Origin of the sequence: Acidovorax sp. 69 (assembly GCF_002797445.1) — a bacterium.
Classification (GTDB): domain Bacteria; phylum Pseudomonadota; class Gammaproteobacteria; order Burkholderiales; family Burkholderiaceae_C; genus Acidovorax.
Window position 1 is genome coordinate 112,142 of the sequence record NZ_PGEP01000001.1, and the last position, 57,139, is coordinate 169,280.

At 65.1% G+C, this 57,139-nt stretch carries 47 protein-coding genes (1 of these 47 only partly in view); 24 read left to right on the top strand and 23 right to left on the bottom strand.

Annotation, left to right across the window (positions count from 1 at the left end; all coding sequences use genetic code 11):
* Positions 1–17: 17 nt before the first annotated feature.
* Positions 18–1,121: an MBL fold metallo-hydrolase gene (locus CLU85_RS00530; RefSeq protein ID WP_100412295.1), complete on the top strand. Its 1,104-nt coding sequence runs from the start codon at positions 18–20 to the stop codon at positions 1,119–1,121.
* A gap of 1 nt (position 1,122) precedes the next feature.
* On the opposite strand, the gene CLU85_RS00535 is transcribed toward CLU85_RS00530, so the two are convergent.
* Entirely contained in the window at positions 1,123–2,610 is a 1,488-nt protein-coding gene (locus CLU85_RS00535; protein WP_100408578.1) for a PLP-dependent aminotransferase family protein, read from the bottom strand.
* Positions 2,611–2,722: 112 nt separating this feature from the next.
* Here CLU85_RS00535 and CLU85_RS00540 point away from each other — a divergent pair, with 112 nt between their 5' ends.
* Complete coding sequence (locus tag CLU85_RS00540) at positions 2,723–3,202, top strand: OsmC family protein (RefSeq protein WP_100408579.1); 480 nt, start codon at positions 2,723–2,725, stop codon at positions 3,200–3,202.
* Between the two features lies 1 nt (position 3,203).
* A complete protein-coding gene (locus tag CLU85_RS00545) occupies positions 3,204–3,839 on the top strand; it encodes an FMN-binding negative transcriptional regulator (RefSeq protein ID WP_100408580.1) in 636 nt (211 codons plus the stop codon).
* Positions 3,840–3,991: 152 nt separating this feature from the next.
* Here the strand turns inward: CLU85_RS00545 and CLU85_RS00550 are convergent, their stop codons facing one another.
* On the bottom strand, positions 3,992–4,432 hold the full coding sequence (locus CLU85_RS00550; RefSeq protein ID WP_100408581.1) for an acyl-CoA thioesterase: 441 nt from the start codon (positions 4,430–4,432) through the stop codon (positions 3,992–3,994).
* 468 nt (positions 4,433–4,900) lie between these two features.
* On the opposite strand from CLU85_RS00550, the gene CLU85_RS00555 reads away from it, so the two are divergent.
* On the top strand, positions 4,901–6,862 hold the full coding sequence (locus CLU85_RS00555; protein WP_100408582.1) for a methyl-accepting chemotaxis protein: 1,962 nt from the start codon (positions 4,901–4,903) through the stop codon (positions 6,860–6,862).
* 79 nt (positions 6,863–6,941) lie between these two features.
* Here CLU85_RS00555 and CLU85_RS00560 read toward each other — a convergent pair whose 3' ends face one another.
* A complete protein-coding gene (locus CLU85_RS00560) occupies positions 6,942–7,316 on the bottom strand; it encodes a DUF779 domain-containing protein (RefSeq protein WP_100408583.1) in 375 nt (124 codons plus the stop codon).
* Positions 7,317–7,399: 83 nt separating this feature from the next.
* A complete protein-coding gene (locus CLU85_RS00565) occupies positions 7,400–8,923 on the bottom strand; it encodes an aldehyde dehydrogenase family protein (protein WP_100408584.1) in 1,524 nt (507 codons plus the stop codon).
* A gap of 314 nt (positions 8,924–9,237) precedes the next feature.
* Here CLU85_RS00565 and CLU85_RS00570 point away from each other — a divergent pair, with 314 nt between their 5' ends.
* Positions 9,238–11,190, top strand: coding sequence for a sigma-54-dependent Fis family transcriptional regulator (locus tag CLU85_RS00570; protein ID WP_100408585.1), 1,953 nt, complete (start codon positions 9,238–9,240; stop codon positions 11,188–11,190).
* Positions 11,191–11,237: 47 nt separating this feature from the next.
* Here the strand turns inward: CLU85_RS00570 and CLU85_RS00575 are convergent, their stop codons facing one another.
* Together CLU85_RS00575 and ompR are read right to left on the bottom strand one after the other, a co-directional pair.
* Positions 11,238–12,617: an ATP-binding protein gene (locus CLU85_RS00575; RefSeq protein ID WP_100408586.1), complete on the bottom strand. Its 1,380-nt coding sequence runs from the start codon at positions 12,615–12,617 to the stop codon at positions 11,238–11,240.
* Positions 12,614–13,378 carry a two-component system response regulator OmpR gene (gene ompR / locus CLU85_RS00580; protein ID WP_100408587.1) on the bottom strand — a complete coding sequence of 255 codons (765 nt, stop codon included), beginning with the start codon at positions 13,376–13,378 and terminating at the stop codon, positions 12,614–12,616. The genes CLU85_RS00575 and ompR overlap by 4 nt, the downstream gene beginning before the upstream one ends.
* A gap of 269 nt (positions 13,379–13,647) precedes the next feature.
* Between ompR and CLU85_RS00585 the strand changes: the two genes are divergently transcribed.
* Together CLU85_RS00585 and CLU85_RS00590 are read left to right on the top strand one after the other, a co-directional pair.
* Positions 13,648–14,199, top strand: a complete 552-nt coding sequence (locus CLU85_RS00585) for a hypothetical protein (protein ID WP_100408588.1) — start codon at positions 13,648–13,650, stop codon at positions 14,197–14,199.
* Between the two features lie 50 nt (positions 14,200–14,249).
* Positions 14,250–15,224, top strand: coding sequence for an alpha/beta hydrolase (locus CLU85_RS00590; protein ID WP_100408589.1), 975 nt, complete (start codon positions 14,250–14,252; stop codon positions 15,222–15,224).
* Positions 15,225–15,291: 67 nt separating this feature from the next.
* On the opposite strand, the gene uvrA is transcribed toward CLU85_RS00590, so the two are convergent.
* Positions 15,292–18,360: an excinuclease ABC subunit UvrA gene (gene uvrA / locus CLU85_RS00595; protein ID WP_100408590.1), complete on the bottom strand. Its 3,069-nt coding sequence runs from the start codon at positions 18,358–18,360 to the stop codon at positions 15,292–15,294.
* 79 nt (positions 18,361–18,439) lie between these two features.
* On the opposite strand from uvrA, the gene CLU85_RS00600 reads away from it, so the two are divergent.
* The 5 genes from CLU85_RS00600 to CLU85_RS00625 all read left to right on the top strand — a co-directional run bounded on the left by CLU85_RS00600 (position 18,440) and on the right by CLU85_RS00625 (position 24,136).
* Positions 18,440–19,501, top strand: a complete 1,062-nt coding sequence (locus tag CLU85_RS00600; protein WP_100408591.1) for a helix-turn-helix domain-containing protein — start codon at positions 18,440–18,442, stop codon at positions 19,499–19,501.
* Positions 19,502–20,235: 734 nt separating this feature from the next.
* The gene (locus CLU85_RS00610) at positions 20,236–21,414 is read left to right on the top strand and encodes an MFS transporter (protein WP_100408593.1); all 1,179 of its coding nucleotides are present in this window, start codon (positions 20,236–20,238) and stop codon (positions 21,412–21,414) included.
* Between the two features lie 170 nt (positions 21,415–21,584).
* Positions 21,585–22,148 carry a single-stranded DNA-binding protein gene (ssb, locus tag CLU85_RS00615; RefSeq protein ID WP_100408594.1) on the top strand — a complete coding sequence of 188 codons (564 nt, stop codon included), beginning with the start codon at positions 21,585–21,587 and terminating at the stop codon, positions 22,146–22,148.
* Positions 22,149–22,468: 320 nt separating this feature from the next.
* Entirely contained in the window at positions 22,469–23,065 is a 597-nt protein-coding gene (locus tag CLU85_RS00620) for a YdeI family protein (RefSeq protein WP_100408595.1), read from the top strand.
* 60 nt (positions 23,066–23,125) lie between these two features.
* Complete coding sequence (locus CLU85_RS00625; protein ID WP_100408596.1) at positions 23,126–24,136, top strand: aldo/keto reductase; 1,011 nt, start codon at positions 23,126–23,128, stop codon at positions 24,134–24,136.
* Positions 24,137–24,511: 375 nt separating this feature from the next.
* On the opposite strand, the gene CLU85_RS00630 is transcribed toward CLU85_RS00625, so the two are convergent.
* The 3 genes from CLU85_RS00630 to CLU85_RS00635 form a co-directional block, all read right to left on the bottom strand.
* Positions 24,512–25,903 (bottom strand): homoserine dehydrogenase, encoded by a 1,392-nt coding sequence (locus CLU85_RS00630; RefSeq protein WP_100408597.1) that lies wholly within the window; start codon positions 25,901–25,903, stop codon positions 24,512–24,514.
* A 126-nt stretch (positions 25,904–26,029) separates the two neighbouring features.
* The gene (locus CLU85_RS22870; RefSeq protein WP_157803895.1) at positions 26,030–26,176 is read right to left on the bottom strand and encodes a hypothetical protein; all 147 of its coding nucleotides are present in this window, start codon (positions 26,174–26,176) and stop codon (positions 26,030–26,032) included.
* Between the two features lie 235 nt (positions 26,177–26,411).
* Complete coding sequence (locus CLU85_RS00635) at positions 26,412–26,657, bottom strand: ATP-binding protein (RefSeq protein WP_100408598.1); 246 nt, start codon at positions 26,655–26,657, stop codon at positions 26,412–26,414.
* Between the two features lie 68 nt (positions 26,658–26,725).
* Here CLU85_RS00635 and CLU85_RS00640 point away from each other — a divergent pair, with 68 nt between their 5' ends.
* A complete protein-coding gene (locus tag CLU85_RS00640; RefSeq protein ID WP_100408599.1) occupies positions 26,726–27,028 on the top strand; it encodes an acylphosphatase in 303 nt (100 codons plus the stop codon).
* Between the two features lie 11 nt (positions 27,029–27,039).
* Here CLU85_RS00640 and CLU85_RS00645 read toward each other — a convergent pair whose 3' ends face one another.
* From CLU85_RS00645 to dnaA, 11 genes are all read right to left on the bottom strand, one after another.
* Positions 27,040–27,819, bottom strand: a complete 780-nt coding sequence (locus CLU85_RS00645) for a DUF72 domain-containing protein (protein ID WP_100408600.1) — start codon at positions 27,817–27,819, stop codon at positions 27,040–27,042.
* A 90-nt stretch (positions 27,820–27,909) separates the two neighbouring features.
* Positions 27,910–28,323, bottom strand: a complete 414-nt coding sequence (locus tag CLU85_RS00650; RefSeq protein ID WP_100408601.1) for a YkgJ family cysteine cluster protein — start codon at positions 28,321–28,323, stop codon at positions 27,910–27,912.
* 16 nt (positions 28,324–28,339) lie between these two features.
* Positions 28,340–29,521: a Wadjet anti-phage system protein JetD domain-containing protein gene (locus CLU85_RS00655; RefSeq protein ID WP_100408602.1), complete on the bottom strand. Its 1,182-nt coding sequence runs from the start codon at positions 29,519–29,521 to the stop codon at positions 28,340–28,342.
* Positions 29,518–32,844 carry an ATP-binding protein gene (locus CLU85_RS00660; protein WP_100408603.1) on the bottom strand — a complete coding sequence of 1,109 codons (3,327 nt, stop codon included), beginning with the start codon at positions 32,842–32,844 and terminating at the stop codon, positions 29,518–29,520. The genes CLU85_RS00655 and CLU85_RS00660 overlap by 4 nt, the downstream gene beginning before the upstream one ends.
* Positions 32,841–33,593, bottom strand: a complete 753-nt coding sequence (locus CLU85_RS00665) for a DUF4194 domain-containing protein (protein ID WP_198509120.1) — start codon at positions 33,591–33,593, stop codon at positions 32,841–32,843. The genes CLU85_RS00660 and CLU85_RS00665 overlap by 4 nt, the downstream gene beginning before the upstream one ends.
* Positions 33,593–35,089 (bottom strand): DUF3375 domain-containing protein, encoded by a 1,497-nt coding sequence (locus CLU85_RS00670; RefSeq protein WP_100408604.1) that lies wholly within the window; start codon positions 35,087–35,089, stop codon positions 33,593–33,595. Before CLU85_RS00670 ends, CLU85_RS00665 begins: the two co-directional genes overlap by 1 nt.
* Before the next feature lie 38 nt (positions 35,090–35,127).
* Positions 35,128–35,712: a hypothetical protein gene (locus tag CLU85_RS00675; protein ID WP_100408605.1), complete on the bottom strand. Its 585-nt coding sequence runs from the start codon at positions 35,710–35,712 to the stop codon at positions 35,128–35,130.
* Positions 35,709–37,145, bottom strand: a complete 1,437-nt coding sequence (locus CLU85_RS00680) for an AAA family ATPase (protein ID WP_100408606.1) — start codon at positions 37,143–37,145, stop codon at positions 35,709–35,711. Before CLU85_RS00680 ends, CLU85_RS00675 begins: the two co-directional genes overlap by 4 nt.
* Positions 37,146–37,236: 91 nt before the next feature.
* Positions 37,237–39,852, bottom strand: a complete 2,616-nt coding sequence (gene gyrB, locus CLU85_RS00685; RefSeq protein WP_100408607.1) for a DNA topoisomerase (ATP-hydrolyzing) subunit B — start codon at positions 39,850–39,852, stop codon at positions 37,237–37,239.
* A gap of 144 nt (positions 39,853–39,996) precedes the next feature.
* Positions 39,997–41,115: a DNA polymerase III subunit beta gene (gene dnaN, locus CLU85_RS00690; RefSeq protein WP_100412297.1), complete on the bottom strand. Its 1,119-nt coding sequence runs from the start codon at positions 41,113–41,115 to the stop codon at positions 39,997–39,999.
* Positions 41,116–41,245: 130 nt separating this feature from the next.
* Positions 41,246–42,670: a chromosomal replication initiator protein DnaA gene (gene dnaA, locus CLU85_RS00695; RefSeq protein ID WP_100408608.1), complete on the bottom strand. Its 1,425-nt coding sequence runs from the start codon at positions 42,668–42,670 to the stop codon at positions 41,246–41,248.
* Positions 42,671–43,100: 430 nt separating this feature from the next.
* Here dnaA and rpmH point away from each other — a divergent pair, with 430 nt between their 5' ends.
* The 7 genes from rpmH (at position 43,101) to CLU85_RS00730 (ending at position 48,925) form a co-directional block, all read left to right on the top strand.
* Positions 43,101–43,235: a 50S ribosomal protein L34 gene (rpmH, locus tag CLU85_RS00700; RefSeq protein ID WP_005798102.1), complete on the top strand. Its 135-nt coding sequence runs from the start codon at positions 43,101–43,103 to the stop codon at positions 43,233–43,235.
* A 63-nt stretch (positions 43,236–43,298) separates the two neighbouring features.
* Positions 43,299–43,814: a ribonuclease P protein component gene (locus CLU85_RS00705; RefSeq protein ID WP_100408609.1), complete on the top strand. Its 516-nt coding sequence runs from the start codon at positions 43,299–43,301 to the stop codon at positions 43,812–43,814.
* The gene (gene yidD / locus CLU85_RS00710) at positions 43,811–44,113 is read left to right on the top strand and encodes a membrane protein insertion efficiency factor YidD (RefSeq protein ID WP_100408610.1); all 303 of its coding nucleotides are present in this window, start codon (positions 43,811–43,813) and stop codon (positions 44,111–44,113) included. The genes CLU85_RS00705 and yidD overlap by 4 nt, the downstream gene beginning before the upstream one ends.
* Positions 44,110–45,816 carry a membrane protein insertase YidC gene (gene yidC, locus CLU85_RS00715; protein WP_100408611.1) on the top strand — a complete coding sequence of 569 codons (1,707 nt, stop codon included), beginning with the start codon at positions 44,110–44,112 and terminating at the stop codon, positions 45,814–45,816. The genes yidD and yidC overlap by 4 nt, the downstream gene beginning before the upstream one ends.
* Positions 45,817–45,911: 95 nt before the next feature.
* Positions 45,912–47,342, top strand: a complete 1,431-nt coding sequence (gene mnmE, locus CLU85_RS00720) for a tRNA uridine-5-carboxymethylaminomethyl(34) synthesis GTPase MnmE (RefSeq protein WP_100408612.1) — start codon at positions 45,912–45,914, stop codon at positions 47,340–47,342.
* A gap of 81 nt (positions 47,343–47,423) precedes the next feature.
* Positions 47,424–47,918, top strand: coding sequence for a Crp/Fnr family transcriptional regulator (locus CLU85_RS00725; RefSeq protein ID WP_100408613.1), 495 nt, complete (start codon positions 47,424–47,426; stop codon positions 47,916–47,918).
* A 110-nt stretch (positions 47,919–48,028) separates the two neighbouring features.
* A complete protein-coding gene (locus CLU85_RS00730) occupies positions 48,029–48,925 on the top strand; it encodes a hypothetical protein (protein WP_100408614.1) in 897 nt (298 codons plus the stop codon).
* A gap of 90 nt (positions 48,926–49,015) precedes the next feature.
* On the opposite strand, the gene CLU85_RS00735 is transcribed toward CLU85_RS00730, so the two are convergent.
* Positions 49,016–49,570 (bottom strand): adenine phosphoribosyltransferase, encoded by a 555-nt coding sequence (locus CLU85_RS00735; protein ID WP_100408615.1) that lies wholly within the window; start codon positions 49,568–49,570, stop codon positions 49,016–49,018.
* Positions 49,571–49,781: 211 nt separating this feature from the next.
* Between CLU85_RS00735 and CLU85_RS00740 the strand changes: the two genes are divergently transcribed.
* The gene (locus CLU85_RS00740) at positions 49,782–52,835 is read left to right on the top strand and encodes an EAL domain-containing protein (protein ID WP_100408616.1); all 3,054 of its coding nucleotides are present in this window, start codon (positions 49,782–49,784) and stop codon (positions 52,833–52,835) included.
* A 169-nt stretch (positions 52,836–53,004) separates the two neighbouring features.
* On the opposite strand, the gene CLU85_RS00745 is transcribed toward CLU85_RS00740, so the two are convergent.
* Positions 53,005–54,990: a monovalent cation:proton antiporter family protein gene (locus tag CLU85_RS00745; RefSeq protein WP_100412298.1), complete on the bottom strand. Its 1,986-nt coding sequence runs from the start codon at positions 54,988–54,990 to the stop codon at positions 53,005–53,007.
* A 126-nt stretch (positions 54,991–55,116) separates the two neighbouring features.
* Here CLU85_RS00745 and CLU85_RS00750 point away from each other — a divergent pair, with 126 nt between their 5' ends.
* The 3 genes in view from CLU85_RS00750 to lptC are tightly spaced (each overlapping or abutting the next) and all read left to right on the top strand, a layout consistent with a single transcriptional unit that may run on beyond the window.
* The gene (locus CLU85_RS00750) at positions 55,117–56,118 is read left to right on the top strand and encodes an SIS domain-containing protein (RefSeq protein ID WP_100408617.1); all 1,002 of its coding nucleotides are present in this window, start codon (positions 55,117–55,119) and stop codon (positions 56,116–56,118) included.
* Entirely contained in the window at positions 56,118–56,696 is a 579-nt protein-coding gene (locus CLU85_RS00755) for an HAD family hydrolase (RefSeq protein WP_100408618.1), read from the top strand. The genes CLU85_RS00750 and CLU85_RS00755 overlap by 1 nt, the downstream gene beginning before the upstream one ends.
* Positions 56,693–57,139 carry the 5' portion of an LPS export ABC transporter periplasmic protein LptC gene (gene lptC / locus CLU85_RS00760; RefSeq protein ID WP_100408619.1) on the top strand. 174 nt of this gene lie beyond the right edge of the window, so the window shows 447 of its 621 coding nt (coding positions 1–447); the start codon lies at positions 56,693–56,695; its stop codon lies off the right edge, out of view. Before CLU85_RS00755 ends, lptC begins: the two co-directional genes overlap by 4 nt.

The window sequence follows — 57,139 nt, forward strand, 5'->3', positions numbered from 1 at the left end:
TCCTCGTCCTGATTGCCATGGCCTACAGCATCTTCTCCCGCGCCGCCGTGCCGGTGGCTTCGTACCCGCAGTCGCCCCAGTTTGTGAATGGCAAGTTCCGCAATGCGGCGCCCCGCCATGCGCTGGGTACGCTCAAAACGCTGGAGGTGATGTGGAGGTTTCTCACCGGCAAGCCCGATGATTCCGTGCCCCGCCAGCCCGTGCCCGTCTATGCCGTGATGCGGTCAGACCTGCTGGCAGCCCCCGACATGAGTCTGTGGCGCCTGGGGCATTCCACCCTGCTGTTCAAGATCAACAGCCAGTTCTGGCTGACCGACCCGGTGTTTTCTGAGCGCGCCTCGCCCTTCCCGTTCATGGGCCCCAAGCGGTTTCACGCGCCGCCCATCAGCATGGACGAACTGCCGCCCATCACTGGCGTGATCCTGTCGCATGACCACTACGACCACCTCGACCACGCCGCCATCCAGAAGCTGGCGCCCAAGGTTGAGCACTTCATCACACCGCTGGGTGTGGGCGACCGGCTCATCGCCTGGGGCGTGCCGGCGGCCAAGGTGCAGCAGTTTGACTGGTGGCAAGGCACCACCATCGGTGGCCTGCAGCTGGTGGCCACGCCCGCGCAGCATTTCTCGGGCCGCAGCCTGTCGGACGGCAACAGCACGCTGTGGGCCTCGTGGGTGTTGATCGCTGGTGACACCCGCATCTTCTTCAGTGGCGACACGGGCTACTTCGACGGCTTCAAGGCCATTGGCGAGCGCTTTGGCCCGTTCGATCTGACGCTGATCGAAACCGGTGCCTACAACGCCGATTGGCCAGACATCCACATGCATCCCGAGGAAAGCCTGCAAGCCCATCTGGATGTGCAAGGGCGTTACCTTTTCCCCATCCACAACGGCACGTTCGATCTCTCGCTGCACCCGTGGGTCGAGCCTTTCGAGCGCATCACCGCTCTGGCCGCTGCCGCCCAGGTGCCTCTGGTGGCTCCTGTCATGGGCGAGCGCCTCGACGTTCGGGCACCGGCGTTGTCCACGCACTGGTGGCGCAAGGTGGAGCCTCAGGCCGAGACCTCACCTGCAGGCAGCAGCGGCATGGCTCTGGGCCTGGCCTCTCAGCCAGAGGCATGAGTCACGGTTTTCGCGCTGTCCGCGCAACCCGCGCGAGGCCCCCCACTACCTGGGCCGCTGCGCGGATCTCGGCGTCATCAAACCCTGCGTACCCCAGCAGCCAGCCCCTGCGCGGAGACTGCATCGCATAACGCGACAGCGGCGCCAGCATGACACCAGCGGCCAGGGCCTTGCGGCTCAGGGTTTCGTCATCGCAGTCCGATGCCACCTCATGCAACAGGTGCATGCCCCGGTCGCTGGCGGGCAATTGCCATGCGCCGTCGCTGGCATCGGCCAGGGCGGCACGCAGGGTGTGCTGGCGCGCCTGGTACAGCTCACGCATCTGCCGCAGGTGGCGCAACAGGTGCCCCTCGGCAATGAAGCGCGCCAGCACGGCCTGCGCATCGCCCGGGGCATGCCGGTCGGTGATGGCGCGGGCCATGGCAAAGGCCTCGACGAGTGCGGGCGGCACCACCACAAAACCCAGGCGCAGCCCGGGGTGCAGCGTTTTAGAAAACGTGCCCACGTACAACACCCGCTCAGACCCGGGCAGGCTGCACAGCGCAGGCACGCGCTGGGCGACGCTGCCGTATTGAAACTCGCCGTCGTAGTCGTCTTCCACCACCCAGGCGTCCTGAGCGCGCGCCCACTGCAGCAGCGCTTGCCGTCGGGCCAGGCCCATGCCCACGCCCGTCGGAAACTGGTGGGTGGGTGTGACCACCGCCATGCGTGCGGCGGGCCATTGCGCAGCGGCGGTGTCGATGCGCAGGCCATCGGCATCCAGGGCCACGGGCCGTGCCACGGCCCCGTGGCCCAGCAGGCTGGCGCGTATGCCGGGGTAGCCCGGGTCTTCCACCAGCACCTCGTCGCCCACATCGAGCAGGAGCCGCGCAATGAGGTCGATGCCCTGCTGCGAGCCCGAGCACACCACCACCTGCGCCGCATCGCAGCGAATGCCGCGCGACGCCCACAGCCACAGCGCGATGGCCTGGCGCAGCGCGGGATCGCCCGCTGGGTCCAGGTACTGCGCGCGGGCGCTGCGCTGGCGGGGCGTGGCCTGGCGTGCCAGGCGGTCCCACAGCGCAAAGGGAAACGCCGCGACCTCGGGTGCGCCGATGCGAAACGCGCGTGCCGCCACATGCGGCGGGCGCCAGCGCGCGGCCGTCTCGGCGATGAGCTGCCCGCGCCGCGACAGCCCCCGGGGCGGTGCCACCAGGCCCTGAGCGGGCATGGCGCTGGCCGCACCCGCGGCCTGGGATACGTAGGTGCCATCGCCCACGCGCGCTTCCACATAGCCCTCGGCCTGCAGACGTTGCACGGCCCACAGCACGGTGTTGCGCGACACGCCCAGGCTGGCGGCTTGCTCGCGCGACGGCGGCAGGCGCGTGCCTGCGCGCAGGCGGCCCTGCTCGATGGCGCTGCGCAGCTGCTCGTACACCTGCTGGCGCAGAGGGCCCGAGCGATGGCCGGAGGCGACCGCTCCCTCAGAATTGGCTCTGGCAACCGGCATCAATTGGCTCCTTGGTTGTGGCGTCATCGCCATAAACTGAAGAACCATTGTAGAAACAGGGGCCACCCGATGAGTATTTGTCGAGGCCCGATTTGCCGAAAGAACCCTTCCCATGGCCGAGCACCTTGCCACCGTCACCTGGACCCGTGGCAGCGACGATTTTCTGGACAAGCGTTACCACCGTGCACACACATGGCAGTTTGATGGCGGTGCCATCGTGCCCGGCTCGTCGTCTCCGCATGTGGTGCCGCTGCCCTACTCCGACCCCACCGCCGTGGACCCCGAAGAGGCCTACGTGGCGGCCCTGTCGAGCTGCCACATGCTGTGGTTCCTGGACTTCGCCTGCCGCGCGGGCTGGCGGGTGAACCGCTACACCGATGCCGCTGTGGGCACCATGGCCAAGGATACCGAGGGCCGCCTGGTGGTGTCGCATGTGCAGCTGCGCCCTGTCACGCGGTTCGATGCCTCGCACGCGCCGAGCGAGGCAGTGCTCAATGAACTGCACCACCAGGCGCACGCAGCCTGCTTCCTGGCCAACTCGGTCAAGACGCAGATCGACTGCGCGCCCGTGCTCGAAGTGGAAGGAGGGTGACATGGCCAACGCCAACCGACAGTTTCAGGTGGCAGACGCTGCCACCCTGCAGGCCCTGGTGCGCGCGCAGCCCTTGTCCACGCTGGTGATCGCCCACGAGGGCGCACTGCATGTCAACCACATCCCGCTGTACCTGGACCCGGAACGTGGACCGCACGGCACGCTCATTGGCCATGTGGCCCGCGCCAACGGTGTGTGGCCGCTGTTGCCGCAGCAGGCGGTGGCGGTGTTCCACGGGCCGCAGGCCTATATCTCGCCCTCGTGGTATCCGTCCAAAGCCCTCGACGGCAAACAGGTGCCCACCTGGAACTACGCCGCCGTGCACGCCCACGGCACGCTCTGCGCTGTGGACGACCCCGAGCGGTTGCGCGCCATCCTGCACACCCTGAGCGAGCGCCATGAAGCCCACCGTGCCGAGCCGTGGCGCCTGGACGACGCCCCGCCTGACTACATCGACAAGATGCTGCGCGCCATCGTGGGCATCGAACTGCCCGTGGACCGCTGGGAGGGCATCTGGAAGGTCAGCCAGAACCGCACCGACACCGACCGCGCGGGTGTGGTGCAGGGCCTGCTGGCCGAGTGCACAGCGGCGGCAGAAGACATGGCGGCGCTGGTGCTGGGTGGGCTGATGGCGTGATGGCTGGGATTTATCAAAATTGATAGCTGCCAGCGCATATTAGACGGGCAGCACCGGTTGTTTTAATACCCATAAGTTGATCAGCGGCCACCCCCGTAAGCCTTCAGTGCCAAGGCCGCCTGGGCCGCCCACAGGCTCTGGCCCTGGCGCCTTTACTGTGCGGCACGCGATGCGTCAATATGCGCCTGGGCGCGCTGGGCCAGTGCAATGTCACCGGGGGTTTCGGGGCTCCACTTGTCAACAGTGCGCGGAGCGTCGCTGGTGTCCACGGCGGTATACACCGCCACACAATGCACCACGTCTTGCAGCGGCGCCCCATGGACGGCGCCGCTGCGCACCTCGACCGCCAGGCTCATGCTGGAACCGGTGGTGTGCGTCAGCCGCGCATGCACCTCGACCAGGTCGCCCGGACGGATCGGGCGCACAAAATCGGCGCCCCCCAGAAACTCGGTGATGCATGCCCCCTTGGCCCATGCGCTGGCGCAGGCATAGCCGGCTTCATCCACCCAGCGCAGCACCGTGCCGCCGGGGACGCGTCCCCCTTGCAACAGACTGCCTTCAGACGCCAGAAAGCGCAGGGTGATTGAGTGCATGCCAAGTGCTCCAAATAGGGGGAATCCTATTATTCTCGGGGTTGGACGGCGGCGTGGCAGAAAACCCGAGAGCCTGTTGACGATCTTCCTGGCGATCCCGGGTGAGGTCGTCAACAGGCTTTTGGGGCGAAACGCACGACCAACGAGGACCTTGCGGTGCAGGAAGTGGCGCCACAGGAGCCCCTCGAATCGCGCGCAGCAGCCAAGACGCCTTCTGCTGCAAAGCGTTCTGGCAACTGCCATCGTGCCCAGCCGGCCCACCGGAGTGGGGGCCTTTGGCGTCCTCGGAGATGCGGGGTGCGCTGCGCCGCTCACTTGACCTGAGTCAAAACCTTACTGCAAAGAGATCCCTACATTGCGTTACATCCCGTGCGTCCTGATGGAGGGGCGCACCCCAGTCGGCGGCTGCCGATACCCGCCCACTGTGGGTCCCCTTCTCTCGCACACGCTCGCCGTGCGCCTACTGCCATGTCATTGCTTCACCGGTTGAACCTGCTCGAAAAATTCCTCATCCTGGGGACCATCGGGCTCCTGATGAGCGCATTGCCCACCTATTTGACGGTGAGCGATTCGCTGCGCGCCATTGGCCACGCCCGCCAAGAGGCGCAGGGGGTGGCGCCCGCGCAGGCGCTGACCCGTCTGGTGCAACTGACGCAGGTCCATCGGGGCCTGTCGGTGGGCATGCTCGGCGGCGATGAAGCCCTGGCGGCACGCCGTCCTGCTGCGCGTGATGCGGTCAATGCCGCACTGGACGACGTCAGTGCCCGTTTTGCCGCCGCCAAGGTGCCCGCCGCCCAGATGACCACATGGACGCAGGCCCAGCAGACCTGGCGCACGCTGGAGCAGGCCGTGGCCGCCCGCAGCATCGAACAGGCCCAGAGCACGGCGCAGCATACCCAGCTGATTGCCGGCCTGCTGCAGTTGAATGAAGCACTGGTGCACGCCTACGGCCTGCAGATCGACCCCGACGCCGATACCCATGCCTTGATCCAGGCCTCGCTGGCGCAGGCGCCGATGCTGGGCGAAAAGCTGGGCATGCTGCGCGCACAAGGCGCCAGCGCACTGGGCAAGCGTGAACTCACGCCCCAAAGCAAAGGCCAACTTCTGGTGCTGCAACAACGGGTGGCCGAACTGCAGGCCGACACCTTCCGGGGACTGGACCGTGCCCTGCAAGGCAACGCACAGCTCCAGAGCGCTCTGGGCAGCAGCGCGCAGGCCGTGCAGAGCCAGATCCAGCAGTCGCTGCAGATGGCTGAGCGCGACGTGATCAATGCCACCGACCTCACCCTGGCCTCCAAGGACTACTTTGACGCGTTCACGCGCACTATTGAGGCGCTGAACGGGCTCAACAACCTGTCCCTGGCCAGCCTGGACCAGGCCCTGCAAGCCCGCGTGGCCGCCCTGCAGCGCGGCCTGCTCTGGGTGGCGCTGGCGTTGGTGCTCACACTGTCGGCCACCAGCGCCATGGCCCTGGTGTTCGTCCGCTCGATGACCGGTCCGCTGTCGCAGGCTGTGGCGCTGTCGCGTGCCGTGGCGCAGGGCGACCTCAGTGGCAGTGAACTGACCCATGGCACCAATGAGGTGGGCCAGTTGCTGCAGGCACTGATGCAGATGCGCACCCAACTCACGCAGGTGGTGCGCCAGGTGCGCGGCGGCTCCGAGAGCGTGGCCACCGCCAGCGTGCAGATTGCCCAGGGCAATACCGACCTGTCGGCGCGCACAGAAAGCCAGGCCAGTGCGCTGGAAGAAACCGCTGCCTCGATGGAGCAGCTCAATGCCACTGTGCGGCAGAACGCCGACAGCGCACTGCAGGCCAGCCAGCTGGCCGCCAACGCGAGCACCGTGGCCATCCAGGGCGGTGAGGTGGTGGCCCAGGTGGTGGACACCATGCACGGCATCAACGCCTCGTCGCAGAAGATCTCCGACATCATTGGCGTGATCGATTCGATCGCCTTCCAGACCAACATCCTGGCGCTCAACGCCGCCGTGGAAGCCGCCCGCGCCGGTGAACAAGGCCGGGGCTTTGCCGTGGTGGCCAGCGAAGTGCGCAGCCTGGCAGGGCGCAGCGCCGAGGCCGCACGCGAGATCAAGTCGCTGATCAGCGCGAGTGTGGAGCGCGTGGCACAGGGCAGCGCCTTGGTGGACCGCGCTGGTGCCACGATGAACGAGGTGGTGGGTGCCATCCGCCGTGTGACCGACATCGTGGGCGAGATCAGTGCGGCCAGCCGTGAACAATCACTGGGCGTGGCCCAGGTGGGTGAGGCCGTGACACAGATGGACCAGGTCACGCAGCAAAACGCCGCGCTGGTTGAAGAAATGGCCGCCGCTGCCAGCAGCCTGCAGAACCAGGCCGAAGACCTGGTGCACGTGGTGTCGGTGTTCCGTCTGGGCGATGAGCGCAGCCACAGCGGAGCGCTACGGCTTCAATAGCATGCAGCGCATGTAAATCAAGCGCTACAAGTCTTTTTTGCTTGAAATCGCAACCGCTGGCCCCTGGAGGCGGTTGATGTCAGCCCAGAGGGCGCTCAATGCCCAAGGCGGCCAGCTCCACGTCGGTGAACACGCGTGAGCGGGTGTGAAAGGCCTTGCCTTCTGGCCCCTCCAGCGAGAAGGTGCCGCCAGTGCCCTCGATCACGTCGATGATGAGCTGGGTGTGTTTCCAGGTGTCGTACTGGCCACGGCCGATGTAGAACGGGCAGCCGCCAATGTCGCCCAGGTACACGTCACCCGCCCCCATGGTGATCTCACCGGGCAGATAGCAATTGGCCGCGCTGTTGTCACAGCAGCCACCACTCTGGTGGAACATGAGGTCGGGGCCGTGTTTGGTTTGAAGGAATGCAACGAGTTCGAGCGCGGCGGGCGTGGCGATGACTTTTTCGACCATGGCGTGTCTCCTTGTGGTTGGGCAAAAACAAAAAGGGGAGCCGTTGCCAGCCCCCCTTCGGGTATCACTCTCAGCCGGATGGCTTAGAAAAAGCCCAGCTTGTTTTCGCTGTAGCTGACGAGCAGGTTCTTCGTTTGCTGGTAGTGGTCCAGCATCATCTTGTGCGTCTCGCGCCCAATGCCCGATTCCTTGTAGCCCCCAAACGCTGCATGCGCGGGGTAGGCGTGGTAGCAGTTGGTCCACACGCGCCCGGCCTTGATGGCGCGGCCCATGCGGTAGGCCACGTTGCCGTTGCGGCTCCACACCCCTGCGCCCAGGCCGTACAGCGTGTCGTTGGCAATGGCCAGCGCCTCGGCTTCGTCCTTGAAGGTGGTCACGGCCAGCACGGGGCCGAAGATTTCTTCCTGGAAGATGCGCATCTTGTTGTGGCCCTTGAACAGCGTGGGCTGCACGTAGTAGCCGCCTTCCAGATCGCCGCCCAGGTGCGCCTGGCCACCACCGGCCAGCACCTCGGCGCCTTCCTGTTTCCCCAGGTCCAGGTACGAGAGGATCTTGGTGAGCTGCTCCTTGCTGGCCTGTGCGCCCATCATGCTGTCGGTGTCCAGCGGGTTCATGTGCTTGATGGCGGCCACGCGCTTCAAGACACGCTCCATGAATTGGTCGTAGATCGACTCTTGGATGAGCGCGCGGCTTGGGCAGGTGCAGACCTCGCCCTGGTTGAACGCGAACAGCACCAGGCCTTCAACCGCCTTGTCCAGAAAAGCGTCGTCCTTGTCCATGATGTCGGCAAAGAACACGTTGGGGCTCTTGCCGCCCAGTTCCAGCGTGGCGGGGATGAGGTTGTTGGCGGCGGCTTGCGCAATCACGCGGCCGGTGCTGGTGGAGCCGGTGAACGCGATCTTGGCAATGCGCTTGGAAGTCGCCAGCGGCATGCCCGCCTCGCGGCCGAAACCGTTGACGATGTTGAGCACGCCGGGCGGCAGCAGGTCGGCAATCAGCTCGGCCAGGATGAGGATGGAGATGGGGGTCGATTCGGCGGGCTTGAGCACCACGCAGTTGCCCGCACCAATCGCAGGGGCCAGCTTCCAGGCCGCCATCAGGATGGGGAAATTCCACGGAATGATCTGGCCCACCACGCCCAGCGGCTCCTGGATGTGGTACGCCACGGTGTTCTCGTCGATGTTGCTCAAGGCTCCTTCCTGCGCGCGAACACAGCCCGCAAAGTAGCGGAAGTGGTCCACGGTGAGCGGAATGTCGGCGTTCAGCGTCTCGCGGATCGCCTTGCCGTTGTCCACGGTTTCGGCGTAGGCCAGCAGCTCCAGGTTTTGCTCGATGCGGTCGGCAATTTTCAGCAGGATGTTGCCGCGTGTGGCGGCATCGGTCTTGCCCCAGGCGTCGGCCGCGGCGTGCGCGGCATCGAGCGCCAGTTCGATGTCTTCGGCAGTGGATCGGGCGGCCTGGGTGTAGACCTTGCCGTTGACGGGCGAGATCACGTCAAAGTACTGGCCCTTGACCGGGGCCACAAACTGGCCGCCGATGAAGTTGTTGTACTGGGGTTTGTAGGCGATCTTGGCGCCAGCGGCGCCGGGGGCTGCGTAAACGGTCATGGGGTTGTCTCCTGCGGTTGTTGTGTGCATCGGGCCGACCCTCTGGGCCATTCCGATACCAACCCCCTACTCAAAACGCATGCCAGCATGCACCACAGCATGGAGCCTTGATTTCATTGGAGTTTTTCTGCCGACCCGGGGCCATACCTGTCGCGGCGGACAACGGCTGGCTGTGCCGTGCCGCGACACCTGTCACGAAATGGAACAGTTGGCGCGCCCCTCTGGTCCAGGCCCTTGCCCCCGGCGTTGCCGCCCGCCATACTCATCCCACACCACAAAAAGCAGGGCCCCGTGACCCTGCACGGAGACAAAGCGTGCGCCCCAATACTTCCCCGGTCGCCCTGCGACAGGCCCGCCAGCACCTGCTGGACTCCGGCCAGTGCCCCAGCGGCCTGGTGGACGAGCGCCTGGCCCGCTCCTGGTCGCGCAGCATGGCGGCCGGCCTGGTGCCCACCGGGCGGCCCCAGGCCATCGACCACCCCAGCAGCGGCACCCTGCGCCAGGTGCTGGCCAGCAACCCCGAGCTGCTCGCGCATTCGCGGCCGGTGATGGAGTACCTGTTCGAGCAGGTGCGCCACAGCCAGAGCGTGGTGGTTCTGGCTGACCGGCGCGGCATGCTCATGCACACCCTGGGCGACCCGTACTTTGTGGACAAGGCCGAGCGCGTGGCGCTGACCAGCGGTGCCTCCTGGCACGAGGCCCACCGGGGCACCAACGCCATCGGTACCGCACTGGCCGAAGTTTGTGCGGTGGAAGTGCATGGTGGCGAGCATTTTCTGGAGCGCAACAGTTTTCTCACTTGCGCGGCCTCGCCCATCCTCTCGGCCACCGGCGAGCTGCTGGGCATCCTCGACATCTCTGGCGACTACCGCAGCGGCCATGCCCACACGCTGGGCCTGGTGAGCACGGCGGCACGCATGATCGAAAACCGCCTGCTGGCCGCCACCTGCAAACGCAACATCCGCCTGCACCTGCACAGCGCGCCCGAGGGCATTGGCAGTGTGGCCGAGGGCATCGTGGCGGTGTCGGCCGACGGCTGGATCGTGGGCGCCAACCGCGTGGGCCTGGCGCAGCTGGGCCTGCATGCGGGCGACGTGGGCGCCACCTTGCTGGAGCAGGTGCTGGATGTGCGGATCGACGACCTGCTCTCGCACCACAAGCGCCGCCCCCAGCAGCCGCAGGCTTTGCGCGTGGTGGGCGGTGCGCTGCTGTTTGCCCAGGTGCAGGTGGATGCCGCAGCGTGGACGGGAACACCCTTCGCCGCAGCACGTGCGCCCCAAAGCGTCAGCCCTGCCCAAGACGCATTGGCGCAACTGGACACCGGCGACGCCCGCTGGCGCGCAGCCGCAGACAAAGCCCGCCGCGTGGTGGCCAAGCCCATTGCGGTGCTGATTCAGGGTGAATCGGGCGTGGGCAAAGAGGTGTTTGCCCGTGCCCTGCACGCCAGCGGCCCGCGCCGCGATGCGCCGTTTGTGGCCATTAACTGTGCGGCCATCCCGGAGCACCTCATCGAATCCGAATTGTTCGGCCATGTGGCCGGTGCGTTCACCGGTGCACGCAAGGAGGGCAGCCTGGGCCGCCTGCGTGAGGCCCACGGCGGCACGCTGTTCCTGGATGAAATTGGCGACATGCCGCTGGCCCTGCAAACCCGCCTGCTGCGCGTGCTGCAAGAGCGCAGCGTGACCCCCTTGGGTGCGGGCAAGGCCGTGCCGGTGGACTTTGCACTGGTCTGCGCCACCCACAATCAGCTCATGCAGGCGGCCGAGCAGGGGCGTTTTCGGCAAGACCTGTACTACCGCATCAACGGCCTCACGGTGCAGTTGCCTGCCCTGCGCGAGCGCAGCGACTTCGTGGCGCTGCTGCGGCGGCTGCTGGCCGACCTGGCCACCGAACAAGGCCTGCCAGTGGATGTGGAGGTGGCTGCGGACCTGCTGGCCCGCCTGGCTGGCTATCCCTGGCCCGGTAACTTGCGCCAGCTGGCCAGCGTGCTGCGCACGGCCTGCGCCATGCTGGCCGAGGGCGAAGACACCCTGGGTTGGGAGCACATGCCCGACGACCTGGTGCAGGCGCTGGAGACGGCACCATCACAAGGCGGACAGCCGCCAGAGACCCCCATGGGCCCCGCTGCGTTGAGCCTGCAGCAATTGTCCAGCGCTGCCATCGACCAAGCCCTGCAGTCCGCACGCGGCAACATGTCGCAGGCGGCGCGCCAGCTGGGCATCAGCCGGCAGACGCTGTACCGCAAGCTGGGCGCACGCCCCGGTTAGCTACACATTCGATAGCTGTTGGCGCTTATGTATCAAGCGCCTGCGCCCTATTTCTCTTTCATCGGCAACACCAGCCTTGCTTGCAGGCCCTGGCCGGGCGCGCTGTGCAGCTCCAGCCGCCCGCCATGGGCACGCGCGACACGGTCCACGATGGCAAGGCCCAGCCCTGCGCCCGGCGTCCCGCTGCGCGCCATGCCGCCGCCGCGTGCAAACGGTTGGCGCATGCGGTCGAGTTCTGTGGCGGCGATGCCTGGGCCGCTGTCTGACACCTCCAGCCATGCCTGGTGGGCGTCAGACCCTGTGCGCAGTACCACCGGGGGCGTGCCGTAGCGCCAGGCGTTTTCCACCAGGTTGTCCAGCGCCCGGCGCAGCGCCTGCGGGCGCACGGACATGGTGGGCAGAACACGCAGTTCAAGCGCCAACACACGGCCGTGGTCGGCCTGGGCCTCGGCCACGGCCTGTGCCAGGTCGTTGAGCGATGCGGTGGTGGGCGCCTCGGCCTCACCGCTGCGCGCAAAGTCCAGGAACTGGCCAACGATAGCGTCCATCTCTTCGATGCTGCGCGCCATGCTGGCCGCCAGCGGCGCATCGACCTGCGTCCCGGCAATCTCCACGCCCAGGCGCAGCTTGGTCAATGGCGTGCGCAAATCGTGCGACACGCCCGCCAGCATCAGCGCACGCTCGTGGTCGGCGGTGGCCAGACTCCGTGCCATCTGGTTGAAGCTGTGGCCCACGGTGGCGATTTCTTCGGGGCCGTCCTCTCGCAGCGGGGCGGGGGCCTGGCCTTGTGCCAGTTGCCGGGCCGCCACCACCACCTGGGCCAGTGGTTGGTGGATGTGCCGCTGCAGCCACCAAGCGCCCAGCAGCGCCAGCAGCATGCTGGTCAGCGTGGCGGCCAGCCAGGCGCCAGTGAACTCGCGGGTGGGGAACACGCTGGGCAGGTTAAGCCAATAGGTCTGCGCCCCCTCTGCGTCCTCATGCACCACGCGCAGGGCCAGCACGCCGGTGCTGTCGCGGCGCCATACAGGTTGCGGTGGCTGCGAGGTGGGTGTCTCCGCATCGCCCGCACCCAGGCGGCGTGACACGGCCTGCACAAACTGTCGCTCCAGGGGCGACAGCAGCGCACGCCGCGCCGCGCCCTCTGGCGGGCCGGGCGGTGTGGCTTGTCCGGCCTGCCGGTTGAACGCATCGACAAACGCCACGCGCTGTGCCGGGGGCAGTGCCCGCAGCCCCGCCCGCAGTGCGACCACATTGCGCGCCACGCCATCGGCCACCTGCGCCACGCGGGGCTGAAAGATCATCTGTCGCACCAGCAAGGCCGCCACCAGCTGGCCCAGCACGATGAGCACCGCCATCAGCAGCAGGTTGCGCCCCAGCAGGCTGCGCGGCCAAAGTCGCTGGCGGGTGGGGAGGACAGATTCCGTCATGGCGGGTGGCCGCCGCCCGGCGCGGAGTCATCGGGCACAAACACATAGCCCACGCCCCATACGGTGCGGATGTGGCGCGGCTGGGCGGGGTCGGCCTCGATGAGCTTGCGCAGGCGCATCACCTGCACGTCGATGCTGCGGTCGGTGGCTGCGTGGTCAGGCCCGTAGGCCAGTGCCATCAGCCGGTCGCGGCCCAGCGGGCGGTGCGGTTGTTGGGCCAGCGCTTGCAGCAGTGCGAACTCGCCGGTGGTGAGGGGCACGTCCTGCTCGCCCTGCCCATGCGGGCCATGGCCCCGAGTGAGGCGGCGCTCGTCCAGCCACAGTGTGAAGGCGCCAAATGTTGTGCGCCCACCCGCCTGGCGCGGCCCGGTGTGGGCGCCCAACATGCGCTGGCGCCGCACCATGGCCTGCACGCGCGCCAGCAGTTCGCGTGGGTTGAAGGGCTTGGGCAGGTAGTCGTCGGCGCCCATCTCCAAGCCAATGATGCGGTCCACCGGGTCGCCGCGTGCGGTGAGCATCAGGATGGGAATGGTCTCGCCCTGCGCACGCAGGCGCCGGCAAATCGACAGGCCGTCTTCGCCCGGCATCATCACATCGAGCACCAGCACGTCAAAGCGCTCGCGCGCGAGCAGTGCGTCCAAGGGGCCTGCGCCATCGACCGTGCGCACGGTGTAGCCCTGGTCGCTCAGGTAGCGCTGCAGCAGCGCGCGCAGGTCAGGCTCGTCATCGGCGACCAGGATCTTGGCGAGGGTGTCAGTCATGGAAGGGGACGGTTCTTGTCGGTGAGGCAAGGGCAGGCCCGATGGTACGGTGCGAAACGCCGGGCCTGCGCATGTGCCCGGCGACCCCGCCCGGCGGTGATGACAAGCTGTGACATCGCTCCAGCGCGTTTGTCATGGTTTGTCATCACTTGGCGCAGCGCTGCAACCATTGGCTCACAGGTGGCGGCCACAGTACGAATCCATCCGTGCCGCACCGCTCACCTGTCTGAGCGGTGCGCGCAGGGGTTGAATCACACCCGGAGGTTGCCATGTCCTTTCATTTTTTACCCACTCTTCGTGGCATCGCCACCGCCTGCGCAGCGCTGGCGGCGTTGTCTTTGCCGACAACGCCCGTGCATGCGCGGGCAGCCCGCGCCGTGGCGCAGCATGAAGACGGCTCCACCACCGCCCGCGCTGGCGTGGTGCGGGCCCGTCCGGCAGGTGGCGGTGTGGCCCGTGGCCGCACCGTGACCACCGACGGCGCGGGCAACACCAGCATGCGCAGCGCCGCTGCGGTGGCGACACCCGGTGGCGGCACAGGCGTGCGCCGCGCCAGCAACACGGGTTTGGCCGATGGCTCGGCCACCCACCAAAGCAGCATGGCGGCGCAAGGCGCACAGGGCAGCGTGAGCAGCAGTGGCAGCGCTGCCCGGGCCGCAGACGGCAGCGTCACGCAAAGCCGCAGCACCACCGCCACCAGCGCCGCCACCGGCCACAGCGTGCAGGCGCAAAGCAGCTACAGCAAGGACACAGGCCTGGCCCACAGCGCCACCTGCTACGACGCCGGCGGCGCTGCCATGGCCTGCCCCTCGCGCCCTTGACGGGCCTACGCTCCCGTTTGCAGCCCCCCGCCTTTCTCCAGGACCTCGCCATGTTCTTGCGCCACATCCTTTCCCTCACCGCCATGGCCCTATTGGCCGTGGCAGCCCCCAGCGCAGATGCCCAAACTGCCCCTCCGAACGGTGCGGGTCGCCTGCGCGCCCTCATTGCCCAGAAGCAGGCCACGACCGCTCCCGCAGCCCTGCCCGCAGGTGTGCAGCGCATCGCCGATGTGCCCTATGGCAGCGACCCGGCGCAGCGCATGGACGTGTATGTGCCCACCAGCCCCACCACCGGCACCCCCAGCCTGGTGGCCAGCGCCGTGCGCGCACCGGTCATCTTCATGGTGCATGGCGGTGGCTGGCGGATGGGTGACAAGACCATGGGCCGTGTGGTGCAGGAGAAGGTGGCGCGCTGGGTGCCCAGGGGTTTTGTGCTGATCTCGGTGAACTACCGCATGCTGCCGGACGCCCCCGTGGCCCAGCAGGAGCGCGACGTGCAGGCGGCGCTGATGGCCGCGCAGCAGCGCGCGGGCACCTGGGGCGGCGACGCCAGCCGCTTCATCCTCATGGGCCATTCGGCCGGCGCCCACCTGGTGGCGCTGCTCAATGCCCGCGCCCCGCAGGCCCTGCGTGAGGGCGCCTGGCCCTGGCTGGGCACGGTCTCGCTCGACAGTGCGGTGATGAACGTGCCCACCGTCATGCGTGCGCCGCACATGCCGCTGTACGACGACGCCTTTGGCTCCGACCCCGCCTACTGGGTGGCTTTGTCGCCCTATCACCAGTGGACAGTGGGCGCACCCCCGATGCAGATGGTGTGCTCCACCGAGCGGGCCGACCACCCTTGCCTGCAGGCCGACAGCATGGCGCGCCATGTACGCAACCAGGGGGGCCGTGCCGAGGTATTGCCCCAGGACCTGACCCACGGCGAAATCAACGCCCAGCTGGGCCTGGACAGCGACTACACCCTGGCGGTGGAAGCCTTCATGCGCTCGCTGGACGCCGAGGTGGCGCGGCGGTTGCCGTGATAGGGTTTGAATTTGCTATTAAATAAATAGCTGCTAGCGCATGTTGAATAAGCGCTAGCGTCTATTTTTAGTCAAACTGTGCTCGCAGGTAGGGCGCCAGATACCGCCCCGTGTGGCTGGCCGGGTTGGCTGCCAACTCCTCGGGCGTGCCCACCCCCACCACGGTGCCGCCACCCGCGCCGCCTTCGGGGCCCATGTCGATGAGCCAGTCGGCGGTTTTGATGACGTCGAGGTTGTGTTCGATGATGACGATGGTGTTGCCCGCGTCGCGCAGCTGGTGCAGCACCTTGAGCAGCAGGTCGATGTCGGCAAAGTGCAGGCCGGTGGTGGGCTCGTCCAGGATGTAGAGCGTGCGGCCGGTGTCACGTTTGCTCAGTTCCTGCGCCAGCTTTACGCGCTGGGCCTCGCCGCCCGACAGCGTGGTGGCGGCCTGGCCCAGGCGGATGTAGGACAGGCCCACATCCAGCAGCGTCTGCAGCTTGCGCGCAATGGTGGGCACGTCCTTGAAGTACGCCGCAGCGTCTTCCACCGTCAGCTCCAGAATCTGCGCAATGTTTTTGCCCTTCCACAGCACCTCCAGCGTCTCGCGGTTGTAGCGCTGGCCATGGCAGATGTCGCAGGGCACGTACACGTCGGGCAGAAAGTGCATCTCCACCTTCACCACGCCGTCGCCCTGGCAGGCCTCGCAGCGGCCACCGCCCGCGGATTGCGACACATTGAAGCTGAAGCGCCCGGGGCCGTAGCCGCGTTCCTTGGCCGTGTTGACCTCGGCCATCAGCTCGCGGATGGGTGTGAACAGGCCGGTGTAGGTGGCGGGGTTGCTGCGCGGCGTGCGGCCAATGGGGCTTTGGTCCACATTGATGACCTTGTCGAAATACTCGATGCCCACGATCTCTTCATGTTCGGCTGGTTCTTCGTGCGCGCGGTACAGCTGGCGGGCCACGGCGGTATACAGCGTGTCGTTGACCAGCGTGCTCTTGCCCGAGCCAGAAACCCCTGTCACGCAAGTGAGCAGCCCCACGGGGAAGTCCACCGTCACTCCCTTGAGGTTGTTGCCCGTGGCGCCCACCACGCGCAGGGCCTGCACGGCGCCCTGGCGCGCGTGGTGCTCGGCCATGCGTTCGGCCCGGCGCTTGCTGGCCTCGGTTTGCGGGAAGCGTGATTTGGCTTTGGCCTCCACCACGGGCGCGGGCTGGTCCAGCACCGGCAGCCACGGCGTGCGGCGCGTGGGCACGGCAATGGTGCGTGTGCCCGACAGGTACTGGCCCGTGAGCGACTGCGCGTTGTTGCGCACTTCGTCGTAGGTGCCCTGCGCCATCACACGCCCGCCATGCACGCCCGCGCCGGGGCCCATGTCGATCACATGGTCGGCAGCGCGCATCATGTCTTCGTCGTGCTCGACCACGATCACGCTGTTGCCAATGTCGCGCAGGTGTTTGAGCGTGGCGATCAGGCGGTCGTTGTCGCGCTGGTGCAGGCCGATGCTGGGCTCGTCCAGCACATACATCACGCCCGTCAGGCCGCTGCCGATTTGCGAGGCCAGGCGAATGCGCTGCGCCTCGCCACCGCTCAAGGTTTCGGCGCTGCGGTCCAGGCTCAGGTAGCTCAGGCCCACGTCGTTCAGGAACTGCAGGCGCGTGGCGATCTCGCGCACCACCTTGTCGGCGATCTCGGCCTTGGCGCCGGTCAGCTTCAGGTCGTTGAACCAGGCGTGGGCGGTGTTCAGCGTGGCGTGGCTCACCTCGTAGATGGCGCGGGCCTGCTCGCCCTCGCCCAGTCGCACATGGCGGGCTTCACGGCGCAGGCGGGTGCCGTGGCATTCGGGGCAGGGCTGGGTGCTGCGAAAGCGCGCCAGGTCCTCGCGTACCACCACCGAGTCGGTCTCGCGGTAGCGGCGGGCCATGTTGGGAATGATGCCTTCGAACGGGTGCTTTTTGGTGTGCACCTTGCCCTTGGAGGCACCGCTGTCCATGATGTAGCTGAAGGCAATTTCTTCGTCGCCCGAACCGTGCAGGATGGCGTGCTGAACCGACGCGGGCAATGATTCGAACGGCGCGTCGATGTCAAACGCATAGTGTTTGGCCAGGCTCTCCAGCATCGCAAAGTAGTAGCCGTTGCGCCGGTCCCAGCCCTTGATGGCGCCGCTGGCCAGGCTCAGCGTGGGGAAGGCCACCACGCGCGCCGGATCAAACACGTCGCGCTGACCAATGCCGTCACACGCCGGGCACGCGCCCATGGGCGAGTTGAACGAGAACAGGCGCGGCTCCAGCTCGGGCAGCGAATAGCTGCAGACCGGGCACGAGAACTTGCTGCTGAACAGGTGTTCTTGCCCCGTGTCCATCTCCAGCGCCAGCACGCGCCCATTGCCCTCGTGCCCACCCACACGCAGCACCGCCTCGATGCTCTCGGCCAGGCGCTGCTGCAGGTCGGCCCGCACCTTGATGCGGTCGATCACCACGTCGATGTTGTGCTTCTCGGTCTTCTTGAGCGCGGGCAGGTTCTCGTGTTCATAGATCTGGCCATCGACCCGAAAGCGGATGTAGCCCAGCGCCTGCATCTGCGCAAACAACTCGGTGAACTCGCCCTTTTTCTCGCGCGCCACGGGCGCCAGCAGCATGAGCTTGGTGTCTTCGGGCAGGGCCAGCACGGCGTCCACCATCTGGCTCACCGTCTGCGCGGCCAGCGGCAGGCCATGGTCGGGGCAATACGGCGTGCCCGCACGGGCGTACAACAGGCGCAGGTAGTCGTGGATCTCGGTCACCGTGCCCACGGTGGAGCGCGGGTTGTGGCTGGTGGCTTTTTGCTCAATGCTGATGGCGGGCGACAGGCCTTCGATCAGGTCGACATCGGGCTTGTCCAGGCGGCCCAGGAACTGCCGTGCATAGGCCGACAGGCTCTCCACATAGCGCCGTTGCCCCTCGGCATACAGCGTGTCGAACGCCAGGCTGGATTTGCCCGAGCCCGACAACCCCGTGATCACCACCAACTGGTTGCGCGGAATGTCCAGGTCGATGTTCTTGAGGTTGTGCGTGCGCGCGCCCCGGATGCTGATGCGTTGCTCGCGCAGGGCGCGGGCGAGGTAGATGCCATCATCAGCTTGGGCAGATCGGTCGTCGGCAACTGGGGGGAGGGTCACGGGGCGGGCTCGGTGCGGGACAACCCACCATGATAGGCCACCCGCCCTCTGCGCGCCGCCCTCACATAATGGGCGTGCCATGTCCGCACAGCAGCCCTTGCCATCCACCTTGTTTACCACCGACCAGCAGGTCGGTGCGGCGCGCTTTGAAGCGTGGCGCAGCAGCATTTCGGTGGTGTTTGACGTAGCTCCGCTTGCGCCGGAGCGGATGGGCGCCTTCCAGGCCACGGTACGGGCGACGCATCTGGGGAACCTGCTGGTGGGCGACCTGAATTTTGCAGGGCAGCAATTCATGCGCTCACAACCTCGGGTGGTGCGCGATGGGCTCGACCACTACCTGGTGCAGTGGTACCGCACGGGCGGTTTTGTCGGGCAGCGCGACGGCAGCATGGACATCGAGGTGCGTCCCGGTGATATCGTCATCCTGGACCTCGGCCGCACCCTGCGCACGTTTGCGCGGCGCTCTCGCGTGATGACTCTCATCGTGCCGCGTGAGCTGATTCACGAGGCCATGGGGGTTCGGGACTCGGACCTGCATGGCACGGTGCTGCGTGCCGATTCGGCACTGGGGGGGTTGCTGAGTGACCATCTGCTATCGCTGCAGCACCGCTTACCGGGCGTCGCGCTCGAAGACGCGCCTGCGGTGGCCCGCGCCAGTGTGCAGATGTTGGCGGCCTGCGTGTTGCCCCGCGCGCCGACTCTGCATGGTGCCCAGAGCGCCATTGAAGGCGTCACACTGCAGCGCATACAGCGCCATATCAACCGCTACCTGGGAGCGGACCTGAGTGCCGATGTGTTGTGCCAGACCTTTGGTCTTTCGCGCAGCGCACTGTACCGGCTGTTTGAGCCCTTGGGCGGCGTGGCCCACCATGTGCAACAGCGGCGGCTGCTGCAGGCCTACCGTGTATTGGCCAATCCGACCAACCGCCGCCTGCGGGTGGCCGACGTGGCGGCGCGGGTGGGTTTCACCAGCAATGCCCATTTCAGTCGCGCATTTCGCGCCGCATTTGACATGGCGCCCTCGGAGGTGCGCGTTCCGGCCCCTGCAGGGGGGGCCGATCACACCGCGCTGGCCCAGGGCAGCTCTGTCGAATACGCCGCTTGGGTCCGGGGCCTGCAGGGCACATCTGGTATCGCCTGATCCCTCCAGGAGGTCTTTTTTGCAAATGCCCCCGGGACTTGGGACAACCAGTCAACAAAACGCCAACGCACAGGCAATCCGCCGGACGGCAGGCCCTCTAGGATTGACGATGCCCCCGCGAAGCCGTAGCCCCAGCCACTGGCCCGGCGCGGTGGCGTCCCACCCCTCTTCATGCAAAACGCCAAAACTCCTGCTCTCCCGTGCTCAAGTCCGCGAGTGGTCCCAGCCCACCCTGGCCTCAAAGGCTGGGTGGTTGTCTGGGCCATGGGGACCACCTTTTCCGCGTACGCCGAAACCAGATCGCTGCGCCACCATGAAGCGGCGGAGGAAGCCACGGCACTGAAAACGGCGATGTACCCGTCCGATCAGCGAGGAACTGCTGGGCCGCTCTCGGCCCGGACGGAGGGGTTGGCGCCCACGGTGGCCCGCGATGATGAGGCCCAGTCGGATTCATCCAAACACCGCGACGGTTCCAGTATTCCGACCCCGGTTGACAACCCTTGGGCACTGGGCACGCTGGCTGTTTTGCTGGGCCACATGGTGTGGATGGACAGGCGCGCGAGGCGGGAAAAAGGCTGAAAGCCGACCGGCGCAGTCAACGCATGATGGGCAGACCGGCGGCCAATGGGCGAAAATCCCCGCTTTGCTTCTTCGGGCCTTAGTGCACCACCGTGCCGGATTCTCCTTCCCTGTCAGCCTCAGCCGCCAATCGGCCCCCCACCCCCGGTACCCCCATGACCGCTCTGGAGCGCCGCTCCAGCGTCAGCCTGGCTCTTATCTTCGCGCTGCGCATGCTCGGCCTGTTCTTGGTGCTGCCCGTGTTTGCGCTGGAAGCGCGCAAGTACCCCGGGGGCGACGATCCGGCACTGGTCGGCTTGGCGATGGGTATCTATGGCCTCACGCAGGCGGTGTTGCAATTGCCGTTGGGCATGGCCTCCGACCGTTTTGGGCGCAAACGCGTCATTGTTTTTGGCCTGTTGGTGTTTGCGGCAGGCAGTTTGCTGGCCGCGTTGGCCGATTCGCTCACCGGGCTGTTGCTGGGCCGTGCGTTGCAGGGGGCGGGCGCTGTGTCGGCGGCCGTGACGGCCCTGCTGGCCGACCAGACACGCGACGCTGTGCGCACCAAGGCCATGGCACTGGTAGGCGGGAGCATTGGCCTGATGTTTGCCCTGGCGCTGGTGGCGGCCCCTGTGCTGGTGGCCCACATCGGGCTGGCGGGGCTGTTTGGCCTGACCTGCGCGCTGGCGCTGGCTGGCGTAGCGGTCGTGCTTTGGTGGGTGCCGCCAGAAACCGAACAACAACAGAACACCCCCAGGGGGCGGCTTGCCGAGGTGTGGGCGCAGCCGGATCTGCTGCGCCTGAACCTGGGTGTGTTTGTTCTGCATACGGTACAGCTGTCGATGTGGGTGGCCGTGCCCGCCATGCTGGTACAGGCCGGCCTGGCCAAAGACCACCACTGGCAGGTGTACCTGCCGGCGGTGGTGTTGTCATTTGCGGCCATGGGGGGCTTGTTTGCGCTGGAGCGTGTCGGTCGCCTGCGTGCGGCCTTGCTCGGAGCCATTGCCCTGGTCCTGTTGGTGCAAATGGGCCTGGGCTTGCTGGCGGTCAGCGGCATGCCAGCCACCCTCTGGGTTCTGGGGCCCTTGCTGTTTGTCTTTTTTTGTGGGTTCAACGCGCTGGAGGCCAGCCAGCCCAGCCTGGTGTCGCGCATGGCGCCCGCCCATGTGCGCGGTGCCGCACTGGGCAGCTACAACACCTTGCAGTCGTTGGGCCTGTTTGCGGGCGGGGCCCTCGGCGGTGCCCTGGTGAAATGGGCTGGTGCCCCCGGTCTCTTTGCGGTCACCACGGTGCTCACCGCCCTGTGGCTGGTACTGACCTGGCCCTTGCGACCGGTGGGCCGCGGCGAGCACTGAAAACCTGCTGACGGTGTTCTGGGGGATCGCCAGCAGGTGCTGGTTGGCAGGCTTTGCCATTGCGCGGGGGCTTCCCTTGCCGACCGGTTACGGCACAATGGCGCGTTTGGCGCCCGGAAATCCTCTTCAAATCCGGCGCTTTGTTACCCCTTTAAGGCAAAGACAGCACCATGGCATCCGTAAACAAAGTCATCATCGTCGGCAATCTGGGCCGCGACCCTGAAATGCGCACTTTCCCCAGTGGCGATCAGGTGGCCAACGTGACGATTGCCACCACCGACAAGTGGAAAGACAAGCAGTCCGGCGAAATGAAGGAAGCCACCGAGTGGCACCGGGTGGTGTTCAACGGCCGTTTGGCTGAAATTGCAGGCCAGTATTTGCGCAAGGGCTCGCAGGTGTATGTCGAAGGCAGCCTGCGCACCCGCAAGTGGACCGACCAGTCCGGCGTGGAAAAGTACAGCACCGAGATCCGTGCCGACCAGATGCAGATGCTGGGCAGCCGCCAGGGCATGGGCGGTGGCGGACAAGGCGGTGGCCAGCAAGGCGGCGGCTACGACGATGGTGGCGGTTATGGCGGCGGCGACCAAGGCGGCTACGACCAGGCCCCTCGCCGCGCAGCCGCCCCCCAGGCGCGCCCCCCGGCACCGCCGCAGCGCCCTGCACCAGCCCCCGTGGCCCAGGCGCCCCGCGCTGCGTCGGGGTTCGACGACATGGACGACGACATTCCGTTCTGAGTTAGAAGAACTGGAATCTTTGTGGGTAGAAGCCCGCGATCTCTTGGGGTTGCGGGCTTTTGCCGTTTGGGCTGCCAAGCCGGACCTTTGCGCCGCGCGGTCGACTCTGCGTTCCATCTGCCGTTTCTGGTGCCCTCCAAGGAGGGGCACTCGATGGGATGGATCACCACCGTTTCTCCGAGGCGGTGCCGAGGGCTGTGCCAGCGCGTAGCCTGGCCGACCCACGGGGTGCGTGAGGTCGGCAAGGTTCGATTGTCATCGTGGACTGGCCGATCACAGGGCTATGCACCATTGCCAACGTTCGCAACAATACCCCTGCAATGTCCACTGGCACATTCTTCACCACCTCTGCCGCTTTCCGCGACTGGCTGCAAGCCCATGCTGCAGGCTCCGAGGAGCTGCTCGTCGGTTTCCACAAGGTGGGCTCCGGCTGTCCCAGCATGACCTGGTCCGAGTCGGTGGACGAGGCCCTGTGTTTTGGCTGGATCGACGGCGTGAGGCGTCGCATTGACGATCACACGTACTCCATCCGCTTTACCCCACGCAAGCAGTCGTCCATCTGGAGTGCCGTGAACATCGCCAAGATGGCGCAGTTGCACGCTGCGGGACGCGTGACGCCCGCTGGGCTGGAGGCGTTTGCCCACCGCAAGGCCGACAAGTCTGCGATTTACTCCCACGAGCAGGCAGCTGCCGCTGAGTTGCCTGCGGCGCAGCTGCGTGAGTTTCAGCGGCACAAGAAGGCATGGCGGTTTTTTGAGGCCACACCGCCCGGCTACCGCAAGGCCATGCTGCATTGGGTGACATCGGCCAAGCGGCCCCCGACGCGGGAGACCCGCTTTGCGCAACTGCTGGCGGCCTGCGCGGCAGGAGAGCGGGTGGATCTGTGGGCTAAGCGGCCACCGGCTTTGGCGCCATAGCGACCCTTCAACAAGTCCGACCTGCTCCATGGGCTGTGGTGCTTGGCGTAAGCTCGTCGCATGCAACAACGAACCCTTGGACCTTTCTCCGTCTCGGCCATCGGCCTGGGCTGTATGAACCTTTCACACGCCTATGGCGCCCCAGTATCTGCCGAGCAAGGCGAGCGTGTGTTGCTGGCCGCGTTGGATGCGGGGGTGACGCTGTTCGACACGGCCACGCTGTACGGCTTCGGGGCCAACGAAACGCTGGTGGGCCGCGTGATGAAGAGCCACCGCAGCCGCTTCACGTTGGCCAGCAAGTGTGGCATGCAGGGCGTGGATGTGAACGGCGACGCCAAGCTGGTGCGTGTGATTGATGGCCGCCCTGCCACGCTGCGCCAGACCTGCGAAGACAGCCTGCGCCGCCTGCAGACCGACGTCATCGACCTGTATTACCTGCACCGTTGGGACAAGCAGGTGCCCATTGAAGACAGCGTGGGCGCGCTGGCCGATCTGGTGCGCGCGGGCAAAATCCGCAGCATCGGCTTGTCCGAAGTGTCTGCTGCCACGCTGCGCCGTGCGCATGCCGTGCATCCCATTGCGGCGGTGCAGACCGAGTATTCGCTGTGGACACGCAACCCTGAGATCGCGGTACTGGATGCCTGCCGTGAGCTGGGCGTGGCCTTCGTGGCGTTCAGCCCCGTGGCGCGTGGATTTCTGTGTGGTGACCTGCGGGATGTGAGCACGCTCGACGCCAAGGACATTCGCCGCGCCATGCCGCGCTTTGCGCCCGAGGCCTATGCCGCCAATCTGCAACTGCTGGACCGCTACCAGCAGGTGGCGCGCGATGTGGGCTGCACGCCCGCGCAGCTGGCGCTGGCCTGGTTGCTGCACAGGGGCGAGCACATCATCCCGATCCCGGGCACTACCAGCGTGGAGCATCTGCACGATGACCTGGGCGCGGTGGGCCTGCGCCTCGATACCGCCACCATGCAGCGTCTGGACGGGCTCATCAATCAGCGTACCGTCGCGGGGGCCCGCTACAGCCCGCAGAGTGCTGGCGAAGTGGATACGGAGAACTTTGCCGCTTGATATGGGTTCGCGTTCAGTCGCCAATTGCCATTGCGACGCGGGCTCAACGGCTTCTTTCAATCGTTTTGCGCATTGACGGCGACCCACGCAGACACAAAGAGCGGGAGATGATTGAACCGGTGTAAAACGATCTGCACCTGATTGCGCTCCGCCACATCGAGTGCGGCCGAGCCTTGCTGCCCCGGTACAACAACCAAACAGCCATTGGCCCAGCTTGCGAATTTTGGAGTGGCTCAGTGGTTCTGACTTTGCCTGGTGCCATTCCATTTCCAGGTCGCACAAGACGCGCGGTTTGCAACGCAAAATTGATAGCTGTCAGCGCTTTATATATAAGCGCTGACAGTCATTTTGACAAAAACATGCATTCAACGCGGCTTAGCCCTCCAGTCGCTCCAACCGCAGTGTCACTGCCGGGCCCGCCACTGCCGGGTGCGACGCCAGAGCATGTACGGCGAGGTCCACCGTGGCCTGGGCTACGGCGTCGGTCAGCACCAGGACTTGGGGCGTGGTGCCTGCGGGCAATTGCTTGTTGCACGCCAGTGATACCTGCTGCACCGGCACTTGCTGCGCCGCCAGCCACGCACCCACGGCCTCGACCTGCTGTGTAGCGTGCACGGGCACCCGCAGGTAGTGGCGGGTGTGCACGGCCGCGCGCGGCAGCACGGCCAGTGCCTCGCTCACCGCATGGGCATGGAACCCCAGGTGCGGTACGCGTTGCGCAGGCGTGGTGCCAGCCAGCCGGGCCACGTCTACCAGGTCTGCGATCACGGCCGACGCCGTCTGTTCAGACCCTGCACCCGCGCCGTAGTACATCGTCACGCCCGCCGCATCGCCCTTGACCATGATGCCGTTCATGGACCCGTTCACATGCGCCAGCAGGTGCGTGGCGGGCACCAGCGCGGGCTGCACGCGCAGCTCCACGCCGTCTGCGTCACCGCCCGTGCGACGCCTGGCCACGCCCAGCAGCTTGATGCGAAAGCCCAGCTGCTCCGCGCACGCCACATCCAGGCCCTGCAGCGTGGTGATGCCTTCCACCTGTACATCGGCAAAGCGCACCGGCATGCCAAATGCATTGGCCGCCAGCAGCGTGATCTTGTGGGCCGCGTCGATGCCCTCGATGTCGAAGGTGGGGTCCGCCTCGGCATAGCCCAGCGCCTGGGCCTGGGCCAGGGCCTCGGCAAAGCCCAGGCCTTCCTCGCGCATCTTGCTCAGGATGAAATTGGTGGTGCCGTTGATGATGCCTGCCACCCATTCGATGCGGTTGGCCGTGAGGCCCTCGCGCAGCGCCTTCACGATGGGGATGCTGACGGCCACCGCGCCCTCGTAGGCCACGACCACGCCGTGCTGGCGCGCGGCGGCAAAGATCTCGTTGCCATGCACCGCCAGCAGCGCCTTGTTGGCCGTGACCACGTGCTTGCCCGTGCGGATGGCAGCGAGCACCCATTCACGTGCCGGGCCGGTGCCGCCAGCGGCCTCCACCAGCACATCCACGTCGGGGTGCGTGGCCACCTGCATGGGGTCGTTGGTCAGCGCCACGTCTTTGCCCACCACGCTCATGGCGCGGGCCAGGCTGCGGGCACACACCACCACCATCTTGATGCCCCGCCCCGCGCGGCCCGCGATCAGCGCCCGGTTGCGCGCCAGCACCCGGAAGGTGCCTGCGCCCACGGTGCCAATGCCAATCATGCCCACGCGCAGGGGGCGCATAGCCACAGCGGCAGCGTGCAACGGTTGAGGTTCAAGGGATTGGGCGGGATCGCGGTACATGGACTTCTCCGGCTAACGAACAAACAAACAAAAAAACCCAGCTGCCAGAGCTGGGTTTCGTGCATTCGTCTTGGGGGAGAAGAGAGCGATCACCAGGTGGCTGCCGAAACGGCCACCTGCGCGTGCTCAGGTGGCCGCGGGGGTAATGGTGGTAATCATTCGTGCACCCAGTGCCCGCTTTCCACCATGGGCCCGCGCGAGTGCGGGCGGCATCATGCCCATGCCTTGGAGGGCGGCGGCGCGTGCAGTGGAGGGGATGGAGGCGTACGACATGAAGGGCCCAGTGTAGCGGATGCTGGCGGGGGCACGCCAACCCGTCTCAGAAGGTGTGGATGGATCCAGCGTGCCAGAGCAGACTGTCAGTGCGTTTCTGATCGAGGCCCAACGCACAGTCATCACTCTGGCAATGGCGAGCATTTGCAACGACGAGGGGAGTGCTTTGGCGGGATGAGCGGGCATGCCGGGTTCTTTCACACCTTTTCTCTAGTCAGCCTGTGGCGCGATGGCCTCACCGGGCTTCGCGGTCGGTCAGGCGCACCATGCGGATGGCATCGAACGGGCAACGCACCGCACACAACGCACATCCGGTGCAGCCCGGCGCATCGTGCAGGGTAGAGCACTTGGGGCCCCAGGGCCCCGTGCCTTGCACCTGCAGCGACAGCACATGCGGCGGGCACACAGCAATGCACCAGCCGCAGCCGGTACAGCGCTGGGGGTTGATGGTGGGCAGGGCCTTGCGGGCGTTAGTGGTCATGGGCGTCGTGTGGTGGGCAGTGTGCCGCTGGAACGCCCATCCCACAAGGCGCGCGCTACAGTGCCCCCATGAACGCAGAACCGAACTCCACCACCACCCGCCATTTGTTGATCACCGGCCTTGTGCAGGGCGTGGGCTACCGCTGGTCCATGGTTCAGGCCGCCGAGCGCTTGGGTGTGTCAGGCTGGGTGCGCAATCGGCAAGACGGCCGCGTAGAGGCCTGCGCCTGGGGCACAGAGCAGGCCCTGCTGGCCCTCATCGACTGGGCGCACCAGGGGCCTGAACATGCGCGCGTGGACCGCGTGGTGGTGGGCAATGTGCCCGATGGCGGCGATACCCCTGCGGGCTTCACGCAGCGCGATACGGTGTAGCTGCGCCGCTGCTAGGCGCGCAGGCCGAGTTGTCGGAGCAACTCCATCGCCCCCGCAGGCGCCCGCTCCTTCGCGCCGTTGATGAAGTACACGAACACATCGCGCGGCTGCTCTCCGCCGGTCCACGTACGCACGCCCTGGGCCCATTGGGCAATAGTTTCTGGCGCGTAGCCGGTGGTCACCTCGGCCTGGCCTCGCATGAGCCGCAGATAGGCAAAGTCGGCCTCTGCATCCGCGATGGCGGGAAACTTCTCGGAGTCCGTATAGACAGGCACGCAACCGTATTGGCGGGCCAGCGCCACAAACGTGGGCGTGGCAAAACTCGGGTGGCGCACATCCAGCGCATGGCGCAGGCGGAGGCCATCCACCTGCTGCGGCAGCAGGGCCAGAAAGGCTTCGAAATCCCCCGGCTCAAACGCCTTGGCCGGCATGAACTGCCACACGATGGGCCCGAGCTTGTTCTTCAGTTCAGCGATGCCGCTTTCGACAAATCGGGTGATCGAATCACCCGCATCTGCCAGCACCCGGCGGTTCGTCGCAAAGCGGTTGGCCTTGAGCGAGAACATGAAGCCTTCAGGCGTCTCGCTGTGCCACTTGGCAAAGGTGGACGGCTTGAAGGTGCTGTAGTAAGTGCCGTTGACCTCGATGGCGGTGAGCTGGCGACTGGCGTAGTGCAGCTCTTTGCCGTGTGCCAGGCCAGCGGGGTAGAAGTTGCTGCGCCAGGGCTCGAAGGTCCAGCCGCCGATGCCGACGCAGATGCGCGGGTTGCTGACGCTGGCAGAGGTGTCCACGGCGTTGTCCCTCTAGAGTCCACGGAATGGTCACTGTAGCAGCAGCGCTCGCCTCAGCGGCCCCAGCGCGAGGTTCTGCGCCGCAGAGCGTCAGCTCCGGTGCTGTAGATCCCGAGCGCCGTAGGCGCAATACCCCGGCTTGGGGCTCTTCTTTTGCGGGTGCAGGCGGCAGGTCTCGGGCCGTTGGTCGTATACCGTGCACAGCCGCGTCTTGGGGTCGAGAAAGTTGCAGTCCCCACTCGCCCGCCGCGCCATCGTGAAGATCGCGTTCTTGTGGTTGAAGTGGTCGATCAACCGTGCCTTCTGCAGCCGCTTGGCGATGTGCCGGAGCTCTTCGTGCTCGGCCTCAAACGCATCCACCAGCCCCAGTCGCACCAGGTCAGACAGCTGCACTTCGAGCGGCATGGTGCAGCAGTTGGCTGCACAGGTCTCACACAGGCCTGCGCGGTAGCGGGACCAAGTTTCTAGGCGGTCAACGTCGACGATGGAGATGGGGGAGCGCATGGGGATGGGATTGTGCCTAATCTTCATCCACCCAGGCGCGCACGGCGGGGTGTACGGCGTTAGTGGGCAAAAACTCCTGCTCCAGCCGTCCCCTTTCCTGCGTGCGCAGGTGGGCGTACAGTGTGGTCTCATCACGCGTCAACGTGCCTAAAGCCGAGTCTGGCGCATGCACCGGTTCGGCCACGGCCAGACTTTGGTGGGCGCTGAAGGTGGCGCGGTCCATCAGCAGTGGCCGCAGGTGTGGCACATGGCCACGTGCGATGGCCAGCATGTGCAAACCCCACGTGTCCAGGTCGCCCCAGTAGCCCACGCGGGACGCTGGCAGCCAGGGTGCGGCCAGCCAGCCGAGGTTGAGACCCGAGCCCAGCACAGCGATGGTGCCCGCCAGGGGCTGCGGCAGCTGGTGCAGGCTGCGTTCGTTTTCTACCAGCAGGATGTGGTGGGCGCGCAGGGGTGCGGTGAGCAGCTCGCTGGCGCGCACGCGCAGGCGTGCAAAGGGCAGCAGGCCGGGGGCCAACGGGGCGATGAGCAGCCAGTGGTCGTCCTCTGGCAGTGCGCCCAAGAAGCCGACCAGCCCCTGTCGGCTGGCTTCGCCGTCGAAGCGCTCGTCCAGCAAGGTGGTGAGCAAGCTGGCGTGGCGCTCGAAGAATTTGCTGTCGTTGCCTTGCACCGCCAAGGCACGCAGGGGCTTGCCTTGGGCGCAGCCGGGCTCCAGTTGCAGCGCCATGCGTGCGGCGGCGATGACCGCCTCGGCGGGGGTGTCGCGCCACTGCACCAGGCGGCGCACCAGCAGGCGCTGAAAGCCGGGGCGCTCTACCCCCGCGATGAGGGTGCTGAGACGGGCATAGTCGTTTTTGACCTGCGCATGCCCCGGCACCTTGAAGTGGCTGATGGCTGCCACGCACTGCGAGGGTTTGGCCAAGTGCCAGTGCGTGGGCACGGCGATGGCGTCGCTGCTGCCCCGGTAGCGCCGCTCTTGCCATTGCACGCTGCCCAGGCCGTGCTGTTCCACGGCACGCCACTGTTGCAGATGGCTGCGCAGCGCGGCGGCGTCCCCGATGAAGACAGCAGAATCGGGTTGGCCGATGGAAAGGGTCAGCGGCCATGCGGCGCTGCTGCCCAGCAACTGGCGCTCACGCCAATCGGCGCTGGCCCATTGCTGTGCCAGCCGAGCGGCCAGTTCTTGGGGCGACTTCATGCCTCTATGCCGGTAGAGCCGCGCGGAGTGCTTGGAGTGCTGCGGCGGAATGCGTCAATCTCTTCCCAGCGCAACGACGCCAGCGTGGCCTGCGCGCCGCGCCGGTGCACCACCACCGCGCTGCGCGTGTGGTTGCGCAGCAGGCGCACTTCCTTGTTGGGCGTGACGAACAGCGCGTGCAGACCAAACTCGCGCAGCGCCTGGATGATGCGTGCGGCCACGGCCTGCGAGCTTTTGGAGAAAGCCTCGTCCAGCACGATGGTGCCAAACACCGGGCGGCTGGAACCGTCGGGGCACAGGGCATAGCTCAGCGATGCGGTGAGCACGTAGCTGGCGATGATTTCCTTCTCGCCACCGCTGCCGCCTTGTGAGCCGGTGCGCCGCTCCAGCATCTGGCCGCTGGCCCGGTCCAGCACCAGCACTGCAAACTGCAGGCGGTAGCGGGCGTCCAGCAGCGCCTGTGCGGCCTTGCTGCGGCGGTTGCTGGCGTGGGTTTGCAGCATCTCCACGATGGCTCGCAGTGCGCGGTAGTGGCTTTGGCCGCCATCGTCGCGCAGGCTCTCGGTGCGCAACTGGGCTTGGGCGCGGTTCAGTTCTTGCAGGCTTTGGTGAACGACGGCGCGGGGCTCCAGTTGCAGGTAGCGGCCGGGCTGAAAGTCCACGCGCTTGAGCGTGTCGTTGAGCTGGGCAATGCGCTCTTCAATGTCGGCCACCTGTGCGGCGATGCCGTTGAGCAAGGTGTCCACGCCCTGCTGCGAGGTGTTGTTGAGGTATTCCTGAAACCGCTGGCGCTTGTGCGGCAGGGCCTCTTCCTCCAGCACCTGCAGGCGTTGCAGGTAGTGGGCCAGTGCCTGCACCTCTTGCCCATGGTCGGCCAGCGCACCCCGGTCCTCGTGCTTGGCTTTGCCCATCTGGCGCACGATGTCGGTGTGCAGGGTGTTCAGCTTTTTGCTGGCTTCAGCGGTTTTGGCTTGCACCGCAGTGCCTGCATCGCGCTCCTGCGCTTCGAGGTTGTCGCCGTCGAGCGGGGGCAGGCGGTGCCCGGCGCTGGCCAGCTGTGCCGCAAAGTCTGCGGCAAAGTCCGCGTCGATCACTGCCGCGCCAGCGCTGCGTGCCAGGTAAGCGCTGTGCTTCTTTTGCGCAGCGGCCCGCAAGGTGTCGTCCTGCGTCTGTGCCGTTTGCAGATCGCGCAGTTGCCCCTCCGCAGCGCGGGTCTGGGCTTGCGCCGCCTCCCAGCGCTGCTGGGCCTGTGCGGTGTCTGAGTCGGGGTGCAGCAGCGCCTGCAGTTGCTGCGCTTTGTACTGCAACTGCGCATCGGCGGCAGTGGTGTCCAGGTCGTCGCGGCGCAGCGCTTGCAGTGCGGCCCACAGTTGGCGTTGTTCCTGTGCCTGGCGCTGGGTGGCAAGGGTTTGGGTCTTTTTGGCCTCCAGCGCTTGATGGTCAAGCGCTAGTAGCTCCTTTTGTTGCAGCAAATGCGCCAGCCGATCGCGGTTGTCAAAGCCCGTCATCCAGTCCTGGTCCAGCCGCTTTTGGTCCTGCTTGTCGAAGTGGCCGGTTTTGCTGGACATCAGCCCCTGCGCCGTCATGGCGTGCGGTGTGCGCTCCAGGGTTGGCACGTCGGGTACGCAGTGGCGGTCCAGGTCCGACAGCAACTGGCGCAGCGTGTTCAGGTGCGGGGTGGGTGCGGCGGGCTTGAGGTTGAGCTTGCGTGCAAAGCCGTCGGCAAGGAACGCCGTGGGCGTGGTTTCACGCATTTCCAGCAGGCGCACATGCAGCCGGTTGTGCCGCTGGTTCACCCACTGCAGCGCGGCGTGCATGGCCGTGTGGGGCACCAAAATGCGCAGCCGGTGGCTGCCCAGTGCACGCTCGATGGCGCCGCGCCAGGCCTGCTCGGCTTTGCGCACCTCCACCAGCTCGGCGGCAAAGGGCAAGTCGCTTTCCGGCAAGCCCAGGTGGTCGGCCAGCTCGGCGCGAAAGCGCTGAAACTCCATGGGCAGGTTGGAGCCTGGGCGCTGGCGCACGGCGTCGTATTCGGCCTGGGTTTCTTTCAGGCGGGTGTGGGCGTTGTGGGCCTGTGCAATCGCATGCTCGGCCTGGGCCTGCAGTTCGGCTTGGCCTGCGTCGATGTCTGCAATGGCTGTCTGCGCTTGCTGCTGGTGGGTGGTCAGAAGGCCAGCGCTGGCATCGGTCCCCAAGCCCAGGTTGCGCGCAAGTGCCTGGTACTGCGCCAGGTTGTGCTCGATGCGCGCCAGCTCTTTGCGCGCATGCTGGATGTTCTCTTGCAGCGACTCGATGCTGGCACCGCCCGCTTGCAGGTAGAGGCCGTGCAAGTCCTGCTCGTGCTTGCGCGCCGTGTGGACGCGCTCTTGCGCCGCCTGCAACTGAGCATCGCGCGCCGCGATCTGTGCCTGCAACTGCGCCACGCGCTGGCCCCACCAGTGCGTGCCCTGCGCTGCAAACCAGTGCGGCAGTTGCTGCTGCAGCGCCTGTAGGTGCGCCAGGTGCTGGGCCTGCTGCAACTCACGTGCGGCCAAATCGCGCAGGGGCAGCAGCGACACCCATTGCGCGTTCGCTAGCTCCAGGTCGGCATGGATGGAGGCCAGCTCCGCAAAGCCATCCACCACATTCTGTGCGTCGTCAAAGGCCGAATGGTCGTCCAGCACCAGCTCGCGAAAAATCTCGTCGATGCTGTTGAGCTGCTTGAGGCCCGCCGCGCGGTTGAGCAGCGTGAAAGCGTTGGGCCCCACCTCAAAAAAGCTGTGCAGCTTGGCCAGGTAGGGCGCCTTGCTGCTGAACATCTGCACGCCGTCGCTGTCCTTGGCCAGTCGCGTCAGCGCCCGTGCGCCGCCGCTGTGCTGCTCTTCCAGCCACAGGTCCAGGCTGTGGCCTTCGCCCTGTGCAAAGAACCAGCGCTTTTGCATATCGCTCGCCGACTGGCTGCTGCCGTCAAACCACAGCAGCGTGCCCAGCCAGACGGATTCGTGGCCCGCCGTGCCAGCGCGTACCAGCCGCGCAGCCACGCCAGTGGCGCAGCGGCCGGGCCGTGCAATGTGGTCGCCACTGTCGTTGCCCTGGCCGCTGGCACCGCGCACGTAGCTCACCAGGTCGCGGTCGCTCTCGTGCCCGCCGGTGGAGGCCAGGTTGTAGCGCGGGCTGGCGCACAGCAGCGTCATCAGCGCATCGACTAGCGTGGTCTTGCCGCTGCCCGTGGGGCCAATGATGGCGCTGTTGCCGGGGTCGATGCCCACCTGGTGGCGGCCCGCAAAGGCGCCCCAGTTGTACAAGTGCAGCTCTTGCAGAATGAAGGAGGCGTCGGCGCTCATGGTGCTCCTTCGGCGTTGGCTTCACTGCCACGGGTACTGCCTTGTTCCGCCACCTCACGCAGGCGCAGCAACAGCGTTTGCAGGTTCTCGGGGTTGAGCAGGTGCACGATCATGGGGCGGATGGTGATGCAGTCTTGCGAATCCACCTCGGTCACCATGCCGTGCGTGCGCAGGTTTTCCAGCAGCTGGCCCAGGCGCTTGCGCTCTTGCATGTCGCTGCCCGTGCTACCCAGGTAGGTTTCGAGCTGCGGCAGCAGGCTGTCAACGGTGACGCGTACTGCCGCGCCGGTGCCGCTTTCTTGCTCACGCTGCAAAAACTCGCGCCGCAGAATGGCCAGCAGCAGCGATTGCTCCAGTGTCAGCCGCTGGCGTTTCATCAGCGGGTGTGTCCAGTCGTCCTGCTCGCTTTCATCGGTGTCGTCGCCCGAGTAGTCGGGCACCACGGCCAAAAAGGCCAGGCCGCGCACGTCGTCTACCACCACGCGCAAGTCCAGGGGCTCCAGCAGCGCATCGATCAGCGTCGTTTGAGCTGCTGCCAGACTGAACAATTTGGGTTTGGCCGCAGATTCGAGCCAGCCATGGGCCAGCAAAAACTGTAGCGCCTGGCGCACGTTGGGCGGCGTTTTTGAAGGGTTCTGTGCGGCAATCTGGCTTTCAGCGGGCGCATGCAGCTTCTCTTTTGATAGTGATTGCGGTGGCTGAACGCCTGCGGCCTGGGCGGCCATGCGGTCGAAAATATCCGGCTCCATCACAGCTCCCATTCCCTCTGTGCCAGTTGCGCGCCATCCAGTGCCACGCGCGGCACTGTGAAGCGCCAGTGCTGATCGCCATCCTGCGTTTCTATAGGTTCCTCGCCAGGCTGCAGCGCCACCCCTGCCTCCCGTGCCATCGCCAGCCACAGCGCAAAGGTCTCCAGGTCGTGCTCGCCCGGTGGCAGCGCGGCGGCAAGCTCGGCCAACGTCATGGGGGTGCCCTTGGCGACCAATACCTGCAAGGTACTGCGCAGCAAGGCCTCTCTGTCCAGCCCTTCAAAGGCTTGCCAGAACTCGCCCTCCATCTGGCCCAGGTCGGCGTATTCGGTGGTCAACAGCAGCGCGGCTTGCTCGCCGCCGTCCAGCGATTTGGCGCGCAGCCGCTCCACCAGCGGCACGCTGCCCAGGGCCACGCCCAGCGGCGGTAGCGGTGCGCTCTGGCGGCGCACGGCCTGGCGCTGCCAGTCAATGCGCAGGGCCTGCTCCAGCACGTCGTTGAGCAACTGCCCCACGCGCTGGTTCTCGGCCGCCTGGCCGGTTTTCATGAACTGGCTGACCTCGCGCTCGCTGCGCGCGCGCACGGCCTGCACTACCTTGGCTTCCTTGATGAGCTGTTGCACCAGCAGGTGCAGCGTGCTGTGCTGCAGGCCATCGAGTGCCTTGCCCGCTGCCGGGTGCGCCAGGATCTGGCGGATGCGTTGGCGCATCTCGGTCAGCTCTGTCTGGTTGGACAGCTGTTGATGGAAACTGTCGAACACACGGCCCTCTTGCGTGTTGAGCAAGTTGGCGTGGCCATCCAGCAGCTGGTCCATCACCGCGCCCCGGTGGTGGCGGGCACTGATGATGGCCTCGCGCAGCGCATGGTCGGCATCGCGCCACGAGTCCTCCACCCGCCGAAAGTCCGCCCGCAAACTGACTGACAGCGCATACACCTCGCGAATGCCTTCAATGGCCTGCTCCGGCGTCAGGGTGGCGATGCGCCCCGCCTGCACATCATCGAGCTGCTGCTGCAGGTCTGCGATGCGACGCTGCAGATGCTCGGTGCGGCTTTGCGGGTCGGGGTTGAGCGCGGCGGCCAGGTTGTCAATTTCGCGCTGCACCACGGCCAGGCGCGATGCGGTGGACGTCATCATCCGCCCGTCGAGCTGCGCGATGAAGCGCAGTGCCGTCTTGAGCGCATCGGTCTCAAACACACGCCCCTCGCGCTCCACCACTAGGCCGCGCCGTATCCACTCTCGCACCTCGCGCCGGGCCTGGCTCAGGGTGTCGGTGCTGTCGATCTCGAAGTCCGCCTCATTGGCGTGCACCGCCAGCATGTCCCCCAGTGCCTGCACGGCGGCATCAAACGGCACGCCATCGCGCTGGTGCTCGAAAAGTGCATCCATGCAGCTCAAAACCAGCGGTGCCCGCCGCGAGGCCAGCAGCAGCCAGGCCGGGTGCTGCTGGCGGGCGGCGATGTATTTGTGGGTGCGCTGCTGGTTGAGGGTGGCCATGGGTGCGTTGGCGTTGCCTTGCGAATACGTGCTGCCGTTCAGCAGGTCCCTGGTGCACCCGGTATTTTTTGAACCAAATCAGCGATCGATACCCTGGGATGATTTTCCAGAACAAAGTACGGATAATCGGCGCCGTGTGTGGACTGACGAGGGATAGGTAGCTCTGCAGTTCGCCTTGAGCCGCCCTTGCGGGGCTGTCTGCGAGGTTTGAGGCTCACCACGCCAAAGAATTTGCACGGGCCGCCGGTCCAGTGTCCGTAAAAGCTCAGTAGCTGCCGTACCCAGGCAGCAAATAGCCTGCCAGACTCTATTTGCTTCAACGCCTCGCTTGTCTTGCCGTTTGATGTTTTCAATTCAACTGCAACGACGTAGGTGTCTTGTCCGACGACCGCCACGACGATCGCATCGTTGACAGATTTCACGCCCTTCAGTGCCGCATTTGTGAAGAACGGAAAAACAGTGATTCCGCCTTGATCCAAGGTGAACGCGTGCGACTTCCCTCCGGCGATTTCGAACCGACTGTTGCCAGCCCCAGGCTCTTTAACGATCCAACATCCGCTTTCTCTCGTAAGGAGGAAATTCGATGGAATCAGTTGCTCGAATGCTGTGACCAGCGCACTCATCCATTTTCTCCAGAGTCTTGTGCTTGTTGGTAGGCGTAGTAAATGCCATCACTGGTGTCATTCAGGCTATGGATTTGCTCGTCAAAGGTTTCGGCAGCGATGCCTTCGATGTCATCAAGGTCCATAGACTGGATCGCACGGTCGTGGAACAACCACGCAGAGACTTGGTCTGGTTTGAGCAACTCTTCGGTTTTGTAGCCATACCGCTGCATGAGTTCGGTCTGCACGGTACCTGGGCGTGACAGCATGATGAGCGAATTGATTTCTCGCACAAGATAGTCGCTGTGGGTACTCGCGACCACGCGCAAATCTGAATTCACCAATCTCGCAATCAAGCGTGCCATAAGCCGTTGGTTGGCGGGGTGCAAGTTCAATTCGGGTTCATCAATCATCAGCACATCGCCAGGCTGCGCGTCGTATTCAAGGTACGCCCACAGCCCAAACAAGCTCTTTACCGTTGACGATGTCAAGTGCAGGTCGAGCTTCGGCGGGGTATTGGCATCGCCCCGTTTGGCTTTGTACGGCGTGAAGCTGATGTCACCTTCAGCGTCCACCTCATAGCGCCCGCCGATGATCTTTTTGATCTCCTCGGCCAAGTCGTGAAATGGCCCTTTCTTTTTTTTGCGGATCTCTGGCAGGTCGTTGAGCCAATCAATGTAGTCAGCGATGGGCTGGGCGTACCGAGACGCCATGACATCCTGGATCAGTTCACCAATGTTGATGTCCTTGTCTTTCTTGGATGCGTGGTGCAGCAATGCGGAACGGCGGCTTGCTAACTCGCGTGAAAAAAGGTGCAGGCCGTTGCGCTCAGCAGGCATTAAGAACACATTGCGCCGAGGCGGATTGCCAATCAAATGTCTCGCAATCGCCTCGGAGAGGAAGTCTTCAACCCCGGGAAAAGGGGATAGCTGAACCAACTGGACTTCGCTTTCTCCCGCCCCTTTGGTCATCCGCAAGACTTGGTTTTTTTCACGGCCCAACACCAAATTGACATCCAGAGGCCGCGCAATGGCCTGAGCCGTTAGCTCAGGGATGTCCACTTCCCAATCAAATCGACTGCCTTTGAAAAAATCCTGTGCGCTGTTGAAGACTCTGGGGAGGCTACGCTCGATCGCTTGGTCAATCGCCTTCGAGAGCTTTTTGCCGTGCTCATGGGCCCATGCAGACAAGTCCCACTTGGCTTGCCCCTCGCGTTCTAGCTCTTTGGCAAGAGTGTCCATCCCTGGCAAGTTGCGCAGACGCAGTCCCGTCAGGAACCCGTACAGTGCGTACATCACCCATGTCTTGCCAGTATTGTTTTGACCGCAAACCAAGGTCAGCGGCTTGAACTCAATGATGCCAGCCTCTTCTTGAAGGCAGCCCAGCTTGGATGGCTTAAAGCGCCAGCTGACCAACTCCAGGCGCTGCGCGGTCGTGGATTCGTTCGTTGTCATGCTGTGGCCTTCAAAATCAATTTCTTCCAGAGCCCTATGCCGAAATCAGAGCTGACACGGCAAAGTTCTTACTGGTGACTGTTTGACGGTATCAAACGTCGATATTCCCCGCGCGCAGCGCATTCGTCTCAATGAAATCCCGGCGCGGCTCCACCTCATCGCCCATCAACATCGTGAACACCCGATCCGCCTCGATGGCATCGTCAATCTGCACACGCAGCAGGCGGCGCACGTTGGGGTCCATGGTGGTTTCCCACAGCTGCTCGGGGTTCATTTCGCCCAGGCCCTTGTAGCGCTGGCGGCTGGTGGTGCGTTCGGCTTCCGTAATGAGCCACTTCATGGCCTGGCGGAAGTCGCCGACTTTTTCCTCCTTCTGCTTTTCACCTTCGCCGCGCATCACCTTGGCGCCTTCGCTTAGCAAGCCGCGGAAGGTTTCGGCAGCTTCCGCCAGGGCGGCGTAGTCGGCGCCGTGCACAAAATCTTGCGTGATGACGCTGCTCTTGATGTTGCCGTGGTGGCGGCGGCTGATGCGCAGCAGGGGCTTATCGGTGCGCGCGTCAAATTCGCCAGCCACCTCGGCGGGGGCGCCGGTGGCATTCAGCTCGCGCAGCTTGGCCTGCAGGGCCACGGCGCTGGCCTCGGCATCAGCCACGGTGTCGAGTTTGAGGCTCACGCCATCAGCAATCGCGCGCAGGGCTTCGGCGTCCATGAAGTTGCCCAGGCGGGCGATGACACTTTCAGCGATCTGGTGTTTGCGCGCCAGTTCGGCCAGGGTCTCGCCGGTCAGGGTTTGCGGATTGGCGCCGCCGGTGGTCACGCTGGCGTGGTTCAGCGCAATGCGCAGCAGGAAGCCGTCGAGCGCGGGGGCGTCCTTCAGGTACAGCTCTTCCTTGCCGGCCTTGACCTTGTACAGCGGTGGCTGGGCGATGTAGATGTGGCCGCGCTCCACCAGCTCGGGCATCTGGCGGTAGAAGAAGGTGAGCAGCAGGGTGCGGATGTGGGCGCCGTCAACGTCGGCGTCGGTCATGATGATGATGCGGTGGTAACGCAGCTTGGCCACGTCGAAGTCATCGCCCCCGGTGGTGCCGCCCGCCTTGCCGATGCCGGTGCCCAGGGCGGTGATGAGCGTGAGGATTTCGTTGCTGGTCAGCAGCTTTTCGTAGCGGGCTTTTTCCACGTTCAGGATCTTGCCGCGCAGGGGCAGGATGGCCTGGAACTTGCGGTCGCGCCCCTGCTTGGCAGAGCCTCCGGCGGAGTCGCCCTCGACGATGTAGATCTCGCACAGGGCGGGGTCTTTTTCCTGGCAGTCGGCCAGCTTGCCGGGCAGGCCCATGCCGTCGAGCACGCCCTTACGGCGGGTCATTTCGCGGGCCTTGCGGGCGGCTTCGCGGGCGCGGGCGGCTTCCACGATCTTGCCGCAGATGATCTTGGCGTCGGCGGGGCGTTCTTGCAGGTAGTCGGTCAGCAGCTTGCCCACGATGTCTTCGACCGGCGCGCGCACTTCGCTCGACACCAGCTTGTCTTTGGTCTGGCTGCTGAACTTGGGTTCGGGCACCTTCACGCTCAGCACACAGCACAGGCCTTCGCGCATGTCGTCGCCGGTCACCTCGACCTTGGCCTTCTTCGCGAACTCGTGTTCTTCGATGTACTTGTTAATGACGCGGGTCATCGCGGCGCGCAGGCCGGTCAGGTGGGTGCCGCCGTCACGTTGGGGGATGTTGTTGGTAAAACAGAGGACTTGCTCGCTGTAGGCGCTGTTCCACTGCATGGCCACTTCCACGCCGATGTGGGTGCCGGGGATGCCGCCATACGTCTCGGCCGGGCGTTCACCGGCTGCGTAGAACGAGGTGGGGTGCAGGACGGTCTTGCCCTTGTTGATGAACTCCACAAAGCCACGCACGCCGCCAGCGCCCGAGAAGTCGTCTTCCTTGCCGCTGCGCTCGTCCTTCAGGCGAATGCGCACGCCGTTGTTCAAGAACGAGAGTTCGCGCAGGCGCTTGGCCAGGATCTCGTAGTGAAAGTCGTTGTTCTCTTTGAAGATCTCGGTGTCGGGCAGGAAGTGCACTTCGGTACCGCGCTTGTCGGTGGTGCCGGTGACCTTCATGGGGGAGACTTCAACGCCGTCCACAGTGTCGAGCAGGCGGTCTTGCACAAAGCCGCGCGCAAACTCGATCTGGTGCACTTTGCCTTCGCGGCGCACGGTCAGGCGCAGCATTTTGCTGAGCGCGTTCACGCAGCTCACACCCACGCCGTGCAGGCCGCCCGATACCTTGTAGCTGTTCTGGTTGAACTTGCCACCCGCGTGCAGTTCGGTGAGAGCGATCTCGGCAGCACTGCGCTTGGGCTCGTGCTTGTCGTCCATCTTTACGCCAGTGGGGATGCCGCGGCCGTTGTCGGTCACGCTGATGGAATTGTCGCTGTGGATCGTCACCACGATGTCGTCGCAGTGGCCGGCCAGGGCTTCGTCGATGGAGTTGTCGACCACCTCGAACACCAGGTGGTGCAGGCCGGTGCCGTCCGACGTGTCGCCGATGTACATGCCGGGGCGCTTGCGCACGGCCTCCAGGCCTTCCAGGATGGTGATGGCGCCTTCGCCGTAGCTTTCACTGGCACCTACCTGGTTGGTGTCGATCTTGGCGAGGGTGGGCTCAACATGGCCGGAGACGCCGGTGTCTTCGGGCTCGGAAGGAATGTTGTCAACGGTCATGGTGGGCCTTGGGATCCGTGGAAACCGGGGGTTTCCAAAATATTCAATGGTAAAATTTGGCTCTAGCGCTTATCTGGTAAGCGCTAGCAGCTATCAATACAGTAGTAACTGTGGTCAGTCAGTGCAATGGGGCGGGTGGCCGCCTCAAATGCGCATGGGCATGACCACGTACTTGAAGCTCTCGTTTTCGGGGATGGTCAGCAGCGCAGAGCTGTTGCCGTCCGACAGCTCCACCTTCACCATGTCCTGGCCCATGTTGGCCAGGGCGTCGATGAGGTAGGTCACGTTGAAGCCGATCTCGATGGTGTCGCCACCGTAGTCGATGTCGAGTTCGTCCACGGCTTCTTCCTGCTCGGCGTTGTTCGACGCCACGCGCAGGGTGCCGGGCTCCAGGTTCAGGCGCACGCCCTTGAACTTGTCGCTGGTCATGATGGCGGTGCGCTGCAGGCTGGCCAGCAGCGGCGCGCGGCCCAGGGTGATGCTGTTCTTGTGGTTCTTGGGGATCACGCGGTTGTAATCAGGGAACTTGCCCTCGACCAGCTTGGTCACGAACTCCATGCCGCCAAAGGTGAACTTGGCCTGGTTGTTGGCGAACTGCATCTCGATGTGCGGCTGGTTCTCGCCACCCGCGTCAGACAGCAGGCGCTGCAGCTCGATCACGGTCTTGCGCGGCAGGATGACCTCCTGCTTGGGCACTTCCACATCCAGCGTGGCGCTGGCAAAGGCCAGGCGGTGGCCGTCGGTGGCCACCAGGCTCAGTTGCTTGCCCTCGGCCACGAACAGGATGCCGTTGAGGTAGTAACGGATGTCCTGCACGGCCATCGCAAACGACACCTGGCCCAGCAAGTCCTTCAGCGTTTTTTGTGGCACGGCAAACACGGGGCCGAACGCGGCGGATTCCTGCACCAGCGGGAAGTCTTCGGCGGGAAGGCTTTGCAGCGTGAAACGGCTCTTGCCGCCCTTGAGGATGAGCTTGGACTGGGCCGATTCGAGGCTGACCGTCTGGTCGCCCGGCATGGTGCGCAGGATGTCGATCAACTTGCGCGCGCCCACCGTGGTGGTGAAATCGCCGGTGTCGCCCCCCAGTTCCGCCGTGGTGCGGATCTGGATTTCGAGGTCGCTGGTCGTCAGCTGGAGCGCATTTCCCGTTTTGCGGATCAGCACATTGGCCAGGATGGGCAATGTGTGGCGGCGCTCAACGATGCCGGCCACCGATTGCAGAACCGCGAGAACCTTGTCTTGTGTTGCCTTCAGGACAATCATGTCATCAACCTCTTGTGGTTTTTGGGACGGTGCGTGGACAGCGGCACAGATCATGCCTCCCCCTGCTGCACAACCCGTCATTTTGCCCTTTTACGGAGCGGTTTCTGAACCGGGCATCTACCACCGGTTTTCAGCCTTTCAGGGTTTGCTCCAGCACATGCAATTGCTGGTTCAACTCGGTCAACTGCTGGCGCTCGCCCGAGATCTTGCGCACGGCGTGCAAAACGGTGGTGTGGTCGCGCCCGCCGAACAATTCTCCGATCTCGGGAAGACTCTTTTGAGTCAGTTCCTTGGCCAGGTACATCGCAATCTGGCGCGGGCGGGCAATGCTGGCCGGGCGCTTTTTGCTGTACATGTCGGCGACCTTGATCTTGTAATAGTCGGCCACCGTCTTCTGGATGTTTTCCACAGAAATCTGCCGGTTCTGGATCGACAGCAGGTCGCGCAATGCCTCGCGGGCCAGTTGGATGGAGATTTCCTTCTGGTTGAAACGCGAATACGCCAGGATTTTTCGCAACGCGCCTTCGAGCTCGCGCACGTTGGAGCGCACGTTCTTGGCCACGAAGAAAGCGACTTCCTCGGGCATCTCGGTGCCTTCGACGCGCGCCTTGTTGATCAGAATGGCCACGCGCATCTCGAGCTCGGGCGGCTCGATGGCGACCGTCAGGCCTGAGTCAAAACGCGATACCAGCCGCTCATGGATATTGGCCAGGCCCTTGGGGTAGGTGTCCGACGTCATCACGATGTGCGATTTTTTGGCCAGCAAGGCTTCAAACGCGTTAAAAAATTCTTCCTGTGTGCGATCTTTATTGGCAAAGAACTGCACATCGTCGATCAGCAGCAGGTCCAGGGAGTGATAACGCTCCTTGAATTCATCAAACGTGCGGCGCTGGTAGGCTTTAACCACATCCGACACGAACTGCTCGGCATGGATGTAGAGAACTTTGGCGTCGGGCTTGTCCTGCAACAGGCGGTTACCCACCGCGTGGACCAGGTGGGTTTTGCCCAGGCCGACCCCGCCGTAGATGAACAGGGGGTTGTACAGGTGCCCGGGCATGCCCGCCACGTGCATGGCTGCCGAGCGCGCCATGCGATTGGCTGTGCCCTCCACCAGGGTCTCGAATGTGAGCGCGGCGTTGAGCCGGTTGCGAAACGCGCCTGCGGATGCTTCATCGCTGTTGTTGGACTGCGATTCAGACGGGGCCGCGTTATTGGATGGTTCGGGTGCCGTGGGACGAACGTAAGTGCGGGCCACCGATTCACGCTGAGCAAGCGCTAACTCCAGTGTGACCGGCTGGCCATACAGGCCTTCGAGCAGGGCGGCGATGCGACCCGCGTACTGCGCGCGGATCCAGTCGAGCTTGAAGCGGTTGCCTACCAGCAGAGTGACTTTGGAGAAGTCTTCGGCCACCTGGGCAATCAGGGGCTTGATCCAGGTGTTGAATTGTTGTTCTGGCAGGTCTTGCGCCAGTTGCTCTACGCAGGCTTGCCACAGGCCCTGACCAGCATCTGCACCGGGTGAATGGGAGGGGCTGTGGGTGGGTTCCTCGGTCATTTCTGGGGGGTTCTTGTTGTGGATAGGAGGAGCGGCGCTGGGCGACAGATTGTAGCTTGTCAAGGAGTTATCCACATTTTGCGGGTCACTGTCATCGGGAGATTCCGGGGGGTGGAATGCGGGCACGCTGTGCTGTGAACAGCGCAGACCCTTGGTGGTCGGGCATGCTCCTTGTGCGCTTTGGCGGCCGTGATGGACCCTTCGGGAATGGGTTTCAGATAGGCCTTCCGGTTGAAAGGCATTGCCAGCAAGCAATAAGCCTGCGATAATTTTGGGTTTCCCTGAATGTGTTCAGGGTGATTTGACCCGGCGCGCCGTTATTTCTGCCCCGTGGGTCTGCCTCAGAAGTGCTGTTTTATATGGCGCGGCGGGCGCAGGCTGCAGGGGGTTCAAGAGCAGCATCCGGAACTGAACCTCAAGGAATAGCACCATGAAACGTACTTATCAGCCCTCCAAGACGCGCCGCGCGCGCACCCACGGTTTCCTCGTCCGCATGAAGACCCGCGGTGGCCGTGCCGTTATCAACGCACGCCGCGCCAAGGGCCGCAAGCGTCTGGCCGTCTAAGGCCGTTACGGTCTACGGCCTGCTCCCCGGTTTGTACCGTCAGGTTCCAAACGGGGCGCTTGCATGCACAGGCTAAAAACCCGGCCGCAGTTCCAGGCTGCCATGGCGGGAGGCACTGTCTCCCGCACAGCGCATTTTGCGTTGCACCGCCTGGTGCTGGACGCCGACGGCAGCACTGTTGCCATCCAAGCCACTGGTGTTCCGGTGACGGTTGCACCCACAGGGCCCGGTTCCTTGCCGTCAACGCAAGGGCCGCAGGCCCTGTTTGCCGTACAGGGTGTCTGGCTGGGTGCCATGGTGCCCAAGCGCTGGGCGCGCCGTGCGGTGACGCGCAATGCCATCAAGCGGCAGATATATACCGTGGGCGCCACATTCGAGGCGCGGCTTCCGCAGGCGGCCCATGTCGTGCGGTTGCGCACGGCCTTCGATCGCAAGCAGTTTGTCAGTGCCACGTCCGACCAGCTCAAGCAGGCGGTGCGCGCCGAGCTGCTGCAGCTGTTCGGATACGCCGCTCGGCGGTCTGCCGGTGCGATGGTTCCCCCCACTTCGCTGGCCGCGTCAGAGGCCGTTGCTCCATGATGCAGCGCCTGTTGATCGGTGTGGTCAAGAGCTATCGGCTGTTTCTCAGCCCGTGGCTGGGTTCGGCCTGTCGGTTCGAGCCGACTTGTTCAGCTTATTCGCTGCAGGCGCTGGAACAGCACGGCGCGGCAGCGGGCAGTTATCTCACGGTGCGCAGGCTGGTACGCTGCCACCCTTGGTGTGAGGGGGGCCACGATCCGGTTCCTCCGGGCCTGCAAGACCTGCCGCGCAGCCTGCGGCTTTTCTCACGGCTCCATCCTTCCACCACCCAATCATCCTCACCAAAGAAGTCTTCATGAACGACATTCGCCGCACCATCCTGTGGGTGATTTTTGGCTTTTCCATGGTTTTGCTGTGGGACAAGTGGCAATTGCATAACGGCCACAAGGCCACGTTTTTCCCCACCACGCCAGCCGCGACTGCGCCAGCCGTGACGGGCGGGGCCTCCAGCGCCGCAGGTGCGGCCAGTGTTCCTGCTTCCACCAGCGCACCAGCGGCCCCTGTCGCCCAAGGCGCCTCGGCGGTGCCCGGCCAGCCCGCAGCTGTGGCGGCTGCCGCGCGCGAGCGCATTGAGGTCAAAACCGACTTGTACCGCCTGGTTTTTGACAGCGAGGGTGGCTCGCTCACCCAGGCCGAGCTGCTCAAGCACGCCGACATGACCGACAAGACCCGCAATTTTCTGTTGCTGGACGAGAGCGCACAGCGCGTCTACGTCGCGCAGACGGGTCTGATCGGTGGCACCTTTCCCACCCACAAGACGGTGATGACGGCTGTGCCCGGCCCACGTGAGCTCAAGGATGGACAGGATGAGTTGAGCATCCGCTTCGAATCTCCCAGCCAGGGTGGGGTGAAGCTGGTCAAGACCTGGACCATCAAACGTGGCGTCTACGACATCGCCGTCAAGCACGAGATCGTCAATACTGGCAGCGCAGCCGTGTCGCCCCAGCTGTATCTGCAACTGGTGCGTGATGGCAACAAGCCGCCCGGCGAGTCGTCGTTCTACTCCACCTTCACGGGCCCTGCGGTTTTCACCGAGGCCAAGAAGTACCAGAAGATCGAATTCAAGGACATCGAAAGCGGCAAGGTCGATATCCCCAAGGATTCGCCCAATGGTTATGCGGCCATGGTGCAGCATTATTTTGCGACGGCCTGGTTGCTGGCCGACGGCGTGCCACGCGAGCCTTTCGTCCGCAAAGTGGACACCAACCTGTACTCGGTCGGCATGCTGACCTCGCTGGGCACGATCGAGCCGGGCGCTACCAAGACCCTGGACGCGCGCTTGTTCGCGGGCCCACAGGTCGAGACCATGATGGAAAAACTGTACCCTGGCCTGGAGTTGGTCAAGGATTACGGCTGGCTCACCATCCTGTCCAAGCCGCTGTACTGGCTGCTGGATCAGCTGCACAAGCTGCTGAACAACTGGGGCTGGTCCATCGTCGCTCTGGTGCTGCTGCTGAAGATCATGTTCTATTGGCTCAATGCCAAGGCCTATGCCAGCATGGCCAAGATGAAAGCCATCAACCCCAAGATCACCGAGATGCGTGAGCGGCTGAAGGATAAGCCGCAGCAGATGCAGCAGGAGATGATGCGCATCTACCGCGAGGAGAAGGTCAACCCCATGGGTGGCTGTTTCCCCATCATGATCCAGATTCCGGTGTTCATTGCCTTGTACTGGGTGTTGCTGTCCAGCGTGGAAATGCGCAACGCACCCTGGATCGGCTGGATTCATGACCTGTCCGCACCCGATCCGTTCTTCATCCTGCCCTTGTTGATGACGGCCAGCTCGCTGCTGCAGACCGCGCTGAACCCCGCGCCGCCAGACCCGATGCAGGCCAAGATGATGTGGTTCATGCCGCTGATCTTCAGCGTGATGTTCTTCTTCTTCCCGGCCGGCCTGGTGCTGTACTGGCTGACCAACAACATCTTGTCGATTGCACAGCAGTGGCTGATCAACACCCGCATGGGCGTGCCACCGCAGTTCAACCTGCCCAGTTTCAAGTGATGCGCCAGCGGCAACGCTGACACTACTCCTGAACTGAATCCCCAAAAGGCCGCGCAAGCGGCCTTTTTTCTGACCACCCTGTAAAGTGCCTGCCCATGCTTGCCCGCCACCACGACCCCATCGTTGCCATCGCCACAGCTCCGGGGCGCGGGGCTGTCGGCATCGTTCGGGTCTCTGGCCGCTCCATCGGGGCGCTGGTGCAAGCCCTCTGTGGGCGGGCGCTGAAAGCGCGCGAGGCCACGTACCTGCCCTTTCGTGATGTGCAGGGCCAGGCCATCGACCAGGGTCTTGCCTTGTATTTCCCGGGCCCGCACAGCTACACCGGCGAGGACGTGCTGGAACTGCAGGCCCATGGCGGCCCCGTGGTGTTGCAGCTGCTGCTGGCACGCTGCCTGGAGGCGGGCGCCGCCACCGATGGTGCCACGGGCCAGCCCTGCCTGCCGGGCCTGCGGGTGGCGCAGCCGGGGGAATTCACCGAGCGCGCATTCCTGAACGACAAGATCGACCTGGCCCAGGCCGAGGCGATTGCCGACCTGATCGACGCCAGCACCGAGGCGGCAGCCCGCAGCGCCAGCCGCTCATTGACGGGGGCTTTCTCCACAGAGATTCACGGACTGCGCGATGCCCTTGTCCACCTGCGCATGCTGGTGGAGGCCACGCTCGATTTTCCTGAAGAGGAAATCGACTTTCTGCGCAAGGCAGACGCGCATGGACAGCTCTTGAAATTGCAGCAAACACTGGCCTCGGTGATGCAGCGCGCGCGCCAGGGCGTACTGCTGCGCGAGGGCATCAAGGTCGTCATTGCCGGCCAGCCCAATGCGGGCAAAAGCTCGCTGCTCAACGCGCTGGCGGGGGCCGAGCTGGCCATCGTCACACCCATTGCCGGCACCACGCGCGACAAGGTGCAACAGACCATTCAGATCGAAGGCGTTCCCCTGCACATCATCGATACGGCAGGCCTGCGCGACAGCGACGACGAGGTCGAGCGCATCGGCATCGCCCGGGCCTGGGACGAGATTGCGGGAGCCGATGCCGTGCTCTTTCTGCACGACCTGTCACGCCAGAGTGCTCCTGAATATGTAGCTGCTGACGCAGATATAGAAAGCGCATTGGCGCAAAAACTGCCTTCAAACATTCCCGTGATCGATGTCTGGAACAAGCTGGACTGCGCCACCGGTACGGCAGCACCCTCCGGCCCTGGGGGTACAGAACGCCCCGCCGTGCACCTGTCGGCACGCACTGGCCAGGGGCTGGATGGCCTGCGGCGCCTGCTGCTGGAGGTGGCGGGCTGGCAGTCGGCGCCCGAAGGCGTGTACATCGCCCGCGCCCGCCATGTGGAGGCGCTGCAGGCGGTGTCCGCCCACCTGCAGGAGTCCTTTGACCAGTTGCAGGCCCGAAACCCGGCGCTGGATCTGCTGGCCGAGGAGTTGCGCCTGGCGCAGAACGCGCTGAACGCCATCACCGGAGAGTTCACCTCGGATGACCTGCTGGGCGTCATCTTCTCCAGCTTCTGTATCGGCAAATAGCGACCGTTGGTCGTCTTATGTTGTAAACGGACGTAAACAGCGCTTGTGCCTGATCTGTAACAACGTTACTTTCGGTGGACCATGAATGTTTCCACGACTGTGACCCCCTCCAAGGTAGACCTGAAAGGTCTGATTGACGCCATTGCGCAGACCACGGCGGAGGACAGCATGACCAACCCGCTGACTCCCGCGCAATGGGAGGTGTTGTCGTCTTACCTGCTGCCCGTGGTGATGCCTGCCGGGCAGGTGCTTTTCACCCAGGGAGCCACGGACCGCACCTTGTATCTGGTCGAAAGCGGCAGTTTGAGCGTGCATTACCAGGATGAAAAGGAACGCTTGCGTCTGGCCATCGTGGGCGCCGGGTCTGTGGTGGGCGAAGGCGCATTCTTTTCACACCGTGTACGCAGCGCCACGGTCCAAGCCAGCGCACCTTCCAAGCTGTGGAGCCTGACGGCCATCCGCTTCACCGAGCTGACCAATCGCCAGCCTGCCATCGCCCTGGGTCTGGCCATGGCTGCAGGTGCGGTGCTGGCCAAGCGCCTGGGCAACCGCCGTCGCCGCGTTGCAGCCACCTGACAGGTGCGGCGGGTTGATGGCCCCCCGGGCTTTTTCGGGGGCTTTGGGCTTGTGGTGCGCTGTACACTCGATTGGGATTTTGTCCAGGCACCGTTCGAAGAAAGCAAGCCATGTCCCTGTTCAGCTGGTTCAGCCGCAAACCCGCCTCTCCCAAGCCACGACCAGCGGCCGAACCATCCGGCTTGCTGAATGCCGATGCCACCGTGCCGCTCAATCCGGGCCGTCTGGGCAAACCGTTGGTGGAGCCACTGCCGCCCGAACATGCCGCCAATCGCAAGAACGAGCGCATGGAACGCCGCGAGTTGCTGTACACCGTGGTACGCGACGCGATGGTGCGTGCCGGTGTGCTCTCGGCCAGTTACAAATTCAAGGTGCTGTCGCTGGACCAGCGGGGGCGCCAGTTTCTGGTGATGATGGATCTGGCGCGCGAATTTGGGGGCGAAACCGTCCGGCTGAGCGAAATCGAAGCGTTGATCGCCCAGACGGCCAAGGCCCGATACGACATCCTGGTGACCGCTGTCTATTGGCGCATCAATGACCATGTGGCCGTTGGTATTCCCCAGAAGGGCGTCGCGCCCCTGGGGGCTGGACTGCCTGTGGCAGCAGCGCCCGTGGCGGTCAAGCGCCCGCCAGCGGTTGCGGCTCCCGCACCCGTAGCCCCTTTGCGCTCTGCGGCACCTGTTGTGGCTGCTGCCCCCATACGGCCCCCAGTGGCCCCAGCTGTGGCACCGGCGCCCTTGGTCGCGCCCGCTCCTTTGGCTGCCCAACGCCCCGCCTCGCGTTTCGAGCCGATTGAAGCGGACGAGGTAGCGGCTTTCAAGCGCGCGTTGGCCAATGCGGGGGGCGCCACGGCCACCCCTGCAGCGGCCGCAAGGCCCGGTGTCCCGGTGCGATCAGGGCCTCTGTTGCCACCGTCCCAGCCCACGGGTTTTGAAGACACAGAAATGCCCGGTGCCGATGGCCCCGCACCCGATCTGAGCAGTACCCAGTACGGCGAGTTGAACTGATCTTCCCCGGCCGCGTGGGCTGCCAAGCCCTCCCTGTGGAGGGCTTTTTTTTGCACAGGGTGCCACAGGCGCCGCGATGGGCGCCAGGCCCTAGTGTCCCGCGAAATCCACCAAGGTGAACAGCGGGAGCCCCGAATCGCGCAGGCGTTGCGAGCCGCCCAGTTCTGGCAAATCCACAATCGCGGCCCCCTCGGTGACGGTGGCACCCAGCTTTTCGAGCAACTTCTTGCCTGCCATCATGGTGCCGCCCGTCGCAATCAGATCGTCGATCAGCAAGACCCGGTCGCCCGCCTTCACGGCATCTGTGTGCAGCTCCACCGTGGCGCTGCCATATTCGAGTTCATAGGTTTCCTCAACCGTGGTGAAGGGCAGTTTGCCTTTCTTGCGGATGGGCACAAACCCCACGTTCAGTTCGTAGGCCACCACGGCGCCCAGAATGAAGCCACGCGCGTCCAGACCCGCCACTACATCGGGGCGAAGGGCCTTGTCCATATAGCGGTGCACAAAGGCGTCGATCAACACGCGAAACACCTTGGGGTCTTGCAGCAGCGGTGTGATGTCGCGGAACTGCACACCCGGCGCAGGCCAGTCGGGGACGGTACGGATGTGCTGGCGAAGATAGTCGTTGACGCTGAGTGGCTGCATGGGAGGTGGGTTGCAAGGTAGACAAAAAGAGCCTGTGGTGGCTCGGGCAGGGCGCCGCAGGCGCGGCCGGTGCAGGAGTGTAAACAGCCTGCCTTGCGCGCATCCAGGCGCCCCAAAGTGCCGTCACCTGCCCCCATAATGTTTCACTGTTGTTACACCCCACTGCGCGGCCGGTTTTCTGGCGGTAGCTTCATCCATCGAAGATTGGCCTATGCCCATCTCAGTCCTGCTGATCGAAAGCGATCCTCACCACGCGCAAGCCGTGGTGGGTGCGCTGGCAGACCCGTGGTCGGGCTGGCGGGTGGACGTCTCTGTGTCGCTGGCCGATGCAAGTGCGTATCTGGCGGTCCATCGGCCTGACATTGTGCTGGCGGCGCAAAGCACCATGGGGGGTTCCGCCTTCGACCTGCTGCCGCTGCTCGACGGCGTGCCTGCCATCATCGTCGTGCGCATGGGGGCAGAAACCCATGCCGCCCAGGCCATGCGCCACGGCTTTGACGATTTCACGGTGCAAGACCCCTCGCTGGACTATCTGCTCACGGTGCCTGCGCAGATTGAGGCGGTGCTGGAGCGCAGCTCCAGCCTGCGGGCCCGGCGCGCAGCGGAGGCCATGCTGACACGCCAGCACCGGCTGCTGCAGGCCATCTCGCGCGCCCAGGCGATGTTCATAGCCAGCTCCGGCCCCCGCGCCGCGTTCGAGGCGCTGCTGGAAGAGCTGATGTCCCTGACGCAGAGCGCTTTTGGCCTGGTGGGCCAGGTACAGCGCGCGGACGACGGGCACCCTTATCTGCGCGTTCATGCCATGACCGACATCAGCTGGGACACGGCCTCCCGCGAGCGTTATGCACAACACGCCGAGGCCGGCATGGTGTTCGACAACCTGCGCTCGCTGGTGGGCGCAGCCCTGGTGTCGGGCGAGCCCGTCATCAGCAACGACGCCCACCATGATGTCCGGGGGGTTGGCACACCACCGGGGCACCCCACACTGCGCACCTACCTGGGGTTGCCCATTCATGCGGCGGGCGAATTGGTGGCCATGGTGGGCCTTGCCAACCGCAGCGAGGGGTACTCGCTGGCCGACGTGCAATTCCTGCAGCCCTTGCTCAACACCGTGGGACAACTGGAGATGGCCCGGCGCGCCGCGCTGGCCCGCAGCGCCGTGGAGACCGAACTGGCGCACACCAGCGCCCTGCTGGCCGAAAAGACCCAGGCACTGGAGGTCACCTTGGCCAGCGTGTCCCAGGGCATCACCAATGTCGATGCCGAAGGGCGCATCCGGGTCTACAACCGGCGTTACCTGGAGCTGCTGGATCTGCCTGAGCCCCTGTTGGCCACACAGCCCAAGGTGGAAGAGGTGGTGCGTTTCCAGACCGAGCGGGGGGATTTTGGCCCGGGGTTCCAGCTCATCGAGCCCATGGCGCGCAACTACGTGGCTGCGGAATACGCGGCCCACGGCGGGCTTCTCTCCATGCCTGACACTTATGTGCGGCGCACACACACGGGTCGCTATATCGAAGTGCGCACCTGCACCCTGGAGCCCGGTGGGCGCGTTCGCACTTTCACGGATGTCACCGATTACCTGAGCACTCTGGAGGCCCTGCGCCTGAGCGAGGCCCGCTGGCGCAGCCTCACGCAGCTGTCGTCGGACTGGTACTGGGAGCAGGATGCGCAGTTCCGCTTTGTGCGGCTGGACGGCAATCCCCACCACGCGACCGGCGTGCCCGACGAAATGCACTACGGCTTGGCCCGTTGGGAGCTGCCCGACACCTTTGTGAAAGAGGGCCAGTGGCGCGACCACCGCGCGCAACTGGAGGCACACCAGGTATTCCACGACTTCGAGATGCAGCGGCTGACCCGGGAGGGCAAACCTGTCTGGGTGTCGATCAGCGGCGAACCGATCTTTGATGCGGAAGGCGATTTCACTGGCTACCGGGGTGTGGCGCGTGACATCACCGAGCGCAAACTGGCCGAGGCCGAGATCCAGCGCCTGGCGTTCTACGACGAACTCACCGGCCTGCCCAACCGGCGGCTGTTGATGGACCGGCTGGAGCGTGCGGTGAGCGTCAGCACCCGTGAAGGCAGCCGGGGGGCTTTGTTGTTCTTGGATCTTGACAACTTCAAGGGCATCAACGACACCATGGGCCACGAGTGGGGAGACCGGCTCCTGGTGCAGGTGGGCGGCCGGGTGAGTGCCAGTGTGCGCGCTACCGACACCGTGGCGCGCCTGGGAGGTGACGAGTTCGTGGTGGTGGTTCAGGGCCTGCACGCCGAGGAAGCCGAGGCCGCCGTCGAAGCCGAGGCGGTGGCGCAGAAGGTGTTGGTGGCGCTGAACCAGCCCTACCAGGTGGAAGGCTGCGAGATGCACAGCACGCCCAGCATCGGCATCGCCCTGTTCCAGGACGCGCATCAGCCAGTGCAGGAGTTGCTCAAGCGTGCCGACCTGGCCATGTACCAGGCCAAGGCACAGGGGCGCAACACGCTGTGCTTTTTTGACCCCGCCATGCAGGCGGCGGCATCCGCGCGCTCTGCCCTGGAAGGCGATATCCGGCAGGGCATCCTGCGCAACGAGTTCTTGCTGCACTACCAGCCCGTGGTGGATGAGGCTGGCCAGTTGCTGGGTGCTGAAGCCCTGGTGCGCTGGAACCATCCACAGCGCGGCATGGTGTCGCCTGCAGACTTTATCCCGCTGGCCGAGCAGACGGGGCTCATCCTGCCCCTGGGCCGGCAGGTGCTGGCCATGGCCTGCAGCCAGTTGGCGCAGTGGGCCGTCCACCCGTCAGCCGCCAGCTGGAGCCTGGCCGTGAACGTGAGTGCGCAAGAGTTCCGGCAGCCCGATTTTGTGCAAGACGTACTCACCGTGCTGCGCGAGTCGGGGGCCGACGCGCGGCGGCTCAAGCTGGAACTCACGGAAAGCCTGCTGCTTCACGATGTGGAGGACAGCATCCTCAAGATGCAGGCCCTGCGCACGCTGGGGGTAGGCTTTTCGCTCGATGATTTTGGCACCGGCTATTCCTCGCTCTCGTACCTCAAGCGCCTGCCGCTGGACCAGCTCAAGATCGACCAGAGTTTTGTGCGCGATGTGCTCACCGACCCCAACGACGCCACCATTGCCTGCACCATCATCACGCTGGCGCGCAGTCTGGGCCTGGACGTGGTGGCCGAGGGGGTGGAGACGGAAGGCCAGCGCGCGTTCTTGCTGCGCAACGGTTGCCGCCAGTTCCAGGGCTACCTGTTCGGGCGGCCCGGGCCTGCAGAGCTGCTGTAAATTGCTATTAAAAATATAGCTTTTCGCGCATATTGCAAAAGGGCGGATTCAAGTCCAAGCGCTAGCAGTCAATTTCATTCAAATTGGGCGCTGACCTGTGCAAAGGCACGCCCTGGGCAAGAGATGCCAAGCCAGTGTCGCCCCGCAGCGCCTGGGGGGATGGACTGTGCTACCCCCGCAGCAGCTTGTCTTCCGCCAATGTCAGTGCCGCAGGGTGTCCCGAGAGCACCAGCGTGTCGCCTTCGGCCAGCAGGGCTTCGTCCACGGCTGCGCTCACGTGGCCGTTGCCACGCCGCAGGTTCACCACGCGCACGCCCATGGCGGGCAGGGCCAGCTGGCCCAGGCTGCGGCCCAGCGCCGTGGAGCCTGGTGGCAGGTTGAGGGTGGACAGGCGCTCCTGGTCGCGTTCGTTCACGGTGTCGTCGTCTGCGCCGTGGAAGTAACCGCGCAGCAGGTTGTAGCGCGCGTCGCGCTGGTCTTGCACCAGTCGCAGCACGCGGCGCATGGGCACGCCCACCAGCGCCAGCGCATGGCTGGCCAGCATGAGCGAGCCCTCGATGGCCTCGGGCACGACCTCGGTGGCACCGGCCTCTTGCAGCTTGTCCAGGTACAGGTCGTCCTGGGTGCGCACCACCACCGGCACGTGCGGCGCGTGCGAGCGCGCGTTGGCCAGCACCTTGAGGGCCGCGGGCACATCGATGTAGGTGATCGCCACCGCGCTGGCGCGCACCAGGCCGGCCGCCATCAAGGCCTGCAGGCGGGTGGCGTCGCCATACACCACCGAATCCCCGGCGGCGGCGGCCTGGCGCACGCGGTCGGGGTCCAGGTCCAGCGCCATGTAGGGGATGCCTTCGTGCTCCAGCATGCGCGCCAGGTTCTGCCCGCAGCGGCCATAGCCGCAGATGATCACGTGTTTGCTGGTGTTGATGGACTTGCGCGCGATGGACGTCATCTGCAGCGACTGTTGCAGCCAGTCGCTGGCCACCAGCTTCATCACGATGCGGTTGCTGTACATGATGAGGAAGGGCGTGGCCAGCATCGACAGCACCATCGCCGCGAGGATGGGGTTCATCAGCGCCGGTTGCACCAGCCCGTTGGCCTGAGTGAGCGACAGCAGCACAAAACCGAACTCGCCCGCCTGGGCCAGGTACAGCCCGGTGCGCAGCGCCACGCCGGTGGTGGCGCCCATGCCCCGCGCCAGCACCAGGATGAGCCCCAGCTTGAGCACCAGCGGCACCGTGAGCAGCATCAGCACCAGCGCCCAGCGGTCCACCAGGATGTGCCAGTCCAGCATCATGCCGATGGTGATGAAGAACAGCCCCAGCAGCACGTCATGAAAGGGCCGGATGTCCGTGCCCACCTGATGGCGGTATTCGGTCTCAGACACCAGCACGCCCGCAATGAAGGCGCCCAGCGCCAGGCTCAACCCCGCCAGTTCGGTCAGCCAGGCCAGGCCCAGCGTGATCAGCAGCAGGTTCAGCATGAACAACTCATCACTTTTGCGGCGGGCCACCAGCGTGAGCCACCAGCGCATGAACCGTTGCCCGCCCGTGAGCAACAGACCCACCAGCACGGTGGCCTTGAGGAGCGCCCAGCCCAGGGAGGTCAGCAACTGGTCGGGTGACGACCCCAAAGCGGGAATCAGCACCAGCAGTGGCACCACGGCCAGGTCCTGAAACAGCAGGATGCCCATCACGCGCCGGCCATGTTCACTCTCCAGCTCGGCCCGCTCGGCCATGAGCTTCACGACAATGGCCGTGCTGCTCATGGCCATGACGCCCGACAACGCCAGCGCCGTCTGCCAACCCATGTCCCACACCCCGCCCGCCCAATGCGACAGCACCAGTGCCAGCCCGGAGACCACCGCCATGGTCAGCACCACCTGCATCAAGCCCAGGCCGAACACCTGCTTGCGCATGGCCCGCAGTTTGGGCAGGCTGAACTCCAGCCCGATGGCAAACATCAGAAACACCACACCAAACTCGCCCAGGTGCCGCACACCCTCGGAGTTTTGCGCCAGCGCCAGCGCGTGGGGGCCGATGAGCACGCCTGCGGCCAGATAACCCAGCATGGGCGGCAATTTGAGGCTTCGGCAAGTGACCACGCCCAGCACTGCGGCCAACAGGTAAAGCAGGGTGAGGGCGAGAGAGGACATGGGTTCGATGCTATCCGAGCCTTGCGGGCCGGGCACGGCCTTTTCTGCTGGAGATGCACGGACCATGCCAGAGGGCATCGCCCACGGCAGCACCCAGCCCGCATGCCCGGTCGATAGAATCCCTGGATGACCCCCGCCCCCACCGCGCTGCCCCCTTTTGATGCTGATCAGGCCCTGCGTCTGGCCCGCGAGACCTTCCATATCGAGGCGGAGGCCCTGACCGGCCTGGCGACCCGCATCGATGGCGTGTTTGCCCAGGCGGTACAGATGGTGTTGTTGGCCCGTGGCCGGGTGGTGGTCATGGGCATGGGTAAAAGTGGCCATGTCGGCCGCAAGATCGCTGCGACCCTCGCGTCCACCGGCACGCCCGCCTTTTTTGTGCACCCCGCAGAAGCCAGCCACGGCGACCTGGGCATGGTCACAGGCGACGACCTGGTGCTGGCCATCTCCAACAGCGGCGAAAGCGGTGAACTCACGGCCATCCTGCCGGTACTCAAACGCCTGGGTGCCCCGTTGATCGCTATGACGGGCGGAGTGTTGTCCACACTCGCCCGCCATGCTGACCTGGTGCTCGATTGCAGCGTGGCACGCGAAGCCTGTCCCCTGAACCTGGCTCCCACGGCCAGCACGACGGCACAGCTGGCCATGGGCGATGCGCTCGCCGTGGCGCTGCTCGATGCCCGGGGGTTCCGACCCGAGGACTTTGCCCGCTCCCACCCCGGCGGGGCGCTCGGGCGCAAGCTGCTCACCCACGTGAGTGATGTCATGCGCACGGGCGCCGAGGTCCCCCGTGTCGCTCCCCATGCGTCTTTCAGCGATCTCATGCGCGAGATGAGCGCCAAGGGCCTGGGGGCATCTGCCATCGTGGATGCAGCAGGTGTGGTGCTTGGCATCTTCACTGACGGCGATCTGCGCCGTCGCATCGAGGCGGGCGCCGACCTGCGCACTGCCACGGCCGATCAGGTCATGCACACCCAGCCGCGCCGCATCGCGCCCGATGCACTGGCCGTAGACGCCGCCGAGATGATGGAGGCGCACTCCATCACCAGCGTGCTGGTGGTGGACACGGCGGGCATTCTGACCGGCGTAGTGCATATCGGCGACCTCATGCGCGCCAAGGTGATCTGATGGTGCTGGATCCCTTGACCCACTTGCCCGACGGTGCCCCTGCCCTGCAGATTGACCCTGAGCTGCTGTTGCGCGCCCAGGGCGTGCGTGTGGCCTTCTTCGATGTGGACGGTGTGCTCACCGACGGCGGCCTGTATTTCAGCGAATCGGGCGAAACCCTCAAGCGTTTCAACACCCTGGACGGCCACGGTCTCAAGCTGCTGCAAAAGGCGGGCATCACCCCGGCCGTGATCACGGGTCGCGACTCCGCACCGCTGCGCCTGCGTCTGAAGGCCCTGGGCGTGGAGCATGCGGTGTTCGGCACCGAGGACAAGCGCCCTGCGGCGGAGCAGATCCTGGCCACGCTGGGGCTGACCTGGGCCCAGGCTGCTGCCATGGGCGACGACTGGCCCGACCTGCCCGTGATGCGACGCAGTGCCTTCGCCTGTGCCCCCGCCAATGCCCAGACCGAGGTGCGGCACGCAGCCCACTTTGTCACCCAGGCGCGCGGTGGAGAAGGCGCGGCGCGTGAGCTGTGTGACCTGTTGCTGGTGGCGACGGGCCGCTATGCCGCCCTGCTGGCGGACTACACCACATGATCCGCGTGTTGCGACAGGGCTGGGAGCAGCTCTCGATCTACCTGCCCGTGGTGTTGATGGGCCTGCTGGCGCTGGGCACCTGGTGGCTGGTGCGCAATGCGCCCATGCCCCAGTTGCCCGCCATCGATCGCCCCATCAAGCACCAGCCGGACTACTTCATGAAGAACTTTTCTGTGAAGAGTTTTGATGCCACGGGCCGCCTTCAAAGCGAGGTGCTGGGCATCGAGGCGCGGCACTACCCCGACACAGACACGCTGGAGATCGACCAGGTCCGCATGCGCTCGGTCAGCCTCGATGGCCGCCTCACGGTGGCCACGGCCAACCGCGCCCTGAGCAATGCCGATGGCTCGGAAGTCCAGTTGTTCGGCAACGCCATCGTGACCCGCGAGCCCCTGCCCGCGAAGCCGGGGGCATTGGCGCAGCCCCGCATGGAGTTCCGTGGC

Excerpts from the sequence above, each read along its gene's own strand:
- CLU85_RS00530 (WP_100412295.1), top strand. The coding sequence starts at position 18 with ATGGCCTACAGCATCTTCTCCCGCGCCGCCGTGCCGGTGGCTTCGTAC.
- CLU85_RS00535 (WP_100408578.1), bottom strand. The coding sequence starts at position 2,610 with ATGCCGGTTGCCAGAGCCAATTCTGAGGGAGCGGTCGCCTCCGGCCAT.
- CLU85_RS00540 (WP_100408579.1), top strand. The coding sequence starts at position 2,723 with ATGGCCGAGCACCTTGCCACCGTCACCTGGACCCGTGGCAGCGACGAT.
- CLU85_RS00545 (WP_100408580.1), top strand. The coding sequence starts at position 3,204 with ATGGCCAACGCCAACCGACAGTTTCAGGTGGCAGACGCTGCCACCCTG.
- CLU85_RS00550 (WP_100408581.1), bottom strand. The coding sequence starts at position 4,432 with ATGCACTCAATCACCCTGCGCTTTCTGGCGTCTGAAGGCAGTCTGTTG.
- CLU85_RS00555 (WP_100408582.1), top strand. The coding sequence starts at position 4,901 with ATGTCATTGCTTCACCGGTTGAACCTGCTCGAAAAATTCCTCATCCTG.
- CLU85_RS00560 (WP_100408583.1), bottom strand. The coding sequence starts at position 7,316 with ATGGTCGAAAAAGTCATCGCCACGCCCGCCGCGCTCGAACTCGTTGCA.
- CLU85_RS00565 (WP_100408584.1), bottom strand. The coding sequence starts at position 8,923 with ATGACCGTTTACGCAGCCCCCGGCGCCGCTGGCGCCAAGATCGCCTAC.
- CLU85_RS00575 (WP_100408586.1), bottom strand. The coding sequence starts at position 12,617 with ATGACGGAATCTGTCCTCCCCACCCGCCAGCGACTTTGGCCGCGCAGC.
- ompR (WP_100408587.1), bottom strand. The coding sequence starts at position 13,378 with ATGACTGACACCCTCGCCAAGATCCTGGTCGCCGATGACGAGCCTGAC.
- CLU85_RS00585 (WP_100408588.1), top strand. The coding sequence starts at position 13,648 with ATGTCCTTTCATTTTTTACCCACTCTTCGTGGCATCGCCACCGCCTGC.
- CLU85_RS00590 (WP_100408589.1), top strand. The coding sequence starts at position 14,250 with ATGTTCTTGCGCCACATCCTTTCCCTCACCGCCATGGCCCTATTGGCC.
- CLU85_RS00600 (WP_100408591.1), top strand. The coding sequence starts at position 18,440 with ATGTCCGCACAGCAGCCCTTGCCATCCACCTTGTTTACCACCGACCAG.
- CLU85_RS00610 (WP_100408593.1), top strand. The coding sequence starts at position 20,236 with ATGACCGCTCTGGAGCGCCGCTCCAGCGTCAGCCTGGCTCTTATCTTC.
- ssb (WP_100408594.1), top strand. The coding sequence starts at position 21,585 with ATGGCATCCGTAAACAAAGTCATCATCGTCGGCAATCTGGGCCGCGAC.
- CLU85_RS00620 (WP_100408595.1), top strand. The coding sequence starts at position 22,469 with ATGTCCACTGGCACATTCTTCACCACCTCTGCCGCTTTCCGCGACTGG.
- CLU85_RS00625 (WP_100408596.1), top strand. The coding sequence starts at position 23,126 with ATGCAACAACGAACCCTTGGACCTTTCTCCGTCTCGGCCATCGGCCTG.
- CLU85_RS00630 (WP_100408597.1), bottom strand. The coding sequence starts at position 25,903 with ATGTACCGCGATCCCGCCCAATCCCTTGAACCTCAACCGTTGCACGCT.
- CLU85_RS22870 (WP_157803895.1), bottom strand. The coding sequence starts at position 26,176 with ATGTCGTACGCCTCCATCCCCTCCACTGCACGCGCCGCCGCCCTCCAA.
- CLU85_RS00635 (WP_100408598.1), bottom strand. The coding sequence starts at position 26,657 with ATGACCACTAACGCCCGCAAGGCCCTGCCCACCATCAACCCCCAGCGC.
- CLU85_RS00640 (WP_100408599.1), top strand. The coding sequence starts at position 26,726 with ATGAACGCAGAACCGAACTCCACCACCACCCGCCATTTGTTGATCACC.
- CLU85_RS00650 (WP_100408601.1), bottom strand. The coding sequence starts at position 28,323 with ATGCGCTCCCCCATCTCCATCGTCGACGTTGACCGCCTAGAAACTTGG.
- CLU85_RS00655 (WP_100408602.1), bottom strand. The coding sequence starts at position 29,521 with ATGAAGTCGCCCCAAGAACTGGCCGCTCGGCTGGCACAGCAATGGGCC.
- CLU85_RS00660 (WP_100408603.1), bottom strand. The coding sequence starts at position 32,844 with ATGAGCGCCGACGCCTCCTTCATTCTGCAAGAGCTGCACTTGTACAAC.
- CLU85_RS00665 (WP_198509120.1), bottom strand. The coding sequence starts at position 33,593 with ATGGAGCCGGATATTTTCGACCGCATGGCCGCCCAGGCCGCAGGCGTT.
- CLU85_RS00670 (WP_100408604.1), bottom strand. The coding sequence starts at position 35,089 with ATGGCCACCCTCAACCAGCAGCGCACCCACAAATACATCGCCGCCCGC.
- CLU85_RS00675 (WP_100408605.1), bottom strand. The coding sequence starts at position 35,712 with ATGAGTGCGCTGGTCACAGCATTCGAGCAACTGATTCCATCGAATTTC.
- CLU85_RS00680 (WP_100408606.1), bottom strand. The coding sequence starts at position 37,145 with ATGACAACGAACGAATCCACGACCGCGCAGCGCCTGGAGTTGGTCAGC.
- gyrB (WP_100408607.1), bottom strand. The coding sequence starts at position 39,852 with ATGACCGTTGACAACATTCCTTCCGAGCCCGAAGACACCGGCGTCTCC.
- dnaN (WP_100412297.1), bottom strand. The coding sequence starts at position 41,115 with ATGATTGTCCTGAAGGCAACACAAGACAAGGTTCTCGCGGTTCTGCAA.
- dnaA (WP_100408608.1), bottom strand. The coding sequence starts at position 42,670 with ATGACCGAGGAACCCACCCACAGCCCCTCCCATTCACCCGGTGCAGAT.
- rpmH (WP_005798102.1), top strand. The coding sequence starts at position 43,101 with ATGAAACGTACTTATCAGCCCTCCAAGACGCGCCGCGCGCGCACCCAC.
- CLU85_RS00705 (WP_100408609.1), top strand. The coding sequence starts at position 43,299 with ATGCACAGGCTAAAAACCCGGCCGCAGTTCCAGGCTGCCATGGCGGGA.
- yidD (WP_100408610.1), top strand. The coding sequence starts at position 43,811 with ATGATGCAGCGCCTGTTGATCGGTGTGGTCAAGAGCTATCGGCTGTTT.
- yidC (WP_100408611.1), top strand. The coding sequence starts at position 44,110 with ATGAACGACATTCGCCGCACCATCCTGTGGGTGATTTTTGGCTTTTCC.
- mnmE (WP_100408612.1), top strand. The coding sequence starts at position 45,912 with ATGCTTGCCCGCCACCACGACCCCATCGTTGCCATCGCCACAGCTCCG.
- CLU85_RS00725 (WP_100408613.1), top strand. The coding sequence starts at position 47,424 with ATGAATGTTTCCACGACTGTGACCCCCTCCAAGGTAGACCTGAAAGGT.
- CLU85_RS00730 (WP_100408614.1), top strand. The coding sequence starts at position 48,029 with ATGTCCCTGTTCAGCTGGTTCAGCCGCAAACCCGCCTCTCCCAAGCCA.
- CLU85_RS00735 (WP_100408615.1), bottom strand. The coding sequence starts at position 49,570 with ATGCAGCCACTCAGCGTCAACGACTATCTTCGCCAGCACATCCGTACC.
- CLU85_RS00740 (WP_100408616.1), top strand. The coding sequence starts at position 49,782 with ATGCCCATCTCAGTCCTGCTGATCGAAAGCGATCCTCACCACGCGCAA.
- CLU85_RS00745 (WP_100412298.1), bottom strand. The coding sequence starts at position 54,990 with ATGTCCTCTCTCGCCCTCACCCTGCTTTACCTGTTGGCCGCAGTGCTG.
- CLU85_RS00750 (WP_100408617.1), top strand. The coding sequence starts at position 55,117 with ATGACCCCCGCCCCCACCGCGCTGCCCCCTTTTGATGCTGATCAGGCC.
- CLU85_RS00755 (WP_100408618.1), top strand. The coding sequence starts at position 56,118 with ATGGTGCTGGATCCCTTGACCCACTTGCCCGACGGTGCCCCTGCCCTG.